This is a genomic window from Micromonospora salmantinae, from assembly GCF_022230905.1.
GTDB lineage: Bacteria > Actinomycetota > Actinomycetes > Mycobacteriales > Micromonosporaceae > Micromonospora > Micromonospora salmantinae.
The window spans coordinates 1-40,924 of record NZ_JAKKFG010000032.1 but is presented as its reverse complement, the minus strand read 5'-3'; the positions used below and the strand labels follow the sequence as shown (position 1 = coordinate 40,924).

Genomic DNA, 40,924 nt, shown 5'->3' with positions numbered 1-40,924 from the left:
TTGTGCTGCGTCCGCTGTAACGTGTCGCCGGTGAAGAGCCCTTGTCTGCAGGCCCGCCGAATCCACCGGACCTTCAGGCCTCGCCGCTCCTCCACCAGCTCGACCACGGGGCTGCCCTTGTCGATCTCGTCGTCCAGCACGATGACATCCCGGTCGGTCACGTCGCCGATCACCGCGCTGCTCTTGACCAGGTCGTCGCTCAACCGCCGCTTCGCCCCGGCCGCGACCGGCGTGCCGAGCAGCCGGGCGAAGGCAGCGGCCTCCTTGGCGTTGCCCAGGTCGGGCGAGACCACCACTGTGTTGCTGAGGTCGTAGCGCCGAAAGTGGGTGGCCAGCTCCCGCAGCGCGTGCAGGTGATCCACCGGGACGCTGAAGAAGCCGTGCACCTGCGGCGAGTGCAGGGTCATCGCGAGCACCCGGTCCGCCCCGGCCGAGGTGAGCAGGTCGGCGACGAGCCGCGCGCCGATCGAGATCCGTGGCGCGTCCTTCTTGTCCGACCGGGCGTACGCGTAGTGCGGCAGCACCACGGTGATCCGACCGGCGGAGGCGCCCCGGGCGGCGTCGATCATCAGCAGCAGCTCGACCAGGTGCTCCTGCACCGGCGGCACCAACGGCTGGATCAGGAAGACGTCCCGCTCCCGGCAGTTGGCCTGCAACTGGACTTCCAGACAGTCGTTGGCGAACCGGGAGACCCGCACCGGGTGCAGCGGCACCCCCAGGTGGGCGCAGATCTCGGCAGCCAGGTCGGGATGGGCGGTTCCACTGAAAACTGCGATGTCGCGCACGTTCGCACATCGTAGGGGAAGCGGACGGCCGCCGACGGCGGCGGGCCGGAACCCGCCGTGACGCCTGTCGCGCCGCGCCGCCGTCCGGGTACGGTGCTGCGGTGACCCCCCAGTACGTCGCCGCCATCGACCAGGGCACCACCTCCTCGCGGTGCATCGTCTTCGACCGGGCCGGGGACATCGTCGCCGTGGCCCAGCGCGAGCACCGGCAGATCTTCCCCCGACCGGGGTGGGTGGAGCACGACGCCGAGGAGATCTGGGACAACGTCGAGCAGGTGGTCGCCGAGGCGCTGCGGGCCGCCGGCACCGACGCGTCCGGGCTGGCCGCAGTCGGCATCACCAACCAGCGGGAGACCACAGTCGTCTGGGATCGGGCCACCGGGCGCCCGGCGGCCAACGCCATCGTCTGGCAGGACACCCGGACCGGGCCGCTGCTGCGCGAGCTTGCGTCGGCGTACGGCGAGGAGCGGTTCCGGGCCCGCACGGGCCTGCCGCTGGCCACCTACTTCGCCGGGCCGAAGCTGCGCTGGCTGCTCGACGAGGTCGACGGCCTGCGCGGGCGCGCCGAGCGCGGCGAGGTGCTCTTCGGCACCATGGACAGCTGGCTGATCTGGAAGCTGACCGGCGAGCACGTCACCGACGTGACAAACGCCAGCCGGACCATGCTGATGGACCTCACGACCCTGGACTGGGCCCCGGAGCTGCTGGACGCGATGGGTGTTCCGGCGGCGATGCTGCCGGAGATCCGCTGCTCCGCCGAGGTGTACGGCACTGCCGGCGGGGTGCTCGCCGGGGTGCCGGTGGCCAGTGCGCTCGGCGACCAGCAGGCCGCCCTGTTCGGGCAGACCTGCTTCCAGCCGGGTGAGGCGAAGTGCACCTACGGCACCGGCAGCTTCCTGCTGCTCAACACCGGCGCCAGCCCGGTCCCGTCGACGCACGGCCTGCTCACCACTGTCGCCTACCGGATCAAGGACCAACCGCCGGCGTACGCCCTCGAAGGCGCCATCGCGGTCACCGGCTCGCTGGTGCAGTGGCTGCGTGACAACCTCGGGCTGATCTCCACGGCCGCCGAGGTGGAAAAGTTGGCCCGCACGGTGGACGACAACGGCGGCTGCTACGTGGTGCCGGCGTTCTCGGGGCTGTTCGCCCCGCACTGGCGCAGCGACGCCCGCGGGGTGATCGCCGGCCTGACCGGTTACATCACCAAGGGGCACCTGGCGCGGGCGGTGCTGGAGGCGTCGGCGTGGCAGACCCGCGAGGTGGTCGACGCGATGAACGCCGACTCGGACGTGGCGCTGCGCCGTCTCCGGGTGGACGGCGGGATGACAGCGAACGGCCTGCTCATGCAGTTCCTCGCCGACGTGCTCGACGTGCCGGTGGTCCGTTCCCGGATCACCGAGACCACCTGCCTGGGCGCCGCGTACGCGGCCGGTCTGGCGGTCGGCTTCTGGCCGGACCTGGCCACCCTGCGGGCGCAGTGGCGCTCCGACGCCCAGTGGGAGCCGGCCATGGCCCCGGACCTGCGCGAGAAGGAGCTGCGCCAGTGGCGCAAGGCCGTGCAGCGCACCCTCGACTGGGTGGAGTGACGCCGGTCCGGCGGTCACTCACTCCCAGCGGTTGCCGGTGAGCTTCTCGTAGACGTCGATGTAGCGAGCCCGGGTCGCCTCGACCACCTCGGCCGGCATGTCCGGGGCGGGGGCCCGCTTGTTCCAGCCGCTGCCGGTGGCCCAGTCCCGCACGTACTGCTTGTCGTAGGAGAACTGCACCCGGCCCGGCTGGTACGACTCGGCCGGCCAGAACCGCGACGAGTCGGAGGTGAGCAGTTCGTCGGCGAGGACCAGGGTGCCGTCCGGCGCCCAACCCAGCTCGATCTTGGTGTCGGCGACCAGGATGCCCCGGTCGGCGGCCAACTCGGCGCCGCGCCGGTAGATGTCGACGGTGATCTGCCGCAGCCGCTCGGCGGTGGCCTGACCCACCTTGTCCACCACGTCGTCGTACGTGATCGGCTCGTCGTGCTCGCCCGCCGGGGCCTTGCTCGACGGCGTGAAGATCGGCTCGGGCAGGATCGACGCCTCGCCGAGCCCTCGCGGCAGTGGCACGCCGGAGACCGCGCCGGTCTGCTCGTACTCCCGCAGGCCGCCGCCGGTCAGGTAACCGCGGGCGACGCACTCGACCGGGACCATGTCCAGCCGCTGGCAGCGGATGGCCCGCCCGGCGAACTCGGCGGGCACGTCGGTGGCCGAGATGACGTGGTTGGGCACGAGGTCGGCGAGCTGCTCGAACCACCACAGCGAGAGCGCGGTGAGCAGACGACCCTTGTCCGGGATCGGCGTCGGCAGCGCCACGTCGTAGATCGAGATGCGATCCGAGGCCACCAGGATCAGGTCGTCGCCGTCGGCGTAGACGTCCCGGACCTTGCCCGAGTGCAGAAGTTCCACGCGCCCTAGTACACCACGCGACATGGGAAGGGCCTGATTCGACCACCCGGCCGAGGGTGACCGGACGGACGTTGACACCTTCGTGTGCTGCCTGCGTGAATGGTCCGACCGCCACCCCCGTAGGTCCAGGAGAGCACCGTGCCCGTTGTTCGACCCCCGCTCGACCGCCTCGGCGCCGACCCGGGCCGGCGCCGACTGCTCGGCGCGCTGCTCGGCGCACCTCTGCTCGCGTCCGGCGGGCTGGCGGGGTGCAGCGACGGCGCGGCCACCTCGACCCAGGACGGGCCCGTCGAGCTGTCGGTCTTCTGGTGGGGTGGCACCAAGCGGGCCGAGCTCACCGAGAAGGCGCTACGGCTCTACTCGGATCGCAACCCCAGGGTCACCTTCCGGGTCACCTGGCAGGGCGCCGACGGCTACTACGACCGGCTGGCCACCCAGGCGGGCGGCGGGAACGTACCGGACCTGATCCAGATCGACGACGCCATGCTGACCGAGTACACCCAACGTCAGGTCATCCTCGACCTCACCGACCACCACCTGGATCTTCGGGGCCTGCCGGAAGGTCTGATCCGCTACGGCACTGTGCAGGGGCGGACGATGGCGGTGGCCGCCGGGCAGACCCACGCCGTGGTGGTGTTCAACCGGGACCTGCTGCGGGAGCTGGAGATGCCGGAGCCCCGCGCCGGGATGACCTGGGCCGACTACATCTCCTGGGCCACGCAGGTCACCGAGGCCAGCGACCGCCGGGTGGCCGGCACCATGGACGGGTCGGGCGACTACCGGGCGCTCTGGCTCTGGTTGCGGTCGCAGGGCGGCGAGTTCTACCGGGGCAACCAGCTCGGCTTCGGCGCGGACGAGCTGATCGCGTGGTTCGAGTTGTGGCAGCGGGCCCGCCGGGGCCGAGCCACACCGAGCGCGGCCCTGGTCGAGCAGGCCGACAGCGGCGAGCCGGCCCGGCAACTGGTGGTGAACGGGGTGACGGCGGCGTCCTTCGCCTGGTCGCACCAGCTCCCGGAGCTGCAACGACTCACCGAGTCCGAGTTGGGCATCGTCGGCATTCCCGGCCCGCCGGGGGCTCAGTGGGCGCGAGCGTCGATGTACTGGGCGGGCTTCCGAGGCACCCGCCACCCGGACGCGGTCGCCGACGTGATCAACTTTCTGACCACAAATGGTGAGGTCGGCGCCGTTCTCGGCCACGAACGTGGGCTGAACGCCAGTGCCCAGGTCCGCCGCTACGCAGAGGGCAGCATCACCGACCCGGCGCAGCGACGTGCCGCCGAGTTCGGCGCCAGCATCGCCGACCTGCTCGGGCCGGCGCCGGCGCCGCCGCCCAAGGGGCACGCCAAGGTGCGCACCCTGCTGGTCACCGCCGCCGAGCGCATCCGCGTCAAGCGCGACGGCACCCGTGAGGCCACCGCGCGCTTCCTGTCCCAGGCCATCGCGGCTCTGGCGGTGTGAGCACCGGCGGTCGGCCCGGAGCCGGCCGCTGGTGACCCGCCGACGCCTCGGGCCCGGTCAGCGCGGCGGGCCACCCCGGCGGTTGCGCATCAGCCGCAGCACCAGGAACACGACGATCGCGACCACCACCAGGCAGCAGAGCAGCGGGAGCACCCCGAAGCCGCTGCGGCCTCGCCGCCGGGCGGCCTCCACCACGAGTTCGCCGGTGCCCGTGGACGCCCAGGCCGCGACGGGTACGAAGACCGCCAGTACGACCGCACCGAAGACCGCGCTCAGGCGGCCCCACCACTTACCGAATGAAGACATGTGCCCATCCTCGCCGAAGCGCGCAACCTCGGCACGTCGGTCCACGCCGAACCACGGGACCGGATGGTCCGCAAGCTCTCCGTGCGGGGCGCAACGCGCTCGCAACGTCCCGGCAAAGATGATGATCTTTACATGAATCTCTCGAGGTGATCGGATTCGCCTCATGCTCAACTCTGTAGACAGTGCGCGGATCTCTCGCACCCGAAGATCTGCGGCGGCAGCGGTCGGCGTCACCCTCGTCGCCGCCCTCCTCACCCCCACGGCGGCGCACGGCGCCCCGCCACCCCCACCGCCGCCGACCAAACCCGCTCCGAGCGGCAACGCGGACCGCGCACCCGTCACGGTCACGCTGATCACCGGCGACCGGGTGACCGTGACCCCGGGCGTCCACGGCGCAACCCCAACGGTGGATGTCAAGCGCGCCCCGGGCGCCACCGGCTCCGTACGCGTCTCCACTGAGGGTCGGGACACCTACGTGTACCCGGACGAGGCAATGCCGTACCTCGCCACCGGTCGACTCGACAAGCAACTGTTCGACGTCACCCAGCTCATCGCCCAGGGCTACGACGACGCGCGGACCGCCGAACTCCCCCTGATCGTCACCCGCACGACGGGTACGGCGAAGCTCAGGACCGGCACCGCGCTGCCCGGCGCGCGGACCACGCTGGAGCTTCCCTCCGTCCGCGGCGAGGCGATCCGCACCCGCCGATCGCAGGCCGCTGACTTCTGGTCGGCCCTCACCGTTGGACAGTCGCCGACCGGTCGCAGCGCTGCCACCCCGGCACCCTCCTTCGCGGCCGGCGTCGACAAGGTGTGGCTCGACGGCAAGGCGAAGGCCACCCTGGCCGACACCACCGCCCAGATCGGCGCGCCCGCGGCGTGGGCCGCGGGTGGCACCGGCAGCGGTGTCCGGGTCGCCGTCCTGGACAGCGGGGTGGACACCACCCACCCGGATCTCGCCGACCAGGTGGTGGCCTCGCGGAGCTTCATCCCCGGCCAGGACGTGATCGACCGGAACGGGCACGGCACCCACACCGCCTCCACCGTCGCCGGGACGGGCGCCGCCTCCGGCGGCAGGGAACGGGGCGTGGCCCCCGACGCCGACCTGGTGATCGGCAAGGTCCTCGACGAGTACGGCAGCGGGTCCATCTCGGGGATCATCGCGGGCATGGAGTGGGCGGCGCGGGCCGAGCACGCCAAAGTGATCAACATGAGTCTCGGCGTGAGCGCCTGGCACACCCAGGACGACCCGCTGAGCCAGGCCGTCAACCAGCTGACCGCCGAGACGGGTGCCCTCTTCGTCGTGGCCGCCGGCAACAGCGGACCAGATCCGTACACCCTCGGTGCGCCGGGCACCGCGGACGCCGCGCTGACCATCGGGGCGGTGGACACCTCCGACCACCTGGCGGGCTTCTCCAGCGTCGGACCCCGGCTGAACGACGAGGCCCTCAAGCCCGACATGACCGCTCCCGGGGTGGACGTGCTGGCGGCACGCTCGCAGCACATCTCCTGGGGTGAGGGCTACTACTACGCCGACAGTGGCACCTCGATGGCAGCGCCGCACGTCGCCGGGGCGGCCGCCCTGCTGGTCCAGAAGCACCCGACCTGGAGCGCGCGGCAGATCAAGGACGCGCTGATGAGCACCAGCGTCCGCACGCCTGACTACGACGCCTATCAGGCCGGTAGCGGTCGGTTGAACGTCGCCGCCGCGTACCACCAGGACCAGGTCGTCGCGTCCGGGTCGGTGGACGCCGGACTCGTCGGCTGGGGCACCGCGCCACAGCCCATCAAGCGGACGATCACCTACACCAACACCACTGACAGCCCGATCGCGTTGGCGCTCTCCGTCGACAACGACTCCGCCCCCGCGCAGACGTTCACGACAACCGCCGACAGCGTCACGGTGCCCGCTCGGGCCAGCGCGACTGTCGACGTCGTGGTGGCCCCGGCGGGCCTCCCCGCCGGCAGGTACTCAGCCCAGGTCACGGCCCGCTTCGCCGCCGGCGAGGTGCACACGGCCGTCGGGGTCGCCGTCGAGTCCAAGAAGTACGACCTCACCATCCACCTGAAGGACCGCGCCGGCCGGCCCATGAGCGGCGAGGTCGAGGTCGTCAACGCCGAGACCGGCTCCGCCTTCATGTGGGTGCCGGACGGAAAGCTCACCGCCCGCCTGGCGCCCGGCTCCTACACCGTCGTCACGGCGGCGGACGTGGAGGGTCTGCACGGGCCCCGCTCCCTCGGGCTCGCGATGCTGACCGCTCCCGAGGTCGACCTGACGACCAACCGGGTAGTGGAACTCGACGCCGCGCGGGCCCGCCAGGTGAAGGTGGCGACACCCCAGCCGACCGCCGTCGTCAACAGCAGAATCGACGTCTACCGCTCCTTCACCTCGAGCGAGCCGACACCCACCGACTGGAGCGCCCTCCGCGAGACGTTCTGGCCGGGCGCCGCCTACGACAGCCTGTGGGCCCTGCCGACCAGGGACAAGGTGCGCAAGGGCAGCTTCGTCTTCACCACCCGGATCCGCGCCGCGCAGACGCCACTGGCGATCAGCTACCACGGCCGGCACCTCAGCCACCCGCTCGCGCAGCCCGGTTCCCCACCGCTGCCCGACGGCACCTCGCGCCTGGACGCCGTCTTCGCGGGCGACGGCGGCACCGCCGACTACGCCGGCGTCTCCGCCCGCGGCAAGGCAGTGGTCGTCCGCGGCAACGACGCGGTGACCCCCACGGACCAGGCAGCGGCGGCGCACACCGCCGGTGCGGCGATGCTCGTCGTGGTCAACGACCGCGCCGGTCGCAAGAGCGACTGGTACGGCAACCCCGACGCGGTGACGCCCGGGCCGGTCCCGGTGGCCTCGGTGACCATGGACGAGGGCGAGGCGTTGATCCAGAAGATCACCGTCGCGGGCCGCAACCCGGTACGACTGGTAGTGGTCGCCCACCCCAGGGCGAAGTACCTGTACGACCTGGTGGACTACCACAGCGGCGGGGTGCCGAAGGACCCGTCCGCCAAGACGGACCCGCGCAACCTCGCCCGGATCGATCTCACCTTCTCCCCGCCCCCGGGGAAGCAGTCGAGCGAGACCCGGATGGACTTCCCACCGTACGAGTACGCGGCGGCACGGCCGTTCCCGTTCGAGCCGGTAGCGCCGGGGCCGCGTACCGACTGGGTCTCCGCAGGCGGCGGCATCAAGTGGATGCAGTACGCCGACGTCGCCGACTGGGCGCGGTCCAACACGGAGGCCATCGCGTACCGGCCGGGCAGCGTCCAGAAGGACCGCTGGTTCGGGCCGATCACCCGGCCACGGCTGCTCAGCACCGAGATCCCGTTCCGTGGTGAGACGGCCATGAGCGCCTACATCCAGGGGTTCGGCGACGCGGGCGCCGCCCACAGCGGCGGGGCCAGCATGTCGCAGATCGCCACGTTCTATCAGGGCGACAAGCAGCTGACCCGGTTCGACGGCTGGCCGGAGGTCGGCGCTGGTGACCTGTCGCCGGAGAAGCTGCCGTACCGACTGGTCGTCGAGACCACTGGCAAGCCCGAGTTCAGCCAGTACTCGACCGCCACGCACACCGAGTGGAGCTTCGTCTCCGGCGGCAGCACTGAGGTGCAGGCCATCCCGCTGGTCCAACTGGACTACGGAACTGACGTGGACTTCGCGGGTCGGACGAAGCGCCGAACCGACTTCTCGATCACGCCCGTGGTGGTGGGCAGCACAGCGGCTCGAGACGCCGTGTCGTCACTTGAGTTGGAGATCTCCTACGACGACGGGGCGACCTGGCACCGGCAGGACCTGCGGGAGAAGAAGGGCACCTGGCAGGCGTCGCTGAACGCGCCGCACCGGGCCGACTTCGTGTCGATCCGGGTCACCGCCAAGCAGCGCAACGGTGGCGGCGTCACCCAGACCGTCACCCGGGCCTTCGGCCTGCGGTAGAACCCGCCGGGGGGGCCGGCACCGACGAGGTGCCGGCCCGTCCGGGCCCCTCAGTTCTGACAGCGGCACCAAACAAGTCCGGCCCCCACACTGTGGGGGCCGGACTCGTATCACTTTCAGTGGTAGCGGGGACAGGATTTGAACCTGCGACCTCTGGGTTATGAGCCCAGCGAGCTACCGAGCTGCTCCACCCCGCGTCGACTGGTTAAGACTAACTCACCCGTTCCGAGCGATGATCAGTGGGGTCGCCATCCGCTGTGGCCGGCACCCCGGAATGCTGTGGCCGGCACCCCGGAATGTCGAAAGCCCGTCGCCGGTGAACCGGAGACGGGCTTTCGAACTGGTGTTTCTCTCGTAGCGGGGACAGGATTTGAACCTGCGACCTCTGGGTTATGAGCCCAGCGAGCTACCGAGCTGCTCCACCCCGCGTCGGCTCGATAACCGTAGCGCACCGACCCGGGACACCGCAAAGCGACGCCGATACCGCACTCGCCGACACCCCTGACCTGGGCCGTTGTCAGTCGAGCCAGTTCTCGATCGCCGCGACCGCCCGTCGACTGTCCGCATCGACCTGGGACCGAACGGCCGCCGTGTGCTCCCAACCCTGCTCCCAGAGCACCGTCACCACGTCGCCGACCCGGACCGCCCGGACCAGCCGAACCTCCTCCGTACCCGGCTCGCCCATCCCGTCCGGCATCGGGGCCCGCATCTCGAACAGCACCGACCCGTCCCCGTACGCCCCCGAGGCCAGCAGCCGCTGCCGCCACGTCCTGTTGTCGTCGGACAGCTTCTGGTCGGGGCAGCCGCGCACGGCCTGCCGCAGCTCCCGCAACGCGTCGTCGGCGCGGCCTGCCCGGTAGATGGTGATGGTGTGCCGGTAGCTGCCGTCCGGGACGTGCCCCGTCGGCGTCTCCGGCAACTTGTAGGCCAGGTAGCGACCACGGCGTTGGACCATTGCCGAGTCGCTGGGCAGGCGCGTCCCGCACAGCGTCGGCAGTGCCGGCCCCTCCCCCGAGGATTCCAGTCCGGTCCGATTCGGGGCCGCCAGCACGAAGAAGGCGCGGTCCGGGATCGAGGTGGGCGGTCGAGGTGCCGCCGGTCCGGTGGCCGGCTGCGACGGCGTACCGCTCGGGGTGGTCCGCGACGGCGGCGGGGACGGGGGTGTCGACGCCGGAGTCGGTGTCGTCGACGGCAGGGGGGTCGCAGTCGCCCCGGTCGGCAGCGGGCCAGGGGTGTCGGCGGGCGGCGGCAGCGGTGCGGCGCCGTCCGCCGGGTACGCCAGTCGGCCACCGACGGCAACCCCGCCGACGAGCAGCGCCACCGCGAGCGTCGAACCGGCTACCCGGGCCCGGGCCCGCCGGTCGGCGAACCGTCGAAGCGACTCGGGATGGGTCAGCTCGTACCCGTCCGCGACGGTGCTGAGCGACCGGTACAGGGCAGAGAGTTCAACTGACATCGTTCGCCTCCAACTCCAGGGTGCAGAGGTCGGGCAGCAGCGCGGCCAGCCGGGACCGGCCTCGGGACAGCCAGGACTTCACGGTGCCGACCGGGACGTCGGTCTCCCGGGCGATCTCCTCGACGGACATGTCGAAGAGGTAGTGCAGGGCCAGCGCCTGCCGGTGCGTGGCGGGCAACTGCCGGAGCGCTCCGACCAGGAGCACCCCGTCCTCGCTGGGCGGGGGTGCGACAGCCGGTGGTCCGGTACGGCTCAGCACCACCCGCCAACGGTGCAGGCGCCGCCAGCGGTCGGTGGCCAGCCGGGCCACCACGAGCCGCAGCCACGCCTCCGGCGCCGGATGCGACGACAGTCGCCCCCACTGCCGCCAGGCCCGGGTGTACGCCTCCTGCACCAGGTCCTGGGCCTCGCCGTGGTCGCCAGCGACCGCATAGCCGTACCGCACCATCCGCCGGGCGGTGCTGCGGTAGAAGTCATCGAAGCTCTGCGCGTCCCGCACGACTGTTCCCCCTCGTCCCCACCCCGTTGCATTGAGGACGGCGGACCGGCGTCGCAGGTTGCGGAGGTGGAGGGTGCTGTCGGTGACGTGACAGATACGCACAGATCACGACAACGGCCGAGCCCCCGCCGTTCGGACCTGATGCGGTCCGAGCGACGGGGGCTCGGGGAGGAACTGCGTGCGGTGGCGGGTCAGCCTCCGGCACTCGGGCTGGCACCCGGCGCACCAGCGGCCTGCTGCGCCTGCTGGAACGCCGTGAGCGCCTCGTCGAGGGCCTTCAGCGCACGCCCATACCGCTCGAAGTCGCCGGACGCCTGCGCGGCCCGGACCTCGGTGATAGCGGTCTGCACCCGGTCCGCGGCGGCAGCCAGGTCACCGGTCGGCGGTGGGGTGCCGGGGCTCGGGGTCGCCGTCGGCGCCGGCGTCGCCGTGCCCGAAGGCGTCGGCGTGGGCGTCGTCGGGTTGCCCCCGGTCGTCGGCGGCGGCGACGTGCCCTGCCCGGCCTTCTTGCCCTGCTCGACCAACTGCTTGATGCCGTCGTTGATGTTGTCGGCGAGCGCCACGAAGGAGCCGCCGTCACCGTACGAGAGCAGCACCTTCTGCAACAGCGGGTACGCGTCCTGCTGGTTGCTCTTCACGTAGACCGGCTCGACGTAGAGCATCCCGTCGGCGAAGGGCAACGAGAGCAGGTTGCCGTAGTGCACCTGGGCCTGGTTGCTGGAGAGCAGGTTGAGCTGCTGACGGATGTTCGCGTTGTTGGTCATCTGCTGGTGCACCTGAACCGGACCGGAGATCCGGGTCTGGTCCGGCAACTCCAGCACCTCCAGGCGGGGCTTCCCCTCGACGTACGACCCGGAGATCAGCGCGGCGAGGTTCTGCCGGCCGTTCGGGGTGACCGCCGAGGTGAGCTGGAACCGGGGGCTCTCCTGCCCCGGGAACTGGGTGAACAGGTAGTACGGAGGCTGCTTCTGGCCGCTGTCCGGAGCGTCCGGCACGTTTGGCACCTGCCAGAAGTCCTGGGCCGAGTAGAAGTCACCCGGGTTGGTCACGTGGAACTTGGTCAACAGGTTGCGCTGCACCTTGAACATGTCCGCCGGGTAGCGCAGGTGCTCGGTCAGCTCGACCGGGATCTCCGCCTTCGGCAGCACCAGGTCACCACCGAACGCCTTGTTCCACGCCTTGAGCACCGGATCGGTGTCGTCGTACTCGTAGAGCTTGACGGTGCCGTCGTACGCGTCGACGGTGGCCTTCACCGAGTTGCGCATGTAGTTGACGTCTTCGCGGGCCAGCTGGAAGGTGCCCCGGTTGGTCAACTCGTCGGTGGTCTCGGTCTGCAGGTTGACCTTCTCCGCGTACGGATAGGTGGCCGCCGTGGTGTAACCGTCGACGATCCACTGCACCCGGCCGTCCACCACCGCCGGGTACGGGTCGCCGTCCAACGTGAGGAACGGCGCGACCTTCTCCACCCGGTCGCGCGGGTTACGCACATAGAGCAGCTTGGAGTCCTTGTTGACCGCCTCGGAGAGCAGGAAGTTCGACTCCTGCTCCTTGATGGCGTACAGCAGCCTCCGGGTGAAGGAGCCGATCTCGACGCCGCCCTCACCGGTGTAGGTGTAGGACTCGCCGCCACCGTCGCCGACCGGCCTGTCGAACTCGGCCTTCCTGTTCGGGTCGGCCTGGCCGACGATCGCGTAGTCGTCGGCCGCCATCCGCTCGCCGAAGTAGATGCGCGGCTGCTTGGCCGGGATCTGCTCGGTCTGCGAGGAGCACGCCTCCTGGGTCTTCTCGCCGAGGAAGCCGGAGACGAAGAACGGCTGCCCGCCGCAGACCACCTGGTTGGCCGGGGCAGCCACCAGCCCGTACCCGTGGGTGTAGACGGTGTGCCTGTTGATCCAGGTGTTCTGCTGGTCGGTCAACTCGCCGTAGTTGATCTCCCGGACGCCGACCACGTAGTCGGAGACCTTTCCGTTCACCCCGTACCTGTCGATGTCCAGCTTGGGGCCGAAGTCGTAGAAGCCACGCACCTGCTGGAGCTGGGTGTACGTCTCGCTGACCAGTTGCGGGTCGAGCAGTCGCACGTTCGACACCACCGAGGTGTCGGTGGCCAGGTTCGCCGGTGGGGTGAGGTTGTTCGCCGCGTACGGGGTCGTCTCGGTGGCCCCCAACCCGAACGCCGCGCGCGTCGCGTCGATGCTGCGCTGGATGTACGGCGCTTCCTTGTCCTTGGCGCTCGGCTTGACCTCGAAGGTCTGCACCGCCCAGGGGTAGATGCCGCCGATGGCCACCGCGGACACGCCGAGCAGCGCCAGCGAGATCCCCGGCCAGACCAGGTTCCGCATCCAGGCGTTGGAGAACACGAGGATCGCGATCGCCACCACAATCGAGATGTAGGCGAGGATCTCCTTCGCCGGCAGCAACGCGTTGACGTCGGCGTAGCCGGCGCCGTACAACTTGGCGCCCTCGTTGTACTCCAGCAGCATGGCCCGCCGGTCCAGCACGTACGCGATCGCCTTCAACAGCACGAAGACCGCGACCAGGGTGCTCAGGTGCGCGCGGGCCGCGTTGCTCATCCGGTCGCCGACGCCCTGCAGGCGGACCCCGCCGAAGAGGTAGTGCACCGCCAGCGCGCCGATCACGGCCAGCACCACAGCGGTGAAGGCGACCCCGAGCAGGTAACGCCAGAACGGCAGTTGGAAGACGTAGAAGCCGATGTCGACCCCGAACTCCGGGTCCTTGATGCCGAAGTCACCGCCGTTGCGGAAGAGCAGCCACTGGTTCCACCGGTTCTGCGCGGAGAGACCGGCGAAGAGCCCGACCACCGCGGCGGTCAGCGAGATCCAGGTGCCGAGACGCGGGCCGAGCACCATCCGGTAGCGCTCCAGGGTCGCCTGCTCCACCGAGTGCGGACGCAGTCGCGGGCGCAACCGGTAGGCCAGCCACAGGTTGCCGCCGACGATCACCGCCATGCCGAGGCCGATGGCGAGGAAGAGCACCAGCCGGGTGAGCAGGACGCCGGTGAAGACCTCGGTGTAGCGGACCTCGTCGAACCAGAGCCAGTCGGTCCAGGCCTGGACACCCCAGCCGAGCAGGGTGAAGAGCACGAACACCCCGACCAGGACCGCGATGGTGACGCGCCCGCGCCGGCTCATCCTCGGGAGGGGGCTGCTGCTTCGCATGACCACTGTTGGCTCCGCACGCTCGATATGATCGGCTCCGACCAGGCACCCAGAGTACGGGGTGTTCCTGAGCGTGTCGGGGCACGGTCACATCGGTCAGCAACGCGTCGGCTGACCACCCGCGCGCAACGTCTCCAGAGCGGTCATCGCCTCGTCCAACGAACCCACCCGCAACAGCGGCAGATCGGGCTGCGGATTGCGGACCGCCTCGGCGCAGTTGTCCGCCGGCACCAGGAAGACCTTCGCCCCGGCGCGCTTGGCGCCGACCAGCTTCTGGGCGATCCCGCCGATCGGGCCGACGGCGCCCTCGTCGTCGATGGTGCCGGTGCCGGCGATGATCTGGCCGCCGGTGAGGTCGGCCGGGGTCAACTTGTCCACGATCCCCAGGGCGAACATCAGACCGGCGCTCGGCCCACCGATGTCTCCCAGGTCGATGCCGAGGGTGAACGGGTGTGGCTGCTGCTGATCGATCTCGACACCGATCCGCGGTCGGCCGTCCTGCTCCTGACTGGTCACCGTCGCGGTGGCCGGCACGCCGTCACGGGTGTAGCCGATGGTCAACGCCGTGCCCGCCGGCTTGGCCCGGACCAGCTCGGTGACCTTCGCGGCCACCGGCACCGGCTGACCGTCGACCGACGTGATCACATCGCCGGCCTTCAGCGCCCCGGCCGCCGGGCCGTCCCCGGCCACCGTCTTGATGACCACCTGCACCGGAAAGCCCAGCTCCCGCAGCGCGGCGGTCTCCGCGCTGGTCTGCGACGCCTTGAAGTCCTCGGCGTTGCGCTGCTCGACCTGCTCCGTCGACTCCCCCGGCGGGTAAACCAGCTCCCGCGGCACCACCGCCTCGTCGTCGGAGAACCAGCCAGCGATCGCCCCCCGCAACCGCACACTGGGTTGCACCCCCACCGTGGTCAGCCGCAACTGACCGGCCGAGGTCGAGGTCTCCCGACCGGAGACCTGGATGACCTCCTTACCGTCGGTCGTACCGAGGGTGTTGACCGTCGGCCCTGGGCCCAGCACCACGTACGGAATCGGCACCCGGAGCACCCCGATGCTCAGCAGGGCGGTGAACAGGGCACCGAGCAGGACCGTCAGGCCACGACGTCTCATGCCGCAGAGCGTACCGACCGGCTGCGGGTCACCCGCCGGATGCGGCGCGCGACTTCGCCCTCAGCGCAACGCCAGCGGCGGCTACCTGGGGCGCGGTCCGCGTACCGTAGATGTCGTGCCTGATATTCCGTTCGGTTTCGCGCTCCCGGGTGGGCAACCACCAGACCCCAACGATCCCGCGCAGATGCAGCAGTTCATGTCGCAGTTGCAGCACCTGCTCTCCGCGCCGGGCAGCGGGCCGGTCAACTGGGACCTGGCCCGGCAGGTAGCAGCCAGCCAGCTCGCGGCCGCCGGTGACCCGGCGGTGTCGATGTACGAGCGCAACGCGGTCGAGGAGGCGCTGCGCCTCGCCGACCTGTGGTTGGAGCCCGCCTCGGCGTGGCCCTCCGGCATCCAGAACCCCGTTGCGTGGAACCGCAATGAGTGGATCTTCAAGACGCTGGACGTGTGGCGCAAGCTGTGCGACCCCGTCGCCAGCCGGATGGTCGGTGCGATGGGCGACCTGGTGCCACCCGAGGCGCGCGCCCAGCTCGGCCCGATGCAGTCGATGGTGGCCTCCCTCGGTGGCGCGCTGTTCGGCGGTCAGCTGGGCCAGGCCCTCGGCTCGCTCGCCGCGGAGGTGCTCTCCGCCGGCGACATCGGGCTGCCGCTCGGCCCGGCCGGCACGGCCGCGTTGATCCCGGCCAACATCCGGGCGTACGGCGAGGGCCTGGAGTTGCCCGAGGACGAGGTCCGCCTCTACGTGGCGCTGCGCGAGGCCGCCCACCAGCGGTTGTTCCAGCACGTCCCGTGGCTGCGTGGGCATGTGCTCAGCGCTGTCGAGATGTACGCCTCGGGCATCCGGGTCAACCGGGAGGCGATCGAGGAGGCGATGGGCCGGGTCGACCCGACCGACCCCGAGTCGATGCAGGCGATCGCCCTGGAGGGCATCTTCACCCCGGAGGACACTCCGGCGCAGAAGGCCTCGCTGGCCCGCCTGGAGACCGCACTCGCCCTGGTCGAGGGCTGGGTGTGCCACGTCGTCGACAGCGCCGCCAGCGACCGGCTGCCCAACGTCGTCCGGCTGGGCGAGGCGTTCCGCCGTCGCCGGGCCGCAGGCGGTCCCGCCGAGCAGACCTTCGCCGCGCTGGTCGGTCTGGAACTGCGCCCCCGCCGACTGCGCGAGGCCGCGGCGCTCTGGGCCGCGCTCACCCAGCACCGTGGCATCGAGGGCCGCGACGCCGTCTGGGGCCACCCGGACCTGCTCCCGTCGGACGACGACTTCGCCGACCCGGTCGCCTTCGCGATGAACGACATGGACCTCAGCGAGCTGGACAGCTTCGACTTCACCGCCCCCAGCGGGGTGGAGGAGAAGGCCCCAGGCCAGTCTGATCAGCCCGGTCCGTCGGGTCAGTCGGGTCAGCCCGGTCCGTCCGACGAGACCGACGGCGAGGGCGACACCAGGTCCTGACGCCCGCGCGTCGACGGCCTGCGCTCCGGGTGCCCGCGTCATCGACAGCGGGCACCCGGGCGCGTTCGTCAGGTGCGGCGGTTCAGGTGGGTCGGCCCGACCCGGAGAGCAGGGCGCGGGTCGCTTCCCAACCCTCGAAGGCCGGGTCCAGCGTGGCCAGGTCAGCCGGGCCGCGCAGTCGTCGCCAGCCGGTGGTGACGGCCACGTCACCCGGGCGCGGGGCGTTGGCGCGCGCCTCAGCCGGCGTCGCGGTGTCCAGCTCCAGCGTCGGCAGCCAGTTCGGCGCGGGCAGTCGTACCGCGACCCCGAGCAGACCCGGGCCGCCGCCCTCGACCGGGGCCACCGCGACCGGCCGGCTGGTGAGTGGGCGGAGCAGCTTGCCGACGGTCAGGGCGGGCAGGTCGGGCACGTCACTGACCAGCACTGCCGCTTGGTCGTACCCCTTCAGCGTGGCGAACACGGCGTTCGGCGTCGGCTCGGCCACCTCGTACACCGCCGTACCGGGCCACACCAGCGCATCGGCCAGGGCCCGGTCGGCCGGAGTCACCGCGACCGCGACCTCCACCTCGTTGAGCGTGGCGAACAGGTCGATGACGTCTTCCGCGAGCGCCGCTCGCCACTGCGCCAGGTCGACGCCGGGCGGCGACCAGTGCACCGGCCCGAGCAACGCCACCACCACCCGTCGCGCCATCCCCCGACCCTAGCGCCCGCCACCCCACCCATCCCGAACCACGTCGGCGAGCGGGCCTCGGCTGCATGATCGACTCGGTTTTCATTGAATTCGCGGCGTCCCGGAGACCTGGATAGCGCGGCATTCAGGAAGGCGAGTGGATCTCGGCGCCCGGCGTCCAGAGACTCGGGGCGGGGTGTGGATCAGGTGGGAAGCGGCGCGCAGGAGGAGGCGGCGGCGACCCCTTCGAGGTAGCCGCGGGCGCGTTCCGCCTTGGGGTAGCGACCGACCAGCGCCCAGAACCGGGCGTTGTGGCTGGGCACGATGAGGTGCGCCAACTCGTGCAGCAACACGTAGTCGATCACCCAGTCGGGCATCTCCTGGACGCGGTGCGAGATGCGGATGCTGCGGTCCGCCGGCGTGCAGGAACCCCACCGGCCGTTCTGGTTGGTGACCCATCGGACGCTGGCCGGCACCGCCTTCGCGGCGTATCCGGCGAGGTAGAGATCGATGAGCCGATTGGCTCGGGCCAGCAGCTCGTCGTCGGACCGGGCGAGGCGCCCCTCCCGGGCGGCGAGCCGGGCGAGCATCCGGTCGACCCACTCGCTCTCCTCGGCACGGGAGAACTGGTCGGGGATGAGGACGACCACTCGCTCACCGTCACGGTACGCGGACACCGTGCGTCGTCGACGCTGACTGCGCCGCACCTCGACGACCGGCTTGCGCGCCCCCGCCATCACTGGCCCGCGCAGCCTCGACTACGTGTCACGAAGGAAAGCTAATGCCCACTGACCAGGGGTCCGCAAGAGTCAACCGCACGACACGCGCCCGGAAAATGGTGATTGGTCGCCAGCCGTCCCGAAAATTTCTTGACCGTAGCGCCATCGCGCCATCTCGTCACCCTTGGTGAACGCCGATGGCGCCGGTGCTCGGCACGTCTCCACCGTAGGTGATCACCGCCCCGGATGCCGCCCGGGGGCACTCGCACGGGTGGCTGTCAGGGTTTGGTCGGCGTGTCCCCGCCAAACTGACTTATCCGACCTATTTCGCCATGCACACTCTCGACGTCGACTTGCTCACAGTGTCGATGCACAGCTGACATGGAACTGCCCAGACCTGGGTAGGGTCCGCGGACCAGCGGTCACGAAGGTGGCCGCGGAGTGAGACCCAGCGCCGGCGCCCCGTGTGGCCCGCCGCCGGGCACCCCGCCGGAACGGCATTGACCGGCGGACGAGACGAGGAGGGCACCGTGGCCGACCAGGCCCAGACGACCTACAACGGTTACTGCGTGAAGTGCAAGGAGAAGCGGGACTTCGAGGGGCACGTCGAGGTCTCGAAGACCGGAATGAACATGGCCAAGGGCAAGTGTCCGGTATGCGGTACAACAGTGAACCGCATCCTGGGCAAGGCCAAGGTCTGACCCGAACGGGTGAACGGGGGTGGGGTGGCCGGGTGGCCACCCCACCCCCGTTGCCGAATCGGGAATGCGTGCCAGCGCTGCGGTAGCCCTGTCGGGTGACCGACAACAGGCGCTAAGGGCTGTGGAAAACCCGTCAAATCCTGTGGATAGCGCTGAACAGCGGCCTGACCGCCTGTGGATAACGATCGACTGAACGCGAACACGCGGTCACGATTCGTAACCATGAGCCGTACCGTACTGCCCCGCCCCACCCTGCTGCCCGGCCTCAACCGGCTCTGGCGGGACCGGCACACCCTGCAACTCGGCCTCGGCCCTGGGCCGGCTGCCCTCCTGGAGTTGGCCAACCCCCGCGCCGCCCACCTGCTCGACCTGCTCGACGGCACCCGCAGCGAGCGGACCGTGCTGATCCAGGCGGCGTCCGCCCAGGTCAGCGCCGACGACGCGCGTACCCTGCTCGACGCCCTGCGGGCCGCCGGCCTGTTGGTGGCCGCGCACAGCCTGCTCCCCCGCGACCTGACCGGCCCGGTCCGCGCCCGGCTCGCGGCGGAGGCCGGCGCGCTGGCCCTGGCCGCCGCCCGACTGCCCGGCACCCCCGCCCAGGTCCTGCGTAGGCGGCGGGCGGCCCGCGTCCTGCTCACCGGCGCCGGGGCGCTCGGCGGGCCGCTGACGGTGGCGTTGGCCCAGTCCGGCGTGGGGCAGGTGATTCCCCAGCTCACCGGCTCGGTACGCCCCGTCGACCTGATCGGCACTGGCATCCCCGCCGCCGAACTGGGCGGGCCGCTCGCACCGGCGGTGCGGGCTGCGGTCAACCGCGTCGCACCGGGTACCGGCACCCATCCGAGCCGCGCCGGGCGGATCGACCTGGTGATCCAGCTCGGCACGGACCGGCCTCCCGCGCTGCTCGCCGCCGGTCTCGCCCAGCGCCGGCAGCCGCACCTGCTGGTCACATTGCGCGAAGGCGTACCGGTGATCGGGCCGTTGGTCCGCCCACCAGCCGGGCCCTGCCTGCACTGCGTCGAGCTGCACCGGGCCGACCGTGACCCGGCCTGGCCCCGGCTCGCCGCGCAACTCGCCGCCGCCGACCCGGTGGCCGCCGCAACGACCGGCACGCTGCTCGTCGCCTGCGGGTACGCCCTGGCCGAGGCGCTGACGCAGCTGGACGGCGGCCATCCGGAGACGCTGGGCAGTGCCATGGAGATCACCGGTGCCGGCCGTTTCCGTCGTCGGGGTTGGCCGCCACACCCGGCGTGTGAGTGCTCGCGAGGCCGAGTGTCCGCACCAGCCCGGCCGCAGAGCAGCAGCGGGGCCCTCCGGTCGGTAACAATGACCGGGTGACCGACATCCCGCGCCGCGCCGTGTCCCGCACCGCCAAGCTCGCCGCCCTACCGCTCGGCTTCGCCGGCCGGACCGTTCTCGGGATGGGAAAGCGCGTCACCGGGCTGGCCTCCGACGTGATCTCCGCGGAGATTCAGCAGCGCACCGCCGAGCAGCTATTCAGCGTGCTGGGCCAGCTCAAGGGCGGGGCGATGAAGTTCGGCCAGGCGCTGTCGGTCTTCGAGGCCGCGTTGCCGGAGGAGATCGCCGCGCCCTACCGGCAGGCGCTGACGAAGTTGCAGGAGGCGGCGCCACCGCTGCCGGCCGCCAGCGTGCACAAGGTGCTGGCCGAGCAGCTCGGCCCCGACTGGCGGGACCTGTTCGTCGAGTTCAACGACGTCCCGGCCGCCGCCGCGAGCATCGGTCAGGTGCACCGCGCGCGCTGGCGCGAGCCGGGCTTCGACGAGTCGGGCGAACCGAACAGCCGTGACGTGGCGGTCAAGATCCAGTATCCGGGGGCCGGCGACGCCCTGCTCGCCGACCTCAAGCAGCTCTCCCGACTGGGCGGAATGTTCCGGGCCATCCAACCCGGCCTGGACGTCAAGCCGCTCCTGGCCGAGCTGCGCGAACGGATCACCGAGGAGTTGGACTACGAGTTGGAGGCCGAGTCGCAGCGCACCTTCGCCGCCGCGTACGCCGACGACCCGGAGATCTACATCCCCGAGGTGGTCAATGCCTCGCCCCGGGTGCTGGTCACCGAATGGGTGACGGGCACCCCGCTGGCCGACATCATCCGCGAGGGTACCGAGGAGGATCGGGACGAGGCGGGCCGATTGATGGCCACCCTGCACCTCTCCGCGCCGCAGCGGGCCGGGCTGCTGCACGCCGACCCGCACCCGGGAAACTTCCGGCTGCTGCCCGACGGTCGACTCGGGGTGATCGACTTCGGTGCGGTGGCCCGGATGCCGGAGGGCACTCCGGAGCCGATCGGTCGTATCGCCGCGACGGCCCTGCGCGGCGATGCCGACGAGGTCGTGGCCGGGCTGCGGTCGGAGGGGTTCATCGGCTCGGCCGAGGAGATCGACGCCGAGGGGGTGCTCGACTTCATCCGCCCCATGTTGGAGCCCATCGCGGCGGACGGGTTCCGGTTCACCCGGGCCTGGCTACGGGCCGAGGCGGGTCGACTGGCCAGCCCTCGCTCCCCCACGTACCAGCTGAGCAGGCAGCTCAACCTGCCACCGTCGTACCTGCTGATCCACCGGGTGACGCTCGGGTCGATCGGGGTGCTCTGCCAGTTGGAGGCGAAGGCCCCCTACCGGAGCATCCTGGAGCGCTGGCTGCCCGGCTTCGCCCCGGTCGCCTGACCGTCGAGGCCCGGACGGCTGAACACATGGGGAAGGGCGGGTGCCGGTCGGCACCCGCCCTTCTGCGTGGGGTGGTACTAGAGAACACCCAGGTCGCGAGCCGCCTGGTTGCGGCCGGTCATGGCGACGGTACGGGCGGATCGGGTTGCCTCAGTGCTCGTGGTGGTACGACCGGCCTGAGGCCGGCGCATTCGAGCCCGGGTCAACGCTTCGTGGAGTAGTTGCATCTCGAAGGCTCCACTCGGAACGTTCAACATCGTTTTCTCACTCACTGCCGGTGTGCCACCGGCGTAGTTGGAACGGGTCGGGAACATGTCAGGCTGCCAGCCGGACCGCGCCACGCACCTCGGACAGCCCACTGGCCGCCAGGCGCGCCTCGGCCTCGACCCGAAGCTCGGCGTCACGGGCGACGTCCTCCTTACGCGGACGGCCACGGGGCCGCTTACGCGGGACAACCGCGCCACGCTCGAAGATCTCGCCGCCCCAGACGCCCCACGGCTCCGCTCGCTCAACGGCTCCGGCCAGGCACTCGACACGCAGCGGGCAGTCCCCGCAGAGTGACTTGGCCAGCTCGAGCTCGGTGGGCGAGTCGGAGAACCACAGGTCGGGGTCGAACTTCCGGCAGGGCAGGTTCGCCTCCATCTCGACGCTCATGTCGAGGGGGGCCAACGCCAGACTCATCTCCCGGTCACCTCTCTCTCACTTCGATCTCGTGGATCGCATTCCGACGTACTTACGGCGGGCAAAAAACTGAGGCCGCGGATCCCGGTAAGCGGGTTCCGCGGCCTCGAGGTGAGCCGGAGTCTGATGGTCAGACCGGTTTACCTCGAGGTGGAACGCCGCGGACATCCATGCGCTTCTTGGCGACCTGGATGCCATTGCCCGTGAAGCCACTGGTCCCCTCGACTCCAGCGGGCGCGACGGTCAGGATCAGCTCGGCCTGAACCTGGTGCACCTGTGGAACCGACGGTCGTGCGGCCGTAAGGGCCACCCGGACAGCCGACAGCGGAGCGCAGACAGACGGCATCGCCGCCAGACGCTCATAGGTGAAGATCTTCACGGGTGCCACCTCCCTCACGTTCCTCGAATCGACTGGACCGACCTCGTGAGCAGCCGGAATGGCGCCGCTCGCGTGGTGTGTCCTGAGGCTATTCCTCGCGCCGGGGCGAGGGCAAACGAATTTACGACGAGATTTCGAAAGTTTTCTCCGGGCAGACATCGTCCACCCCGGCACCGGCCACGAGGGCCAGCACCGACTCCCCGTAGAGACCCAACTTGCGAGGGCCGATACCGGCGATGGCGATCAACTCCTCCGACCGGCCCGGTCGCCGCTCGGCCAACGCGACAAGCGTCGCGTCGGTGAAGACCACGTACGCCGGGACCTTCTGCGCACCGGCCACCCGCTGCCGCCACTCGCGCAGCCGTTCGTGCAGCTCATCGTCTATGTCGGACGGGCAGGTGGGGCAGCGGCCGAGCTTGCGGTCCGGGCCGGCGAGCAGGGTGGCGCCGCAGATCCGGCAGGAGACGATCTGGGTTCGCCGTCGCTCGGGAGTGCGGGCCGGACCGGCGCCGCCGGTCGCCCGTTCGGTGCCGCCGGAGCGGTCCAGTTGGGGCAGGAACCGCGACGGCCGCCGGGCCCGGCCGCCCGGCGAGCGCGCGGCGGCGTACGACAGCCACAGCCACTCCCGGGCGCGGGTGATCCCGACGTAGAGCAGCCGGCGCTCCTCCTCGACCTGTTCGACGGTCTTGGCGTACGTGGTGGGCAGGGTGCCCTCGGCGAGGCCGACCAGGAAGACGGCGTCCCACTCCAACCCCTTGGCCGAGTGCAGGGACGCCAGCGTCACGCCGTCCACCGTCGGCACGTGCTGCTGGGCGGCCCGGCGCGCCAACTCCTCGGTGAAGTCGGTGAGGGTGACCGGGCGCTCCACCGAGGCGGCCTCGCCGATCGGCACGACCTCGGGGGTGGCCGCGTACTCCTCGGCGAGCTGGACCAGCGCGGACAGCGCCTCCCACCGCTCGCGGGCGGCGCCGCCGGCCGGGGGCGCGTCCGGGGCCCAGCCGACGGCGGTGAGCGCCTCGACGACGGCGGCCGGCAGCGGAGTCTCCCCCGGGATCGAGCGGGTGGCCGCCCGCAGCGCGACCATCGCCTGGCGCACCTCGGTACGTTCGAAGAACCGCTCCGCGCCCTGCACGACGTACGGCACCGCGGCCTCGGTGAGCGCCTTCTCGTACGCCTCGGACTGCGCGTTGACGCGGAACAGCACGGCGATCTCCTTCGCCGGCGTGCCCGCGTCGATCAGCGACCGGCAGCGCGCGGCCACCGCGTTCGCCTCGGCCGGCTCGTCGGTGAAGATCCGCAGGTCCGGCTCGGGGCCGGGCGGGCGTTGCCCGCTCAACTCCAGCCGCAGGCGCGCCTCGGTGCCCCGGGCCTGGGAGATCACCGCGTTGGCCAGCCCGACCACCTGCGGGGTGGAGCGGTAGTCACGGACCAGCCGGACCACTGTGGCGTTGCGGTGCCGGCGGGGGAAGTCGACAAGGTACGCCGAGGTCGCCCCGGTGAACGAGTAGATCGTCTGGCTGGCGTCGCCGACCACTGTCAGGTCGTTGCGGCCAGCCAGCCAGGCGTCCAGCAACCGCTGCTGGAGTGGGTTGACGTCCTGGTACTCGTCGACCACGAAGTGCCGGTACTGGCTGCGGATCTGCTCGCCGACGTCCGGGTGCTCCTCGATGCCCCACACCGCGGCCCGCAGCATGTCCTCGAAGTCGATCACGCCGTTCGAGCGCTTGAGCTGCTCGTACGCGGTGAACACGTCGGCGACCTTCGTCGGCTCGTGCGGTGTGTCGCGCAGCGCCCGGGCCGCGGCCACCACGTAGTCCGTCGGCTCGACCAGCGACGACTTCGCCCACTCGATCTCGCCGGCCAGGTCGCGGGCGGCGGCCCGGTCGGTACGCAGGCCGACCCGGGCGGCGGCGAGGGTGACCAGTCGTACCTTGCTGTCCAGGAGTTCGGGCATGGCGCGGCCGGCCAGCAGCCGGGGCGCGAAGTACCGCACCTGGCGCAGCGCGGCGGCGTGAAATGTCCGCGCCTGGACACCGCTCGCCCCGAGCAGAGTGAGGCGGTGTCGCATCTCGGCGGCGGCGCGGGCGGTGAAGGTGACAGCGAGCACGTGCCGGGGGGAGATCTCCCCGGAGAGCGCCCGGTGGGCGATTCGGGAGGTGATCGCCCGGGTCTTGCCGGTGCCGGCGCCGGCCAGGATGCAGACCGGTCCGGCAGGTGCGGTCACGGCGGAGCGCTGCTCCGGGTCCAGCCCGGCGAGCACCTGTTCCGACGCTGAGTGAACCACCACAACCAGGAATCATCTCAGCTCCTCCCAGCGTTGCAGCGAACAGCCTCGGCTTGATCCGCAAGCCGCGGCCGGAGGAGTTGGAGGATCCGAGGATGCTGACGATGTATTCCACCCCCTGGTGCGGCTACTGCCACCGGCTGAAGTCGCAGCTCGACCGGGAGGGCATCGGGTACGAGGTGGTCGACATCGAGCAGGACCCGAAGGCCGCGGAGTTCGTGATGAGCGTCAACGGCGGCAACCAGACGGTGCCGACGCTGCGCTTCGCCGACGGCAGTGCCCTGACGAATCCCTCGATCACCCAGGTGAAGCAGCACCTGGAGACGCTCAACGCCTGATCTTCCGGTTCATTCTCGGTGCGCGGCCGCCCCACCCGGGGCGGCCGCTCGTCGTGTCCGGGAACGGGTGGCCACGGTCGGTGGGTGTCGGAAGCCCGGCTCGGTCGGCGTCCTCGACCGGACGGCGAGGTGCCGGGAGCGTCGGGCGGGTGGGCGGCGTCGGCGGGCGGGCCCCGGCCGGCGCGCTCAGATGCCGGCCCCGCCACAGGTAGCTGCCGGCGGCCAGGGTGGCCACCCCGACCAGCACGAACAGCAGCCGGTAGTCCAGGAACCCGACCAGCAGGGCACCCGCTCCGATGGAGACCGCCTGCGGCCCGCTGACCACCGCCTGGGTGGCCGCGGCGACCCGGCCGACCAGCGAAGGCGGCGTACGGCGCTGGATCAGCGTGTGCAGACCCACCATCGTCAGCGGGAGCGATACCCCGGCCAGCAGCACCGCCGCGAACCCGAGCCGCAGATCGGGGAACGCGAGCGCGAGCGCGGCCGGCGAGAAGAAGGCGACCCCGGCGGCCAGCGTGCCGACCTCTCCGAGCCGGCGGACCAACGTCGGTGAGCAGAGTCCACCGAGCAACCCGCCGACGCCCTGCACTGTGACCAGCACTCCCACGAACGCGGCATCCCGGTTCAGCCCCTGGTCGACGTAGGCGAAGATGAGCGACTCGCTGAAGCCCATCACCAGTGATCCGAGCCCGTAGCCGAGCAGGGCCCGTCGCAGGGCCGGCTCGCCGGCCAGGTGCCGCAGACCGGCGCCCAGTTCGGCCGGCCACCGCAGCCGTACGGCCGGTGGCAGTTGTTGCGGGGTGGGCAGCGCGGTGACCACCGCCGCCGCGGTCAGAAATCCGACCATGCCGATTCCGGCCAGCGCCCACCCGCCGAGCGCCGCGTAGAGCGCCGCGCCCACCAGCGGGCCGACCAGTCGGATCCCCTGGCGTACGGTCTGGAGCACGCCGTTCGCGTCGGCCAGCAGCTCGACCGGCACCATCTCGCGGATGAGCCCACTGAGCGCCGCGCCGAGCGTGATGGACGAGAGTCCGTACAGGGCGGCCACCAGGTAGACGACCCAGACGTCGCCCGCGTCGCGGACGGTGAACAACGGGGCGAGCAGGGCCGCGGTCAGCACGTTCGCGGCCACGAAGAACGGTCGGCGCGGGTAGCGGTCGACGACCCAGCCGACCAGCGGCGCCAGCGTCATCGGCGCGATGACCGCGAAGATCGTGGCACCGGCCAACCCGTTCGAGCCAGTCAGATCCTTGACCCAGATGGCGAGTGCGAGCAGCAGGATCGACTCGGCGGTCATGCTGGCCAGCAGGCCGCCGAAGAGCAGGCGGAAGTCGGGTCGGCGCAGGATCGTGCGCATGGGTCCCTCCGGCGGGATGGCTGCCCAGGTGGGCGAGGTCGACGGGCCGCGACCGCGGGTCCGTCGTCATCCGGCATTCCCGTGGTGCGATTTTCGCAAGACACGCCCTCGCCGGAACCTCCGACACCGGTCGCGCCGTCCATACTGACCGTGGGGGGCGAATTTCATACAGTTACCGTCGCGTCTGCGGCGGTCGACGGGAAAGAGGACACTGTGCCTCCTGCCGCACCCAGCCCGATCCTGCGTCGTCGCCGGTTGGGCGTCGAGCTGCGCCGCCTCCGTGAGGCCGCGGGCCTCACCGGCGATCAGGTCATCGAGCGTATCGGTTGGGCCTCCGCGTCCAAACTGTCCCGCTTGGAGAACGGCCGCAGCCGACCGGACCCGCAGGACGTCGGCGACCTGCTCGACCTCTACGGCGCCGACCAGGCGCTGCACGACGAACTGCTGGGCATCACCAACGAGGCCGGCGACATGCGCGGCTGGTTGAAGAACTTCCCGGTGATGACGCAGCAACAGCGCGGTTGGGCCGAGTTGGAGGCGGGCTGCGCGGAGATCTCCGAGTACAACCCGGTGCTGGTGCCGGGCCTGTTGCAGACCCCCGGGTACGCCCAGCTCCGGATCGTGTCGGCCCGGCAGGTGAACGCGGGCGCGGGCGAGCCGGAGCCCGGCGACGAGCCGGAGACAGAGGTGCAGGCGCGGCTGGCCCGCCAGTCGCTGCTGACCCGCGAGCCGCACGCTCCCCGCTACACCGCGGTCTTGGAGGAGGCGGCTCTCGGTCGTCGGGCCGGTCCGCCAGAGGTGCTGCACGAACAGCTGCTCCAACTCTGCGAGTTGGCGCTGCTGCCCAACGTGGCCCTGCACGTGCTGCCCCGGGACACCCAGATCGGCAGTTGGTACCTTCCGCCGACCGCCTTCTCGGTCTATCGGTTCGCCGATCCCCTCGATCCGGAGACATTGGCCATCGAAGGTGGCTTCACCGACGTCATGTCGACCGAGTCAATCACGCTAAATCGCTATAAAGTGGTGTTCGAGTGGCTATGCACGGCGGCACTTAACGCCTCGGACACCCTCTCCTGGCTGATCGAGGCAACGGGACGGCTGACCGAGGCGACGCCCCCATCCACAGTGGCGTTCGGGCCGGCAACGGCGCCGACCCAACGCCGCCGGGAATCAGGGCGACTGACGGACCGGTGATCCACGGGGGACCCTCCGTCGGGACGTGCGGCACCACTCGTCCCATCGGATCGCTGCACATCAGGAGCAGAACCATGAACGAAATCCGCAACACGCCGTCCGTCTCCGCCCACTCGTTGGCGGACGCCCCGTGGCGTACCAGCACACGCAGCCAGACCTCCAACTGCGTGGAGGTCGCCCCACTGGCCACCGGACCGTCGGCGGTCGCCCTGCGCGACAGCAAGGACCGGGGCGGCCCGGTGCTGCTGTTCAACCGCGCGGGATGGCTCGGTTTCATCACCGGGGCGAAGAAGGGCCAGTTCGATCTGAACTGATTCGGTGACTGGTACGGGGCCGTCGGCGCACTGCCGGCGGCCCCGTCGCTTTGCGACGCGGCGACCCTGCTGAGCAGCCATCCGCCGATCGGACGAGGCTCGAAACCGATAGGCGCGTTTCAGTTGCTGGGACGAACACGGGGCGTAACATGGCCCTCGAGTACGTGGAACTTCCACACCGGCTCATCCGTCGCGGTTCATCCGGAGACCCTCATGCGGTTCCTGATCGTTCGCACCGACATCCGCGCCGTCGCTGACGGGGACATCGCCGCCGCTTGGGCGGACGGCCACCGACTTCGCGACGAGACGACCACGCCCGAGCCGCGCCGGCAGATCGTGCACGCCGAGGACCGGGACGCCGCGCTGCTGCTGGCCCGCGCCCTGGCCACCGTCGGCGCGGTCCGTGCCGGCAAGCAACGGGTCAAGGTCCTCCCGCTGATCGAGTCGCGGCCCGCCTTCCGACACAGACCGGGCCGCACCGGCACCTGATTTCACAGGTCGTCCGTCGTGGTCGGACCGGCTCCCCCGCCGCGTTACTCGCACCCGCCGACCACGACGGCCCGTGTTCCCGGCCCGTGACCGCCGCGGCAACGGCGGCCACGGGTCGGGACCGTGCTCAGCGGTCGGCGTCCACCCAGCCGTCCAGCCAGCGGTGAATGAGGAACAGCGCGATCGACGACGGAGGCGGCAGGATCAGCCGGGCCCCGTCGCCCACGTCCACCGTCTGCCCGGCCAACGCCGCCCCGATCTCCCGGCGGGAAAACCACCGGGCGAACGCGATCTCGGACGGGTCGACCCGCACCGGATCGGTCGGGTTCGCGGTGGCCAGGAAGCCCAGCATCAGCGACCCGGGGAACGGCCAGGCCTGGCTGCCCACGTACCCGATGCGCTCCACTCCGATGCCCACCTCCTCGCGGACCTCGCGCAGCACGGCCGCCTCCGCCGACTCCCCTGGCTCCACGTAGCCGGCCAGGCAGGAGTAGCGACGACCACCCGGGGTGCCCTGCCAGCCGGCGTTGTTGCCGAGTAGGCAGCGGCCGTCCGGGCCGTCCACGCCGTCATGGACGAGCACGATCATCGCCGGGTCGGTGCGCGGCCAGATCCGCCCACCATTACGGTCCACCCGCGACCAACCCGCCTCGTCCATCGCGGTCGGCGCGCCGGTGATCGTCGAGTAACCGTGTCGGGTATGCCAGTTGACCAGCGCCAACGCGGTGGTGAAAATGCCGGCCTCCCGGTCGGCGAGCAGGTGACCCACCTCCCGGAGGTGGACCGCCCGGGTCCCCGGGATCGCCGGAAGGGGCGCGTCGACAGCGAAGACCGGCACCCCGTCCGGCTCGACACCCAGGAACATCGCCATCGACTCTGACCCGGCGGGCACGTCGCCCGCTCCGAACAGCACCAACGTCGGAGGCGACGTCTCGGTGCGGGCCAGCGTCCGACCGTCGTCGGTCGAATCGAGCAGCAGCACCCGGGCGCGCAACCACGCCTCGGTCAACCACTGCGAGTCACCCCGCCGGTGCGCGGCCCGATCCAGCGTGGAGCGCGCCAACGGCGGCGCCGCCTCCCCGCTCACGCCAGCGCTCCGCTGCTGAGCCCCATGGTTCGCTCGCTCACGCCTTCTGCTCGGTGTGGACCGTGGTCAGCGCGGCCAGCCCCGGGGTGACCCGCTCCGCGTCGCCGAGCACCACGATCGCCGCCCGAGCCGGGGCCAGGTAGCGGGCCGCCGCCTGCGCGACGTCGTCGATACTCGCCTTCGCCAACCTCGCCGCGTACTCGGCGAGGAAGTCCAGGCGCAGACCGTTGCCGGCGTACGCGCTGGTCAACGCCGCCAACCCGGCCTGGGTGGACATGCCGAGCTGGAGGGTGCCCAGGGCGTACTGCCGGGCCTGCTCCAACTCCTCGGGCTTCGGCGGCAGCGACGCCAACCGGCCCAGCTCGTACGTCGTCTCCAGCAGCGCCGGGCCGGTGACCTCGGTGGCCACGTCGGCGGCGGCGACCAGCACCGACCCGGCGACGGAGTGCTCGATCACGGAGTGCGGGCCGTACGTGTAGCCCTTGTCCTCGCGGATGTTCTCCACCCACCGGGAGGAGAAGTAGCCGCCGAAGATCAGGTTGGCCAGTTGCAGCGGGGCGTGGTCCGGGTCGGTGCGCGACACCGCCGGCAACGCGATCCGCAGCGAGGACTGCACCGAGCCCGGCCGGTCGATCAGCAGCAGCGGCCCCGGCTCCAGCGGCGGGGTCGCCGGCAGCTCGGCCACCCGCCCGGCACCCGACCAGCCGCCGAGCGCGCGCTCGGCCGCGTCCAGTGCCTTCTCCGGCTGCACGTCGCCGACCAGCACCAACTGCGCGCCGGTCGGGTGGACCCGCTCCGAGTGCAGGGTGCGCAGCGCGGCCGGTCGGACGGCACGGATCTGGCCGGGCTCCGGCGTCTGCGTCGCGTACGGGTGACGGCCGTAGATCCGCTTGAGCAGCGCCTCCCGGGCCAGGTGCGAAGGCTGGCTCTGCGCCACCTGGATCCGGTCGACCAGCCGGTCCCGTTCGGTGGCCACCTCGTCACTCGGGTAGCTGGCGCCGGTCAGCACCTCGGCCAGCAGCTCCAGCATCCGGTCCAGACCGGTGACCAGGCCGGCGCCGGAGAGCATCAGCCGGTCCGGGTCGACGCCCGCGGAGAGCCCGCCGCCCACCTTCTGCAACTCGGCGGCGATCTGCACGCTGGTCATCGACTCGGTGCCGGAGAGCATTGTCTGCGACAGCATCGCGCCGCGGGCCAGGTGGACCCGGCCGAACGGCACCCAGAGCCGCAGTTCGACAAGGGGCACGGCGGGCCGGCGTACGGCGATCACTGTGAGCCCGTTGCGCAGCGTGCGCTCGGCCTGCTTGGGCACCTTGAGCTTGCGGGTCGGCCCGAGCGGCGGCAGCGTACGAGGCCCGACCTGAGCAGTGGTGGTAGTCGTCATCGGGCGCCTCCGGCGATGACCTCGATGGCGGCCCGGCGCTCCGGGCGCAGGGTGGCCGCGGCGGCCCGGACCTGCTCCTCGGTGACCTCGCCGACCAGCCTGGGCAGTTCGTTGAGCAGACCCGGTTCGCCGCGTTGCTGCTCCAGCACGGCCATCCGCAGCGCCCGACCGAGCACCGCGTCGGTGTCCCGCAGCAGGTGGGTCGCCATCCGGGCCTGGGTGCGGGCCAGTTCACCGTCGGTCAGCCCGTCGGTGGCCAGCCGGTCCAGTTCCTCGTCGATGGTGCGCAGCACCTTGTCCACATCGCCACCGGGCGGCAGGTGCGCCTGCAACAGCAGCGCTGTGGGGTCGCGGACGTCGAACGGGTCGCCCATGAAACCGAGGTATCCGCCGAGGCTGGTCACCGTGCGGTCCCGCTGCACGAGCCGTTCCACCAGCCGCGACGCGTCGCCGTCGGTGAGCACCTCGGCCAGCACCACGTACGGCAGGTAGCCGGCGAAGTCGGTGACCGGGTCGGGCACGCGCCAGGCGCCGGCCACCGCCGGCAGCGGCGCCAGGGCATCGGTGTACGAGGTGCGCCGCTCGGCGCTCAGGTCGGGCTCGGTGAAGTCGGGCCGTTGGGGTGCCGGCCGGGCCGGCACGTCGCCGAAGTGCCGGGTGACCAGCTCGATCGCCTCGGCCATGTCGATGTCCCCGCTGACCGCCAGCACGGCGTTGCCGCTGGCGTAGTACCGGCGGAAGAAGTCCGCGGCGTCGGCGACGGTCGCCGACTCCAGGTCGTCGAAGGAGCCGTAACCGTCGTGGGCGTTCGGGAAGGTGTCGAACATGACCGGCGGCAGAGTGAGCCAGGGGAAGCCGCCGTACGGCCGGTTGAGGACGTTGACCCGGATCTCCTCCTTGACCACGTCGACCTGGTTGCGCAGGTTTTCCTCGGTCAGCCGGGGGCCCCGCATCCGGTCCGCCTCCAGGAACAGCGCGCGCTCCAGCGCATTGCTCGGCAGCGTCTCGAAATAGTCGGTGTAGTCCAGGTGGGTGGAGCCGTTGAAGGTGCCACCCGCGCCCTGCACGTGCCGGAAGTGGGCCAGCTTCTCCAGGTTCTCCGAGCCCTGGAACATCAGGTGCTCGAAGAGGTGGGCGAAGCCGGTACGCCCCTCCGGCTCCGAGCGGATGCCGACGTCGTAGACCACCGCCACCCCGATCACCGGGGCACTGCGATCGGGGGTGAGCACCACCCGCAGGCCGTTGTCGAGGGTGAACCGCTCGACCGGATACTTCGTCGCTGGAATTCTGGATCTCCGCGCCGCCACGGAGTCGACCCTAGCGCGTCGACACCTCCGCCACCCGCGACCTTCCCGGAGCCGCCGCGACCGGGGCCGTCACCAGGGGCAGCACCTCGGCGCCGACCCGCTCGGCCTCCTCGCGGTGCGGCCAGCCGGAGGGGATGAACTCGTCGACGCCCTCGCGGCACCTTCGGTGACGTGGCTGAGACCCGCCATCCCGCCATGTGGATGGGCCTTGACGCTGACCGCAGCCTGACCCACTCTTCCTACCAACTAAGTAGGAATACTGCGGATTGGATGGACGATGAGACGGCTCCCCTTGCGCCGGTTGGTCACCCTGGCCACCCTCGCCGCCCTCGGCGCGGCGACCCTGGGCAGCACCGCCGCGTGCGGCGACGACAGCGAGGGCGCGGGCGGCAGCTCCGGCCCGGTGACGCTGCGCCTCGGCTACTTCCCCAACATCACCCACGCGCCGGCGGTCGTCGGCGTGCAGAAGGGCATCTTCGCGGAGAAGCTCGGCACCAACGTCAAGCTGGACCCGAAGACCTTCAACGCCGGCCCGGCCGCCATCGAAGCGGTCTTCTCCGGCGCGCTGGACGCCACCTACATCGGCCCGAACCCGACGGTGAACGCCTTCTCCAAGTCCAAGGGTGCGGCCGTCCGGGTCATCTCGGGCGCGGCGTCCGGCGGCGTGGCGCTGGTCGTCAAGCCCGGCATCACCGGCGCTCAGGACCTGAAGGGCAAGAAGATCGCCACCCCGCAGCTGGGCAACACCCAGGACGTGGCAATCCGCTACTGGCTCAAGCAGCAGGGCCTCAAGACCACCAAGGAGGGTGGCGGCGACGTCAAGATCGTGCCGCAGGAGAACGCCCAGACCATCGAGACGTTCAACAGCGGTGCGATCGACGGCGCCTGGGTGCCCGAGCCGTTCGTCTCCCGCCTGGTCAACGCCGGCGGCAAGGTGCTCGTCGACGAGCGCGACCTGTGGCCGGACAAGAAGTTCGTCATCACCAACCTGCTGGTGAGCACCAAGTTCCTCAAGGCGCACCCGGACGTCGTGCAGAGGCTGGTCGACGGTCAGGTGGCCGCCAACGAGTTCGTCAACACCAAGCCGGACGAGGCGCAGCAGGCCATCTCCGACGCGATCGGCAAGATCACCGGCAAGCCGCTGGACCTGAAGCTCATCAAGCAGGCGTGGCCGACGTTGGAGTTCACAAACGACCCGATCTCGTCCTCCCTGAAGGCCGGGCTCGACCACGCAGTCGACGTGGACCTGACCGAGCCGGTGGACCTCAAGGGCCTGTACGACCTGCAGTACCTCAACAACGCGCTCAAGGCGCACGGCAAGCCCGAGGTCGTCCAGCCATGACGTCGACCACGACGACGCCGCAGAGCGCGACCACCGCGGTCGCGCTCTCCGGCGTGACCAAGGTGTACGGGCGCGGGGCGAACGCCGTCCTGGCCCTGGACGGCGTGTCGCTGGACGTCGCACCCGGCGAGTTCGTCTGCCTGGTCGGCGCGTCCGGCTGCGGCAAGAGCACCCTGCTCAACCTGGTGGCCGGACTGGACCGGGTCAGCGGTGGGCAGATCACCCTCGCCGGCGACGCCAACCCGGGACTGATGTTCCAGGAGCCGGCGCTCTTCCCGTGGCTGACCGTCGACGCCAATGTGGAGGTGCCCCTCAAGCTGCGTCGACTGCCCCGGGCCCAACGCCGCGAGCGGGTCGCCGAGTTGCTGCGCACGGTGCACCTGGCCGACTTCGGCCGCAAGCGCCCGCACGAGCTCTCCGGCGGAATGCGGCAGCGCGTCGCGCTCGCCCGCACGCTGGCCCTGGACACTCCGGTGCTGCTGATGGACGAGCCGTTCGGCGCGCTGGACGCGATGACCCGGGACATCCTGCACGACGAGCTGGAACGGATCTGGTCCGAGCGCAAACTCTCGGTGCTCTTCGTGACGCACAACGTCCGCGAGGCGGCCCGGCTGGCCGACCGGATCATCCTGCTCTCCAGCCGACCCGGCCGGATCATCTACTCCACCGAGGTGGACATCCCGCGCCCTCGCCGGATCGACTCCCCCGAGGTCGCCGCCATCGCCGCCGAGGTCACCGAGCGGCTCCGTACGGAGGTGGGCCGCCATGGCCAGTGACACCCTCACCAGTTCGGCGCGTACCGACGCGGAGATCACCGGCCTCGACGCGCTGGAGATCGCCGGCCGGGACAAGGAGGTCTCCCGGGGCGCCCGGATCTGGGCGGCCACCTGGCCCAAGCTCGCCGCCCTGGCCATCACCATCGCCGCCTGGCAGTTCGTGGTCTGGACGGGTTGGAAGCCACCGTACTCGTTGCCGGGGCCGCTGGAGGTCGGCCGCGAGCTGATGACCCAGGCCCAGGGTCCGCAGCTCTGGGAAGGCATAGCCACCACGTTGCGCCGGGCCGCCCTCGGGTACGTTTTCTCGGTCGCCGTCGGCCTGCTGCTGGGCCTCGCGGTGGCCCGGTCCACGGTGCTGCGCGCCGCCATCGGCTCGATGATCACCGCGTTGCAGACCATGCCGTCGATCGCCTGGTTCCCGCTGGCCATCCTGCTCTTCGAGCTGAGCGAGAAGGCGATCTTCTTCGTGGTGGTGCTCGGCGCGGCACCGTCCATCGCCAACGGGGTGATCTCCGGGGTGGACTACGTGCCGCCGCTGCTGGTGCGCGCCGGCCGCAACCTTGGTGCCCGAGGGCTCAACCTCTACCGGTACGTCATCGCACCGGCCGCCCTCCCGGCGATCGTCGCCGGGCTCAAGCAGGGTTGGGCGTTCTCCTGGCGCAGCCTGATGGCAGGTGAGCTGCTCGTGGTGGGCATCTCGCAGACCTCGCTCGGCGCCCAGCTCACCTACTCGCGCGAGTTGTCCGACTCACCCTGGCTGCTCTCCACGATGATCGTCATCCTGGTCGTCGGCCTGGTCGTGGACGCCGCGTTCGGCGCTGCGGACAAGGCGATCCGGCGCCGCTGGGGCGTACTGGACCAGGCTGGTCAGTGACGTGTTCGTCTCCGCGCGCAGTGACTACGCGCTCCGGGCGATGCTCGCCGTCGCCGCCGCCGGTGGTGCTGACGGCGACGGCGGCGGTGGCGACCGGGTCGGCGAGTTGGTGAAGGCGGCCAGCCTGGCCGAGGTGCAGGACATCCCGCTCAGCTTTCTGCAGGGCATCCTGCTCGACCTGCGCCGGGCCGGTCTGCTGCACAGCCATCGCGGCGCCGACGGCGGGTACGCGCTCACCCGCCCAGCCGACGAGATCACCGTCGGAGCCGTACTGCGTGCGGTCGGCGGCTCGCTCACCACGGTGCGCGGTCTGCCGGCCGAGCGGGCCGGCTATCACGGAGTGGCCGCCGGGCTCACCGACGTCTGGCTGGCGGTGCACGGGGCGATCGCCACTGTGGTCGACAGCACCACCCTGGCCGACCTGCTCACCCACGCCATATCTACATCCGAAAGTGCAAGATCGGCGCCGGGAGGGGGCGCGGAGGGGCGAGGCGATGTGGCCGGGCCGGTGCCCCGCCGACCCGACCACACCTCGTACCGATCCTGACCGGACCTGCCCCTCCGCCGGCACCGGTAGGCCGGTCGCTGCTCAGCCCACGTGTGCGGTCGCCGGGGCGAGGCCCGGGTCGCCAGGACTGTGCATCTCCACCAGACCGGCGGGAGCGTTGCCCGCCGAGGTGGCATGCCAGGGCGCGAAGGCCGCAACCATGGCGAGCAACAACCCGGCGAGCGCGACCGCGACCACCAGGATCAGTTCACGCAGCGCGCCCGAGCCGGCTTCGCCCGCCATGGTCACCCCTCCCGTGCCGGGCCCCCCGCCCGACATCCCCCGTCGATCAGCCTCGACCACGACCGGCCGGGGCGCAGTCGGCCAGCCGACCCAGCGGAGGCTGATTACCGACTCAGCAGAGGGGCCACCCGGCGCGACCTGCCGACCGGTTGGGCCGCACGGACAGCCGACCGGCCCCGGCACACCGCGCAGAAAAAACCGACCCGCCCCGCCGAAGCGGGACGGGTCGGTCGACGCGCAGAGGATCAGACGGTACGGGGACGACGCGGCCGACGGGACCGGCCCGACGCGCGGTGCGCCGGACGGGCGCCACCATCGGCGGCCGAGCCGCCGGAGGTACGGGCCCGAGAGGCGGGCGCCGGCGGAGCGACGATGGTCACCGGCACACCGGACGGCTCGCGGGCACCGGTCACCCGGGCCAGCGCTCCGTCACCCGCGCGCACCTGGACCGACTCGGGCCGGATACCAGCGGTGGCCATCAGCCGGGACACGTCCCGGCGCTGCTCCGGCAGGACCAGCGTGACCACGGAACCGGACTCGCCGGCCCGGGCGGTACGGCCGCCCCGGTGCAGGTAGTCCTTCGCCTCGGTCGGCGGGTCCACGTTGACCACCATGTCCAGGCCGTCCACGTGGATGCCACGGGCCGCCACGTCGGTGGCGACCAGGGCGGTCACCTGACCGTTGCGGAACTGCTCCAGGATCCGGGTGCGCTGCGGCTGGGACTTGCCACCGTGCAGCGCGGCCGCGCGTACGCCCTTGGAGAGCAACTGGCGGGCCAGCCGGTCGGCGCGGTGCTTGGTGCCCATGAACAGGATGGTGCGGCCCTCACGGGCGGCGATCCGGGTCAACGCGTCGGGCTTGTCCGCAGCGTCGACGTGCAGCACGTGGTGGGTCATCGCGGTGACAGTCGCGGTGCCCGGGTCGACCGAGTGGGTGACCGGGTTGCTCAGGAAGCGGCGGACCAACCGGTCCACGCCGCCGTCCAGGGTCGCGGAGAAGAGCATCCGCTGCCCCTGCGGCGCGACCTGCTCCAGCAGCTTGGTGACCTGCGGCAGGAAGCCCATGTCAGCCATCTGGTCGGCCTCGTCGAGCACGGTGATCTCGACCTGGTCGAGCCGGGCGTCGCCACGGTTGATCAGGTCGTGCAGCCGACCGGGGGTGGCGACGACAACCTCGGTGCCGGCGCGCAGGGCGTCCGCCTGCCGCTGCAACGACAGGCCGCCGACCACTGTGGCGCAGCGCAGCCCGACGGCGCGGGCGTACGGGGCCAGGGCGGTGGTGACCTGCTGAGCCAGCTCGCGGGTCGGCACCAGCACCAGAGCCAGCGGGCGGCCCGGCCGCGCCTTACGGCCGGCGGTGCGGGACAGCAGCGGCAGCCCGAAGGCGAGGGTCTTGCCGGAGCCGGTACGACCCCGGCCCAGCACGTCCCGGCCGGCGAGCGAGTCGGGCAACGTCGCCGACTGGATCGGGAACGGCTCGTTGATGCCCTGCGCGGTCAGCGCGGTGAGCAGCGCCGGCGCCAGACCGGTATGAGCGAACGAAGGAATAACTGTGGTCATGCGGAAGCCTTCCTCGACGCGGCACGTGTCGAGGGAGGGCGCCGAAGTCGGCGCTGTCACCAGCGGAAAAGGCCGCCAGGACTCACAAGCACGAACCGAAAGGGAGTACAGGCCGGCCCGCCGCCGGGCCGCTACCTGCGTACGCAGGCGGCAGCGGGGCGGGCCGGTCCCGTCACCGTCACACCCGGAGGGCGCGACAGGTAATGCTGACCGATCCGAAGATCAGAGCGGGCGGATGTTCTCCGCCTGCGGGCCCTTCTGGCCCTGGGTCACCTCGAACTCGACCCGCTGGTTCTCGTCCAGGCTCCGGTAGCCGGAGGACTGGATCGCCGAGAAGTGGGCGAAGACGTCGGCGCCGCCGCCGTCGGGGGTGATGAAGCCGAAGCCCTTGTCAGCGTTGAACCACTTCACGGTGCCAATAGCCATGTGTTTCGTCTCCTTGACGGAACGTCGGACATGCACTTGTTGCGTGCCCGAAGAGGAGCGCTCCGCGCGGGGATGCGCGAATCGCCTGTCGCTTCTGGTCGCCCCGCCCGGAGAACTCCGGACACAACAAAGAGCGCCTGGGGCCACAATCCCGCCAGGCGCACACAGAGTCTCTGGTAACCAAAACTGCAACCCGGTCAACCTACCACGGTTTTCCCCGCAGTGGTCAACGTTGGGCAGAATCCTCGGGCAACTGGGCGATCATGGCCGTGAGGCCCGTCACATCCAGCAGGTCGGCGGGCCGGACGGTCACCCCGTGGCGGACGTAGTGGAACGCCGCGCCCACCCGGTCGACCGGCACGCCGGCCAACTCCGCCCAGGCCAGCCGGTACACCGCCAGCTGCACGGCGGCCACGTCGGCCGCCGGCCCGGATGGCTGCGCGCCAGTCTTCCAGTCGACCACGTCGAACCGGCCACCCGGCCGGGCGAAGACCGCGTCCATCCGGCCCCGCACCACGACACCGGCGATCACAGTGGCGAACGGCACCTCCACCTCCACCGGCGACCGGTCGGCCCACTCGCTGGCCAGGAACCGCTCCTGAAGCTCGACCAGCGCCTCGTCGGGTGCGGCATCGGCGTCGGCCGCGCCCGGCAGCTCGTCCAGGTCCAACAGGCGGTCGGCACCGAAGCGCTGCTCCAACCAGGCGTGGAAGGCGGTGCCTCGACGGGCGTACGGGTTGGGTTCGGCCGGCACCGGGCGACGCAGCGTACGGGCCAGCGCCGCCGGATCACGCCGCAGCGCGACCAGTTGGGTGACGCTCAGCGCCCCGGGCAGCGCCACCTCGACCGCACCGGAGAGCCGGGTCAGCTCGGCGCGCTCCGCCAACAGCAGGTCCGCCTCGCGCTGCCAGCGCGCCACCTCCGGATCCACCTCCGGATCCACCTCCGGCTCGACCGGCTCGACCTCGATCGACGGCACCGGCCCGGCAAGCACCGGCCCGACCGGCGGCACCGGCCCGACCGGCCCGGGGGGCACCGGCCCGACCGGCCCCGGGAGCGCCGCCGCCGGACCGTCGGCCATCAGGCGACGCACCAGCCCGGCCGCCTCGGCCAACGCCGGCCGGCGACCGCCCAGCGGGTCAGCGGGCCACTCCGCGCGGAGCACCACCTCGGCCGTGGGGTTCGTCGCGTCGGGAGTCGGCTCCGGCGCCCAGGCGTCGATCAGGTGCCCCGGCCCGCCGTCGAGGCAGGCGTCGTACACCTCACGCAGGAAGACCGACGGACCTCGCGGTCGCTTCGTGCCCTCCCCCCACCAGTAACCGGAGCAGAGCAGCAGCCGGCGCGGCCGGGTGACCGCCACGTACGTCAGCCGGCGTTCCTCCCGCTCGTCGTGGGCCCGCCACGCGTCGGTGAAGTCGGTCACCGCCCGCGCCACGGCCCGCTGGTCCCCCGCCTCGTCGAGTGCCAACTCGGGCAGGCCGTCGGCGTCGCCGCGCAGCGGGAACGGCAGCACACCCAGCCCACCCAGCCAGTGGTCGGAGTTGCGGACCGGCCCCGGCCACAGCCCACGACTGAGCCCGGCCACCGCAACGACGTCCCACTCCAGGCCCTTGGCGGCGTGCGCGGTGACCACCTGCACCGCGCCCTCCACCACCTCGACCTCGCCCGGCGCCAGACCGCGCTCCTCGTCCTCGGCGGCGGCCAGGTAGGACAGGAATCCGGACAGGGTCGCGCCGGGCGTCTCCCCGCTGAACCGGGCCGCCACGTCGCCGAGCGCGTCCAGATGCCCCCGGGCCAGGCCCGCGTCGCCGGCGCCGTCCCGGCCGGCCCGCACCGCGACCTCCACGTCCAGGCCGATGGTCCGCTCGATGTCCGCGATCAGGTCCGGCAGCGCCTGGTCCAGCCGGTAGCGCAGCAGCGCCAACTCCCGGCCGTACGCGCGCAGCCGCGCGAACCCCTCCGCCGAGTACGCCTGCGCCGGCCCGAGGTCGGCCAACGCCTCCACCAGAGTCGCCTCGTCCAACAGGTCTGGGCTGATCTCCGATGCCTCGTCGGCGGCCACCTGTCGCCGAGCGTTCGCGATGGCCCGCGCTCGCCGGTGCAACGCCACCAGGTCACGTGGCCCGATCCGCCAACGGGCGCCGGTGAGCAACCGCAGCAGCGCGGCGCCATCGGTCGGGTCGGCCAGGACCCGCAGCGTGCAGACCACATCGCGTACCTCGGGGGTGTCCAGCAGGCCGCCCAGCCCGACCACCTCGACCGGTAGGCCCCGCTCGCGCAGAGCCGACTCGATCGCCGGGATCTGGCTGCGCACCCGGACCAGCACGGCTGTCGTCGGACGGCGGTCCACCGGGATGTGTTCCGGGGCCGCGCCCGGCATCCCGGCCGCCCCACGCCAGGCGGCGAGCACGCTGTCGGCGATCCAGTCGGCCTCGTCGGCGTACGTGGGCAGCATCGCGCAGTGCACGGTGCCGCCGGCCGCGCCGCCCGGGCTGCGGTGCGGGATCGGGTCCCGGACGGTCAGCGCGGAGCGCAGCTCCGGCACCCGGGCACCCGCCGCCCGCAGCGGGGTGGAGAGCGCGTTCGCCACCCGGAGGATCTCCGGGCGGTTGCGCCAACTCGTGGTGAGCCCCAGCGCCGGGGCCGGCTCCCCGTTGGCGCGGGCGAACTCGGTGGGGAACCGGTCCAGGGTGCCCGCGCTGGCCCCCCGCCAGCCGTAGATCGACTGGCACGGGTCGCCCACCGCGGTCACCGGGTGCCCGCCACCGAACAGCGCGTTGAGCAACACCACCTGGGCGTGGCTGGTGTCCTGGTACTCGTCGAGCAGCACCACCCGGAAGCGGTCCCGCTCTATCACGCCGACCCCCGGGTGGTCCCGGGCCACCCGCGCCCCCCGGGCGCGCCGGTCGGCAAAGTCCATCGCCGCGAAGCCATCCATGCCGCTGGGTGGCGCCCCCCCC

General features: G+C 71.4%; 35 protein-coding genes and 2 tRNA genes. 15 read left to right on the top strand and 22 right to left on the bottom strand.

All coding sequences use genetic code 11. The features are described from left to right. The coding region (locus PSH03_RS22290; protein ID WP_238690307.1) for a ribose-phosphate diphosphokinase at nucleotides 1-785 on the bottom strand (785 nt) is incomplete at its 3' end. A gap of 101 nt (nucleotides 786-886) precedes the next feature. On the opposite strand from PSH03_RS22290, the gene glpK reads away from it, so the two are divergent. Then, nucleotides 887-2,371, top strand: a complete 1,485-nt coding sequence (glpK, locus tag PSH03_RS22285; RefSeq protein ID WP_238690306.1) for a glycerol kinase GlpK — start codon at nucleotides 887-889, stop codon at nucleotides 2,369-2,371. Between the two features lie 18 nt (nucleotides 2,372-2,389). Here the strand turns inward: glpK and PSH03_RS22280 are convergent, their stop codons facing one another. Continuing rightward, nucleotides 2,390-3,223 carry a phosphoribosylaminoimidazolesuccinocarboxamide synthase gene (locus PSH03_RS22280; RefSeq protein WP_238690305.1) on the bottom strand — a complete coding sequence of 278 codons (834 nt, stop codon included), beginning with the start codon at nucleotides 3,221-3,223 and terminating at the stop codon, nucleotides 2,390-2,392. Between the two features lie 138 nt (nucleotides 3,224-3,361). Between PSH03_RS22280 and PSH03_RS22275 the strand changes: the two genes are divergently transcribed. Then, nucleotides 3,362-4,681, top strand: a complete 1,320-nt coding sequence (locus PSH03_RS22275; protein ID WP_210784627.1) for an ABC transporter substrate-binding protein — start codon at nucleotides 3,362-3,364, stop codon at nucleotides 4,679-4,681. Between the two features lie 57 nt (nucleotides 4,682-4,738). Here the strand turns inward: PSH03_RS22275 and PSH03_RS22270 are convergent, their stop codons facing one another. Then, nucleotides 4,739-4,987, bottom strand: coding sequence for a hypothetical protein (locus tag PSH03_RS22270; protein ID WP_030336617.1), 249 nt, complete (start codon nucleotides 4,985-4,987; stop codon nucleotides 4,739-4,741). 163 nt (nucleotides 4,988-5,150) lie between these two features. Between PSH03_RS22270 and PSH03_RS22265 the strand changes: the two genes are divergently transcribed. Then, a complete protein-coding gene (locus PSH03_RS22265) occupies nucleotides 5,151-8,924 on the top strand; it encodes a S8 family serine peptidase (RefSeq protein WP_238690304.1) in 3,774 nt (1,257 codons plus the stop codon). Nucleotides 8,925-9,044: 120 nt separating this feature from the next. On the opposite strand, the gene PSH03_RS22260 is transcribed toward PSH03_RS22265, so the two are convergent. From PSH03_RS22260 to PSH03_RS22235, 6 genes are all read right to left on the bottom strand, one after another. Further along, nucleotides 9,045-9,121: transfer RNA gene (locus PSH03_RS22260), tRNA-Met, on the bottom strand. A 158-nt stretch (nucleotides 9,122-9,279) separates the two neighbouring features. Next, nucleotides 9,280-9,353, bottom strand: a tRNA-Met gene (locus PSH03_RS22255). Between the two features lie 88 nt (nucleotides 9,354-9,441). Next, nucleotides 9,442-10,380, bottom strand: a complete 939-nt coding sequence (locus tag PSH03_RS22250) for a hypothetical protein (protein ID WP_238690303.1) — start codon at nucleotides 10,378-10,380, stop codon at nucleotides 9,442-9,444. After that, nucleotides 10,370-10,879, bottom strand: coding sequence for a SigE family RNA polymerase sigma factor (locus PSH03_RS22245; protein WP_238690302.1), 510 nt, complete (start codon nucleotides 10,877-10,879; stop codon nucleotides 10,370-10,372). Before PSH03_RS22245 ends, PSH03_RS22250 begins: the two co-directional genes overlap by 11 nt. A gap of 191 nt (nucleotides 10,880-11,070) precedes the next feature. Continuing rightward, entirely contained in the window at nucleotides 11,071-14,055 is a 2,985-nt protein-coding gene (locus PSH03_RS22240) for a UPF0182 family membrane protein (RefSeq protein WP_238690301.1), read from the bottom strand. A gap of 96 nt (nucleotides 14,056-14,151) precedes the next feature. Next, nucleotides 14,152-15,165 carry a YlbL family protein gene (locus PSH03_RS22235; protein ID WP_210784632.1) on the bottom strand — a complete coding sequence of 338 codons (1,014 nt, stop codon included), beginning with the start codon at nucleotides 15,163-15,165 and terminating at the stop codon, nucleotides 14,152-14,154. 115 nt (nucleotides 15,166-15,280) lie between these two features. Here PSH03_RS22235 and PSH03_RS22230 point away from each other — a divergent pair, with 115 nt between their 5' ends. Further along, complete coding sequence (locus PSH03_RS22230) at nucleotides 15,281-16,615, top strand: zinc-dependent metalloprotease (RefSeq protein ID WP_238690300.1); 1,335 nt, start codon at nucleotides 15,281-15,283, stop codon at nucleotides 16,613-16,615. Nucleotides 16,616-16,697: 82 nt separating this feature from the next. Here the strand turns inward: PSH03_RS22230 and PSH03_RS22225 are convergent, their stop codons facing one another. Then, on the bottom strand, nucleotides 16,698-17,306 hold the full coding sequence (locus PSH03_RS22225) for a hypothetical protein (protein ID WP_238690299.1): 609 nt from the start codon (nucleotides 17,304-17,306) through the stop codon (nucleotides 16,698-16,700). A gap of 182 nt (nucleotides 17,307-17,488) precedes the next feature. Beyond that, on the bottom strand, nucleotides 17,489-18,022 hold the full coding sequence (locus PSH03_RS22220) for a M48 metallopeptidase family protein (protein WP_210784634.1): 534 nt from the start codon (nucleotides 18,020-18,022) through the stop codon (nucleotides 17,489-17,491). A 512-nt stretch (nucleotides 18,023-18,534) separates the two neighbouring features. Here PSH03_RS22220 and PSH03_RS22215 point away from each other — a divergent pair. The 3 genes from PSH03_RS22215 (at nucleotide 18,535) to PSH03_RS22205 (ending at nucleotide 21,383) form a co-directional block, all read left to right on the top strand. Further along, the gene (locus PSH03_RS22215) at nucleotides 18,535-18,705 is read left to right on the top strand and encodes a DUF5679 domain-containing protein (RefSeq protein ID WP_167457767.1); all 171 of its coding nucleotides are present in this window, start codon (nucleotides 18,535-18,537) and stop codon (nucleotides 18,703-18,705) included. Nucleotides 18,706-18,927: 222 nt separating this feature from the next. Continuing rightward, nucleotides 18,928-20,040 carry a TOMM precursor leader peptide-binding protein gene (locus PSH03_RS22210; protein ID WP_238690298.1) on the top strand — a complete coding sequence of 371 codons (1,113 nt, stop codon included), beginning with the start codon at nucleotides 18,928-18,930 and terminating at the stop codon, nucleotides 20,038-20,040. Further along, complete coding sequence (locus PSH03_RS22205; protein ID WP_210786457.1) at nucleotides 20,037-21,383, top strand: ABC1 kinase family protein; 1,347 nt, start codon at nucleotides 20,037-20,039, stop codon at nucleotides 21,381-21,383. The genes PSH03_RS22210 and PSH03_RS22205 overlap by 4 nt, the downstream gene beginning before the upstream one ends. Before the next feature lie 315 nt (nucleotides 21,384-21,698). On the opposite strand, the gene PSH03_RS22200 is transcribed toward PSH03_RS22205, so the two are convergent. The 3 genes from PSH03_RS22200 to PSH03_RS22190 all read right to left on the bottom strand — a co-directional run bounded on the left by PSH03_RS22200 (nucleotide 21,699) and on the right by PSH03_RS22190 (nucleotide 24,730). Next, the gene (locus PSH03_RS22200) at nucleotides 21,699-22,064 is read right to left on the bottom strand and encodes a WhiB family transcriptional regulator (protein WP_030490434.1); all 366 of its coding nucleotides are present in this window, start codon (nucleotides 22,062-22,064) and stop codon (nucleotides 21,699-21,701) included. 130 nt (nucleotides 22,065-22,194) lie between these two features. After that, a complete protein-coding gene (locus tag PSH03_RS22195; RefSeq protein WP_210786474.1) occupies nucleotides 22,195-22,410 on the bottom strand; it encodes a hypothetical protein in 216 nt (71 codons plus the stop codon). A gap of 154 nt (nucleotides 22,411-22,564) precedes the next feature. Beyond that, nucleotides 22,565-24,730 (bottom strand): ATP-dependent DNA helicase UvrD2, encoded by a 2,166-nt coding sequence (locus tag PSH03_RS22190; RefSeq protein ID WP_210786458.1) that lies wholly within the window; start codon nucleotides 24,728-24,730, stop codon nucleotides 22,565-22,567. Nucleotides 24,731-24,822: 92 nt separating this feature from the next. On the opposite strand from PSH03_RS22190, the gene PSH03_RS22185 reads away from it, so the two are divergent. Continuing rightward, nucleotides 24,823-25,065, top strand: coding sequence for a mycoredoxin (locus PSH03_RS22185; RefSeq protein WP_030337579.1), 243 nt, complete (start codon nucleotides 24,823-24,825; stop codon nucleotides 25,063-25,065). On the opposite strand, the gene PSH03_RS22180 is transcribed toward PSH03_RS22185, so the two are convergent. Next, nucleotides 25,055-26,422 (bottom strand): MFS transporter, encoded by a 1,368-nt coding sequence (locus tag PSH03_RS22180; RefSeq protein WP_210786459.1) that lies wholly within the window; start codon nucleotides 26,420-26,422, stop codon nucleotides 25,055-25,057. The genes PSH03_RS22185 and PSH03_RS22180 overlap by 11 nt on opposite strands. Before the next feature lie 213 nt (nucleotides 26,423-26,635). On the opposite strand from PSH03_RS22180, the gene PSH03_RS22175 reads away from it, so the two are divergent. The 3 genes from PSH03_RS22175 (at nucleotide 26,636) to PSH03_RS22165 (ending at nucleotide 28,419) form a co-directional block, all read left to right on the top strand. Further along, complete coding sequence (locus PSH03_RS22175; RefSeq protein WP_238690296.1) at nucleotides 26,636-27,616, top strand: helix-turn-helix domain-containing protein; 981 nt, start codon at nucleotides 26,636-26,638, stop codon at nucleotides 27,614-27,616. Nucleotides 27,617-27,690: 74 nt separating this feature from the next. Then, complete coding sequence (locus tag PSH03_RS22170; protein WP_112583698.1) at nucleotides 27,691-27,930, top strand: DUF397 domain-containing protein; 240 nt, start codon at nucleotides 27,691-27,693, stop codon at nucleotides 27,928-27,930. 213 nt (nucleotides 27,931-28,143) lie between these two features. Then, a complete protein-coding gene (locus tag PSH03_RS22165) occupies nucleotides 28,144-28,419 on the top strand; it encodes a hypothetical protein (protein ID WP_091406149.1) in 276 nt (91 codons plus the stop codon). A gap of 127 nt (nucleotides 28,420-28,546) precedes the next feature. Here the strand turns inward: PSH03_RS22165 and nudC are convergent, their stop codons facing one another. Genes nudC through PSH03_RS22150 form a run of 3 tightly spaced genes read right to left on the bottom strand, consistent with a single transcriptional unit; the run spans nucleotide 28,547 to nucleotide 32,197 of the window. Continuing rightward, entirely contained in the window at nucleotides 28,547-29,506 is a 960-nt protein-coding gene (nudC, locus tag PSH03_RS22160; RefSeq protein ID WP_238690295.1) for an NAD(+) diphosphatase, read from the bottom strand. Between the two features lie 37 nt (nucleotides 29,507-29,543). Next, entirely contained in the window at nucleotides 29,544-30,890 is a 1,347-nt protein-coding gene (locus PSH03_RS22155; RefSeq protein WP_210786462.1) for a M16 family metallopeptidase, read from the bottom strand. After that, nucleotides 30,887-32,197: a M16 family metallopeptidase gene (locus tag PSH03_RS22150; RefSeq protein WP_238690294.1), complete on the bottom strand. Its 1,311-nt coding sequence runs from the start codon at nucleotides 32,195-32,197 to the stop codon at nucleotides 30,887-30,889. Before PSH03_RS22150 ends, PSH03_RS22155 begins: the two co-directional genes overlap by 4 nt. Nucleotides 32,198-32,474: 277 nt before the next feature. Here PSH03_RS22150 and PSH03_RS22145 point away from each other — a divergent pair, with 277 nt between their 5' ends. From PSH03_RS22145 to PSH03_RS22130, 4 genes are read left to right on the top strand one after another with little or no spacing between them, the layout of a single operon-like run. Then, a complete protein-coding gene (locus PSH03_RS22145; protein WP_210786464.1) occupies nucleotides 32,475-33,539 on the top strand; it encodes an ABC transporter substrate-binding protein in 1,065 nt (354 codons plus the stop codon). Further along, complete coding sequence (locus tag PSH03_RS22140) at nucleotides 33,536-34,315, top strand: ABC transporter ATP-binding protein (protein WP_091406162.1); 780 nt, start codon at nucleotides 33,536-33,538, stop codon at nucleotides 34,313-34,315. Before PSH03_RS22145 ends, PSH03_RS22140 begins: the two co-directional genes overlap by 4 nt. Continuing rightward, on the top strand, nucleotides 34,305-35,189 hold the full coding sequence (locus PSH03_RS22135; RefSeq protein WP_210786465.1) for an ABC transporter permease: 885 nt from the start codon (nucleotides 34,305-34,307) through the stop codon (nucleotides 35,187-35,189). The genes PSH03_RS22140 and PSH03_RS22135 overlap by 11 nt, the downstream gene beginning before the upstream one ends. A gap of 1 nt (nucleotide 35,190) precedes the next feature. After that, complete coding sequence (locus PSH03_RS22130; RefSeq protein WP_238690293.1) at nucleotides 35,191-35,736, top strand: RrF2 family transcriptional regulator; 546 nt, start codon at nucleotides 35,191-35,193, stop codon at nucleotides 35,734-35,736. A gap of 42 nt (nucleotides 35,737-35,778) precedes the next feature. Here PSH03_RS22130 and PSH03_RS22125 read toward each other — a convergent pair whose 3' ends face one another. The 4 genes from PSH03_RS22125 to PSH03_RS22110 form a co-directional block, all read right to left on the bottom strand. Beyond that, nucleotides 35,779-35,979, bottom strand: a complete 201-nt coding sequence (locus PSH03_RS22125; RefSeq protein WP_210786466.1) for a hypothetical protein — start codon at nucleotides 35,977-35,979, stop codon at nucleotides 35,779-35,781. A gap of 245 nt (nucleotides 35,980-36,224) precedes the next feature. Next, nucleotides 36,225-37,538 carry a DEAD/DEAH box helicase gene (locus tag PSH03_RS22120; RefSeq protein ID WP_210786468.1) on the bottom strand — a complete coding sequence of 438 codons (1,314 nt, stop codon included), beginning with the start codon at nucleotides 37,536-37,538 and terminating at the stop codon, nucleotides 36,225-36,227. Nucleotides 37,539-37,760: 222 nt separating this feature from the next. Then, nucleotides 37,761-37,964, bottom strand: coding sequence for a transcription antiterminator/RNA stability regulator CspE (cspE, locus tag PSH03_RS22115; protein ID WP_007464836.1), 204 nt, complete (start codon nucleotides 37,962-37,964; stop codon nucleotides 37,761-37,763). A gap of 226 nt (nucleotides 37,965-38,190) precedes the next feature. Then, nucleotides 38,191-40,924, bottom strand: a 2,734-nt coding sequence (locus PSH03_RS22110; RefSeq protein ID WP_238690292.1) for an ATP-dependent helicase, incomplete at its 5' end; no start/stop codon positions are given.

Bases quoted from the DNA above. Each gene is read 5' to 3' on its own strand.
- PSH03_RS22270 (WP_030336617.1), bottom strand. From the start codon at position 4,987: ATGTCTTCATTCGGTAAGTGGTGGGGCCGCCTGAGCGCGGTCTTCGGT.
- PSH03_RS22265 (WP_238690304.1), top strand. From the start codon at position 5,151: ATGCTCAACTCTGTAGACAGTGCGCGGATCTCTCGCACCCGAAGATCT.
- PSH03_RS22250 (WP_238690303.1), bottom strand. From the start codon at position 10,380: ATGTCAGTTGAACTCTCTGCCCTGTACCGGTCGCTCAGCACCGTCGCG.
- PSH03_RS22240 (WP_238690301.1), bottom strand. From the start codon at position 14,055: ATGCGAAGCAGCAGCCCCCTCCCGAGGATGAGCCGGCGCGGGCGCGTC.
- PSH03_RS22235 (WP_210784632.1), bottom strand. From the start codon at position 15,165: ATGAGACGTCGTGGCCTGACGGTCCTGCTCGGTGCCCTGTTCACCGCC.
- PSH03_RS22225 (WP_238690299.1), bottom strand. From the start codon at position 17,306: ATGGCGCGACGGGTGGTGGTGGCGTTGCTCGGGCCGGTGCACTGGTCG.
- PSH03_RS22220 (WP_210784634.1), bottom strand. From the start codon at position 18,022: ATGGCGGGGGCGCGCAAGCCGGTCGTCGAGGTGCGGCGCAGTCAGCGT.
- PSH03_RS22210 (WP_238690298.1), top strand. From the start codon at position 18,928: ATGAGCCGTACCGTACTGCCCCGCCCCACCCTGCTGCCCGGCCTCAAC.
- PSH03_RS22200 (WP_030490434.1), bottom strand. From the start codon at position 22,064: ATGAGTCTGGCGTTGGCCCCCCTCGACATGAGCGTCGAGATGGAGGCG.
- PSH03_RS22195 (WP_210786474.1), bottom strand. From the start codon at position 22,410: ATGCCGTCTGTCTGCGCTCCGCTGTCGGCTGTCCGGGTGGCCCTTACG.
- PSH03_RS22185 (WP_030337579.1), top strand. From the start codon at position 24,823: ATGCTGACGATGTATTCCACCCCCTGGTGCGGCTACTGCCACCGGCTG.
- PSH03_RS22180 (WP_210786459.1), bottom strand. From the start codon at position 26,422: ATGCGCACGATCCTGCGCCGACCCGACTTCCGCCTGCTCTTCGGCGGC.
- PSH03_RS22170 (WP_112583698.1), top strand. From the start codon at position 27,691: ATGAACGAAATCCGCAACACGCCGTCCGTCTCCGCCCACTCGTTGGCG.
- PSH03_RS22165 (WP_091406149.1), top strand. From the start codon at position 28,144: ATGCGGTTCCTGATCGTTCGCACCGACATCCGCGCCGTCGCTGACGGG.
- PSH03_RS22155 (WP_210786462.1), bottom strand. From the start codon at position 30,890: ATGACGACTACCACCACTGCTCAGGTCGGGCCTCGTACGCTGCCGCCG.
- PSH03_RS22145 (WP_210786464.1), top strand. From the start codon at position 32,475: ATGAGACGGCTCCCCTTGCGCCGGTTGGTCACCCTGGCCACCCTCGCC.
- PSH03_RS22140 (WP_091406162.1), top strand. From the start codon at position 33,536: ATGACGTCGACCACGACGACGCCGCAGAGCGCGACCACCGCGGTCGCG.
- PSH03_RS22135 (WP_210786465.1), top strand. From the start codon at position 34,305: ATGGCCAGTGACACCCTCACCAGTTCGGCGCGTACCGACGCGGAGATC.
- PSH03_RS22125 (WP_210786466.1), bottom strand. From the start codon at position 35,979: ATGGCGGGCGAAGCCGGCTCGGGCGCGCTGCGTGAACTGATCCTGGTG.
- PSH03_RS22120 (WP_210786468.1), bottom strand. From the start codon at position 37,538: ATGACCACAGTTATTCCTTCGTTCGCTCATACCGGTCTGGCGCCGGCG.
- cspE (WP_007464836.1), bottom strand. From the start codon at position 37,964: ATGGCTATTGGCACCGTGAAGTGGTTCAACGCTGACAAGGGCTTCGGC.